Origin of the sequence: Pseudomonas silensiensis, from assembly GCF_050434865.1 — a bacterium.
Taxonomy (GTDB): Bacteria; Pseudomonadota; Gammaproteobacteria; order Pseudomonadales; family Pseudomonadaceae; genus Aquipseudomonas; species Aquipseudomonas fluorescens_W.
This window is the reverse complement of the sequence record NZ_JBNDJH010000016.1, coordinates 115,344-171,805: the sequence shown is the minus strand read 5'-3', so window position 1 is coordinate 171,805 and position 56,462 is coordinate 115,344. Positions and strand designations below refer to the sequence as shown.

The window sequence follows — 56,462 nt, the reverse complement described above, 5'->3', positions numbered from 1 at the left end:
GCTGATCAGCTGAGCGATACGCCCTTCGTTCTGCTCCAGCAATTGTTTGAAGCGGAACATCACCTGCGCACGCTTGGCCGGCGGAGTGTTACGCCAGGCCGGGAACGCAGCCTTGGCCGAGTCGATGGCTTTTTGAATGGTTTCGCGGCTGGCCAACGGCAGCTTGTGGATCGCCTGGCCTGTGGACGGGTTGAACACGTCAGCGGTGCGACCGTCTTCGGTCACCAGTTCGCCATTGATCAAATGCGGGATAAGGCTCATGCAGGGCTCCTGAAAAGTTGTCCACGAGACGCCCTTCAACGGGCGCCTCTATATAGAAGGGAAAATCAGTCGATCTTGTTCAGTACTTCGCCGACCGCGTCGAACAGACGATCAAGGTCTTGCGGCTTGCTGTTGAAGGTTGGGCCGAACTGCAGGGTGTCGCCGCCGAAGCGCACGTAGAACCCGGCTTTCCAAAGGGCCATGCCGGCTTCGAACGGACGCACGATGGCGTCGCCGTCACGCGGCGCGATCTGGATCGCACCGGCCAAACCGTAGTTACGAATATCGATGATGTTTTTCGAGCCCTTCAAACCGTGCAGCGCATTTTCGAAATGCGGTGCGACTTCAGCCACGCTCTGCACCAGGTTTTCCTTTTGCAGCAGGTCGAGTGCTGCCAGGCCAGCGGCACACGCCACCGGGTGCGCGGAATAGGTGTAGCCGTGCGGGAATTCCACCGCGTACTCCGGCGTCGCCTGGTTCATGAAAGTCTGGTAGATCTCGGAGCTGGCAATCACCGCGCCCATCGGGATCGCGCCGTTGGTGACTTGCTTGGCGATGCACATCAGGTCCGGGGTCACGCCAAAGGTATCGGCGCCGAACATTTTGCCGGTACGGCCGAAACCGGTGATCACTTCGTCGAACACCAACAGAATGTTGTGCTGATCGCAGATCTCGCGCAGACGTTTGAGATAACCCTGTGGCGGAACCAGAACACCCGCGGAACCGGCCAGCGGCTCAACGAATACCGCGGCGATGTTCGATGCGTCGTGCAGCTCGATCAACTTCAGCAACTCATCGGCCAACGCGATACCACCCAGCTCCGGCATGCCACGGGAATAAGCATTGCTCGCCAGCAAGGTGTGCGGCAGGTGATCAACGTCCATCATCGCCTGACCGAACATTTTGCGGTTGCCGTTCACACCACCGAGGCTGGTGCCGGCGATGTTCACGCCGTGATAACCACGGGCACGACCGATCATCTTGGTCTTGGTGGCCTGGCCTTTCAGACGCCAGTAAGCACGAACCATCTTCACCGCCGTGTCAGCGCACTCGGAGCCCGAGTCAGTGAAGAACACGTGATTCAGATTGCCCGGGGTCAGGTCGGTGATTTTCTCAGCCAGCTGGAACGACAGCGGATGGCCGTACTGGAAGCCTGGCGAGTAATCGAGGGTGCCCAATTGCTTGGCGACCGCTTCCTGGATTTCCTTGCGGGTATGCCCGGCGCCGCAGGTCCACAAACCAGAGAGCGAGTCGTAAACCTTGCGGCCCTTGTCATCGATCAGCCAACTGCCTTCAGCCGCAACGATCAGTCGCGGATCGCGCTGGAAATTACGGTTGGCGGTGTAGGGCATCCAGTGAGCATCGAGCTTGAGCTGGCTAGCCAGGGAAGTCGGGTTGTTTTCAGGCAAGTTCATGGGCAAAACCTCGCAGGGCAATAAGCGGCATAGAGATCAAAAGCGTTCTTGCAGCTAAATTGCCACGGGGATAAAGTCGGTGAAATCCAACTCTTCTAACGTTCAGTCAGGTCACCACTAAACTATGAGCAGCCGCCGCCCCGATCCGCTGGCGCAAGTCAGTGACTTTGATATCCGCCTGCTTCGGATCTTTCGCAGTGTGGTGGAGTGCGGCGGCTTCTCGGCAGCGGAGTCGGTGCTGGGGATCGGCCGCTCGGCCATCAGTCAGCAAATGAGCGATCTGGAACAGCGCCTCGGTCTGCGTTTATGCCAACGCGGTCGCGCCGGGTTTTCCCTGACCGAAGAAGGTCGCGAGGTTTACCAATCGGCCTTACAACTCTTAAGCGCGCTGGAAAGTTTCCGCACCGAGGTCAACGGCCTGCACCAACACCTGCGCGGCGAATTGACCATCGGCCTGACCGACAACCTGGTCACCCTGCCCCACATGCGCATCACCCACGCCTTGGCGCAATTGAAGGAACGCGGGCCGGACGTGCAGATTCAGATCCGCATGATCGCGCCCAATGAAGTCGAACAAGGCGTGCTCGACGGTCGATTGCATGTCGGCGTGGTGCCGCAAGCCAGCGCGCTGTCGGGGCTGGAATATCAGCCGCTCTATAGCGAGCGCTCACTACTGTATTGCGCGGTCGGTCATCCGTTGTTTTATGTCGACGATAAACAATTGGATGACGAGCGCCTCAATAGCCAGGACGCCATCGCCCCGACCTTCCGTTTGCCCGCGGAAATCCAGGCCCATTACCAGGCGCTCAATTGCACCGCCAGTGCTTCGGACCGGGAAGGCATGGCGTTCCTGATCCTGACCGGGCGCTACATCGGCTACTTGCCTGACCACTACGCCAGCCTCTGGGTGCAGCAAGGCCGATTGCGTGCGCTGAAACCAACGGTGCGTTTTTATGACCTGAGCCTCGCATCAGTCACCCGCAAGGGCCGTCGCCCGCATTTGGTGCTGGAAAGTTTTCTGGAGAGTCTGGCTGCGACACGCTAGGTTTTATCGCGTCAGGACTTGTCTGATGCCTGTGGGTGCGCTATCAACGCACTGGTTGTACCCACCCACTTGTCCGGAAGTGCCTATGACCTTTGAAGTCCCCGCTCACGGCGGCAAACCTGCCAGCCGCATTCGTCAGAAGAACGAAGAGACCATCATCAAAGCCGCCGAAGACGAGTTCGCCCGTCACGGGTTCAAAGGCACCAGCATGAACACCATCGCCCTGAATGCCGGGTTGCCCAAGGCGAACCTGCATTACTACTTCACCAACAAACTCGGTTTGTACGTGGCGGTGTTGAGCAACATCCTCCAGTTGTGGGACAGCACCTTCAACACCCTGACCGCCGAGGATGATCCGGCGGAAGCGCTGACGCGTTATATCCGCGCCAAGATGGAATTCTCCCGCCGTCAGCCGCAAGCCTCGCGGATCTTCGCCATGGAAGTCATCAGCGGTGGCGAGTGCCTGACCGAGTACTTCAACCAGGATTATCGCGCCTGGTTCCAGGGTCGGGCGGGCGTGTTTCAAGCGTGGATCGACGCCGGCAAAATGGACCCGGTAGACCCGGTAAACCTGATCTTCCTGTTGTGGGGCAGCACCCAGCATTACGCTGATTTCGCCACGCAGATCTGCCGCGTCAGCGGTCGCACCAAGTTGACCAAGCAGGACATGGAAGACGCTGGCGACAACCTGATCCGTATCATTCTCAAGGGCTGCGGCCTGACGCCAACGATCTAAGACACTTATGCCTTTTACCCTCAGCGGTTTTTGCGAGTACCGCGAAGAGATTCGCAAAAGCCGCTTCATCACTTTCGCCGCGCCGATCAGCAGCCCTGCTGAAGCCCAGGCGTTCATCGAACAGCACAGCGATTTGAATGCCTCGCACAATTGCTGGGCCTGGAAGCTTGGCGACCAGTACCGCAGCACTGACGATGGCGAGCCTGGTGGCACCGCGGGCCGGCCGATTCTGGCGGCAATCGACGCGCAGTATTGCGATCAGGTCGCGGTGCTGGTGATTCGCTGGTATGGCGGCATTCAACTCGGCACCGGTGGCCTCGCCCGGGCGTATGGCGGCGGCGCCAACAAGTGCCTGCAAGCGGCGGCAAAGGTTGAACTGATCAGTCGGGTGCCGGTGAGTTGTACCTGTGCTTTTGCAGAATTGCCGCTGGTGAAGCTTCGGGTGGCGGAACTGGGTGGATTGGTGGTGGAAGAAACGTTCACGGCCAACGGTGTAGACCTGCAACTGGCCATCGGCGAAAGCCAGATCGATACCCTGCAAACGCAGCTGGCGCACTTGAGCCGCGGACGCATTTTGTTGCAGCACTAATCGCACCAACAACGTTCACAGCCCTTTCGTCGAACCGGTGCATTTGCCCACATCTACTGTGCACCCGGCTGTGGATAACCTGAGCACACCCGGCTGTAACCCTTCTGTCATGCGGCTTTGCGGGCTTTGCTCACTTTTCGTCCAATCCGCCATCAAAAAAGCTAAATCCACGTAAAAACAATCAGTTAGCGTGGTTTATCACCTTTAGAAGAAAGCCACGCAGTGCTTATGCCCGAGCTTCGGGCTTGCGCACAAATACTGTGGAGCAATCTGTGGATAACCCGTTCATGGCTGTCGCCGCCCCATGCCCGGCATGGCTTGCCGTGGGTTGCTCGTTTTTTGACCAAACACCCTGAGCAAAACCGGAGCCCGATCAACGGCTTTGCCCTCAAGTGGTGCCAGGTTCGGGATCGACATAGGGCGAGGCGCTGTCCTCAAAGCCTTTATCTGTAACGCTTTTGATTTTTCCTGACTCAATGACCAGGAAATTGTTTTATCCACAGGCATCACTTCAATCGACCCGAGCCTGTCATGCCCAACCCCGTGCCGACCCCCGATCCAACACCTCGTCTGCAATTGCTCAGAGCGCGGGCAAGCCTGCTCCCGAAAGCGTCCGAACAGGCAACACCTGAGCAACGCCCCACGCCAATTCAAAGAACAGGAAAATCACCAACAATGAGCTGGCGCCATGGACCAGGGCATACAGCTGCCAAGCCGAAAACAGAAATCTGCCGACTGCGTCATACCGCCCAAACACCTGCTGCGGATCACGAATCCGCAGCACCGCCCAAACACACACAATCGACCCCAACAGATTGGCCATCAGCAGGTGCATCGGCTCAAACGGCGGCAGCTCGCCAGGCAAGTTGAACGCCTGACTCACACTCAACAAAACGCCATGAAATGCCGCAAAACTCCACGGCGTGACAAACGCCACCATGACGATCAAGTCATACCACGCGCTACCCTTCACCAACCGGCGATATTGCGTTGAAGTCCACATCCTTCGTGCTCCATAAATTCAGGGAGCAACAAGGCTAAAGCCTGGAGTATGCTCCAGGGTCAAGCCCTCTCGAGATGTCATGATGCGCATCGGTGAATTAGCCCAGGCCAGCGCCGTCAGCCGCGACACGCTGCGTTTCTACGAGCAGCGCGGGTTGATTGCGGCGCAACGCAGCGCCAACGGTTATCGCGACTATCCGGCGGACATGGTGCAACTGGTGCTGTACATCAAGACCGCTCAGCGGCTGGGATTTACCCTCGGCGAGATCGGCAACAGCGTCGCCGCGTTATGGCACTCGCCCGATCCCGACAGCGCCGTCACGCAATTGCTGCAAGACAAACTCAAACTGATTGAAACCCGAATCGACGAACTCGGCGCGCTGCGTCAGGAGTTGCAGCAACGACTCGGTCAACGTTGTCCATTGAATCCGTGATCCTCATTTATCAAGGAAGCCACTCATGTCTACGGCAAAAACCGCACTCATCATCGGCGCCTCCCGGGGCCTGGGCCTCGGTCTGGTAAAAACCCTGCTGGCCGACGGTTGGCAAGTCACCGCCACCGTGCGCAACCCGCAGAACGCCGAAGCCTTGCAGGCCTTGGGCAAGGTGCGGATCGAAAAACTCGACATGGACGACCAGCAGGCGGTCATCGCCCTGAGCCAACAACTCAAGGGTGAAGTGTTCGACCTGTTGTTCGTGAATGCCGGGGTCAAGGGGCCGGAGGTTCAGACACCGGGCGGTGCGACGTTGGCCGAAGTCGGGCAACTGTTTTTCACCAACGCCGTGGCGCCGATCAACCTGGCCCAGCGTTTTGTCGGGCAGATCCGTCCGGATACCGGCGTGCTGGCGTTCATGAGTTCGGTGCTGGGCAGCGTGACCATGCCGGATGCGCCGGAGCTGGCGTTGTACAAGGCCAGTAAAGCGGCGTTGAACTCGATGACCAACAGCTTCGTCACTCAATTGGGCGAGCAGAAACTCACCGTGCTGTCGCTGCATCCGGGCTGGGTGAAGACCGACATGGGCGGTGAAGGCGCTGACATCGATGTGGAAACCAGCACGCGCGGATTGGTCGATCAGGTGAACGCATACACCGGTAACGGCGGGCATCATTTTGTGAATTACCGAGGCGAAACCATTCCCTGGTAATCACCACCATCCCCCCTGTAGGAGTGAGCCTGCTCGCGATGAGGCAGTGTCAGCCACATCAATGCTGAATGACACGGCCTCATCGCGAGCAGGCTCACTCCTACAAGGATCATTCCAAACAGGGATTTGTGTTGTCTGGTCGGCCGGAGCTTGCCGGCCGAGCGGTTTTGTTTGAAACTCCGCACCTCGTCCCCGCGACGACCCTGGATCAGCAGACAGGGTAATCACTGAGCTGGCTAACCTGAACCCCACTTTCAGAGGAGCCGGCCAACATGCCTGCGACCCGTACCTGGTTAAAAAATCCCCTCGCGATCTTCGCTGCCAATGGCCTCGATGCCCGTGGCGGCCTGGTGCTGCAAGACGGTTTGATCGTCGAAGTGCTCGCCGCTGGCCAGCAACCTTCCGCGCCCTGTGGACAAGTCTTCGATGCCCGCGAGCATGTGATTCTGCCGGGACTGATCAACACCCATCACCACTTCTATCAAACCCTGACCCGCGCCTGGGCACCGGTGGTCAATCAGCCGTTGTTCCCGTGGCTGAAAACCCTCTACCCGGTCTGGGCACGCCTCACCCCTGAAAAGCTCGCCCTCGCCAGCAAAGTCGCCTTGGCCGAATTGCTGCTGTCTGGCTGCACCACCGCGGCCGATCACCATTACCTGTTTCCGCAAGGCCTGGAAAATGCAATCGACGTACAAGTCGAAAGCGTTCGCGAACTGGGCATGCGCGCCATGCTGACGCGCGGTTCCATGAGCCTCGGCGAAAAGGACGGCGGCCTGCCACCACAGCAAACCGTGCAGGAAGGCGAAGTAATCCTCGCCGACAGCCAGCGCTTGATCGCCGAGTACCACGAACGTGGCGATGGCGCTCAAATCCAGATCGCCCTCGCGCCCTGCTCACCGTTCTCGGTGACCCCGGAAATCATGTCGGCCAGTGCCGAACTGGCGAACAAACTCGACGTGCGCCTGCACACTCACCTGGCCGAAACCCTCGACGAAGAAGACTTCTGTCTGCAACGCTTCGGCCTGCGCACGGTGGATTACCTGGACAGCGTCGGCTGGCTCGGCCCGCGCACCTGGCTGGCTCATGGCATTCACTTCAACCCGGACGAAATCGCTCGCCTCGGTGCCGCTGGTACCGGGATTTGCCATTGCCCGAGTTCGAACATGCGCCTGGCTTCCGGCATTTGCCCGACGCTGGATCTGACCGCTGCCGGCGCATTGCTGGGCTTGGGTGTGGACGGTTCGGCGTCCAACGATGCGTCGAACATGATGCTGGAAACCCGTCAGGCGCTTTACCTTCAGCGGCTGCGTTATGGCGCCGAGAAGATCACCCCGGAATTGGTTCTGGGGTGGGCGACCAAGGGTTCGGCGAGTTTGCTCGGGCGTACCGATATCGGTGAACTGGCGGTGGGCAAGCAGGCGGATCTGGCGCTGTTCAAGCTCGATGAACTGCGCTTCTCCGGCAGTCATGATCCGGTGTCGGCGTTGCTGCTGTGCGGCGCTGATCGGGCAGATCGGGTGATGGTCGGCGGCAAGTGGCGGGTGATTGATGGGCAGGTTGAAGGGCTGGATCTCAAAGGCCTGATCGCCAATCACAGTCAGGCGGCCCGGCAGCTAATCGCCGGAACCTGATTCAACACAAATCAAAACTGTAGGAGTGAGCCTGCTCGCGATAGCGGTGTGTCAGTCGACATTGAGGGTGTCGGACACACCGCTATCGCGAGCAGGCTCACTCCTACAGGGGATTTGTCGTGGGGCTAGAGACCCAGCAGCGACAACATGATGAATGTCGCAAACAACACAAAGTGGGTCATGCCTTCGATGGCATTGGTTTCGCCATCGTTGAGGTTGATCGCGCTGACGATCAGGGTGAGGAAGATCATCACCGTCTGCACCGGGGTCATTGCCATCTGGAACGGCTGGCCGGTGTAGAGCGCCATCGCTTCCATCACCGGCACCGTCAGGATCACCGTCGACAGCGACGCGCCCAAGGCGATGTTGACCACCGACTGCATGCGGTTGGCCAGAGCCGCCCGCAACGCCGTCAGAATCTCCGGCGCCGCCGAGATCGCCGCCACCAGGATCGCCGTGATCACCGGCGGTGCGCCCGTCCCTTCCAGGCCCAGGTCGAGGGTCTTGGACATCACTTCGGCCAAGGCGCCGATGACCACCACGCCGAATACCAATGTCCCGATACTCAGCCCCAGATTGATGGGCTCAGGTTCTTCGTTCGGGACTTTATTACGGCGTTTTTCCGGGTAGCTGTAGCTGAAGAAATAACTGTGCGGCCCGACCTGCATGCGCAGGAACAAGGCGTAAAGCACGACCATCGCACCAATGGTGAACGCCGAATAGAGTTTCCAACTGGCCTCGGGAATGAACTCCGGCACCACCATGGAAACGCCCATGGCGGTGAGGATCATCACGCTGTAGCTGCGCGCCGAGTCGTCGTTGTAGGACTGTTCGCCGTGCTTGAGCCCGCCCATCAACGCAGCGAGGCCGAGGATGCCGTTGATGTCGAGCATCACCGCCGAGTAAATCGTGTCGCGTACCAGGGTCGGCGAGGCTTCGTTGCTCATCATGATCGCCAGGATCACCACTTCCACCAGCACGGCGGCCAGGGTCAGGATCATCGTGCCGTAAGGGTCACCGACTTTTTCGGCCAGCAGTTCGGCGTGATGGGCGACGCGCATGGAGGCAACGACGATGAAGGCGATCAGCACCAGGCCGGCGGTCAGTGCAATGGGCTGACCGCTGTGCAGCATCCAGTGTTCCAGCGGATAGGCGACGATGGCGGCGAGCAGGGCCAGCAGCAGAAACTTTTCTTGCTTGAGGAGTGTGAGCATTGCGGGCCTTTTTTGCCGACTGAAGCGAACAGAGTGATGAGCTACTGACTGCGGGGCGGCACTAACGTTTCGTTACACCTTAGCGCACCAGTGGATGGCAGCCGTGCCAGCCTATGCACTTTTATCGGCCTCGCTCCCACATGACCTGCACAAATCCTGTAGGAGCGAGCTTGCTCGCGATGGCCGTTACACGGTCTCGAGCCATTTGTTGTCCTGTTGGTCAGCAACTTGCATTGGCCTTGCCAACCTCACAACAACATGGAGTTCCCATTCATGCTCAAACGTCCGTTGACGAAGCTGCTTTGCGCCGTCGCCGCAGCCATCGGTCTGAGCGCAAGCCTGACTGCCAGTGCCGCCGACCCGCTGAAAGTCGGCTTCGTCTACATCGGTCCGATTGGCGACCACGGCGGGACGTATCAGCATGAACAAGGGCGCAAGGCGCTGGCCGAAAAATTCGGTAATCAGATCACCACCAACTATGTGGAGAACGTCGCTGAAGGCGCCGACGCCGAGCGGGTGATCCGCAACAGGGTGTTCCAGCACACCGACAGCCCGGCGCCGATCCAGGCGGCCGAACGTCGCGGCGTGTATGCCGTGGGCTACGCTTCGGACATGGCGTACTTCGGGCCGAAAGCCGTGCTGACGTCCATCGTCAACGACTGGGGGCCGCACTACATTAAGGTGACCCAAAGCGTGCTCGATCACCTGTGGAAATCGCAGGATTACTGGGGCGGGTTGAAGGAAGACACGGTTGAACTGCCGATCAGCGATCTGGTGCCAGCGCCGGTGAGGGCCGAGGCAGAGCAGATCATTGCCGACATCAAAAGCGGTGCTTTTCATCCGTTCACCGGACCGATCAAGGATCAGGCGGACGCCGCGAAAATTGCGGCTGGCGCGACGGCCAGCAATGCGGAACTGGCGTCGATGAACTACTACGTTGAAGGCATGAAGGCGGACATCCCGAAGTAAATCCCGAGCCGAATACAAAACCCTGTGGGAGTGAGCCTGCTCGCGATAGCGGACTATCAGTCAACATGGATGTTGAATGTGACGGCCTCATCGCGAGCAGGCTCACTCCCACAATGAGTTTTCAGCGTTCTTGAGAATTGCCCGTTCTTCGCCGACTACGCCTATCGACGGGAACAGGAAGCGCTGTGATGAACCGGCTGGTCAGGTTTTGCTAATTGTTTCCACGGGCATCTGTAGAATGCTCGCCATCTGCACCTGATGAGAAAAGACTATGTACGACTGGCTGAACGCCCTGCCCAAGGCAGAACTGCACCTGCACCTTGAGGGTTCGCTGGAGCCCGAGTTGCTGTTCGCCCTGGCCGAACGCAACAAGATCGCCCTGCCGTGGAGCGATGTCGAGACCCTGCGCAAGGCCTATGCCTTCAACAACCTGCAAGAGTTTCTCGACCTGTATTACCAGGGCGCCGACGTGTTGCGCACCTCTCAGGATTTCTACGACCTGACCTGGGCCTACCTGTTGCGTTGCAAGGCGCAGAACGTGATTCACACCGAACCGTTCTTCGACCCGCAGACCCACACCGACCGTGGCGTGCCGTTTGAAGTGGTGCTCAACGGCATCGCCGCCGCGTTGAAGGATGGCGAGCAGCAACTGGGCATCACCAGCGGTTTGATCCTGAGCTTCCTGCGTCACTTGAGCGAAGAAGAGGCCGAGAAAACCCTCGACCAGGCGCTGCCGTTCCGTGATGCGTTTGTCGCCGTCGGCCTGGACAGTTCGGAGATGGGTCACCCGCCGAGCAAGTTCCAGCGCGTGTTTGATCGTGCCCGTCACGAAGGCTTCCTGACCGTCGCCCACGCCGGTGAAGAAGGCCCGCCCGAGTACATCTGGGAAGCCCTCGACTTGCTGAAAGTCCAGCGCATCGACCATGGCGTGCGCGCCATCGAAGACGAGCGCTTGATGCAGCGGATCATCGACGAGCAAATCCCGTTGACCGTGTGTCCGTTGTCGAACACCAAGCTCTGCGTGTTCGATCACATGTCTCAGCACAATATTCTCGACATGCTCGAGCGTGGCGTGAAAGTGACCGTGAACTCGGATGACCCGGCGTACTTCGGCGGTTATGTCACCGAGAACTTCGACGCGTTGTACACCCATTTGGGTATGACCCAGGATCAGGCCAAGCGATTGGCGCAGAACAGTTTGGATGCACGGTTGGTGAAACCTTAAGGCCGCCTTCGCGGGCAAGCCTCGCTCCTACAGGTTTTGCATCGTTCTTGAGACCGACGCTGTACCTGTAGGAGCGAGGCTTGCCCGCGAAGAACGATAACGCGGTGATTAATTGATGACCACCGGTTCGCTCAACTCCTCCAATGTCTTGCCCCGGGTCTCCATCCCGAACACCCACACTACCCCCGCCGCAATCGCAAAACACATCGCCCCCAGCGCAAACACCCCGCCCTGCCCGGTCATCGGGAACACCAGCCCGGTCACCATTGGCCCGAGCAACGAACCCACGCGGCCAATCGCCGACGCAAAACCCGAGCCCGTGGCCCGCGCTGATGTCGGGTACAACTCCGGCGTGTAGGTGTAAAGCACCGCCCACATGCCGAACAGGAAAAACTGCATCAGCAACCCCGACGCAATCAACAGGCTGACATTGCCGCCAAACACCGCGCTCTGACCATAAAGAAACGCCATCGCGCCGCCGCCGAGCATCGTCACCACGCACACCGGTTTACGCCCCCAACGCTCCACCAGCCAGGCGGCCATCAGGAAACCGGGAATCCCGCCGAGGGAAATCAGCACCGTGTAATACACCGACTGGGTCACGGCAAAACCCGACTGCTGCAGCAAGGCACTGAGCCAGGACGTCAGGCCATAGAAACCCAGCAAGGCAAAGAACCAGACGCTCCAGATCATCATCGTGCGCTGGCGGTATAGCGGCGACCAGATCTGCCGCAACGCGGAAAAGAAATGGCCCGGCGTACTCGCCACTCTCGGCAGGCGGATTGGCTCAGGCAACTCCGAACGTCCCAGAGAGGTCCGGACCCGATCTTCGATGCGCAGCAAGACCTTGTCTGCCACGTCATGGTGCCCGGCCTGTTCCAGCCAACGCGGTGATTCGGGAATGAAAAAGCGAATCGCCAGGACAAACACCGCCGGCACCGCCAACACCAGGAAGATGTCCCGCCAGCCAATCACTGGCAGCAGGAAGTACGACAGCACGCCGGCGGCGACGAAGCCCAGCGGCCAGAAACCGTCCATCAACGCAATGTAGCGCCCGCGCCGTTTGGCAGGGATCAGCTCCGAGAGCATCGACTGAGCGATGGGAAACTCCATGCCCATGCCGATCCCCAGCAGGATTCGAAACAACGTCAGCGTTTCGACGTTCTGCGCCGTGGAGCACAGATAACTGGCGATCCCCCACAACACGATGCTCCACTGAAACACCGGCTTGCGGCCGAAGCGGTCGGCCAGCATGCCGGACAGCGACGCCCCCACGACCATGCCGAAGAAGCTCGAACTGGCCAGCAACCCGGCCTGCGCCGTGCTCAGGCCAAACTCGGTTTTGATCGAGCCGAGCAAGAAGGTCATCATTGCCAGGTCCATGGAGTCGAAGAAAAACGCCAGGGCAATGATGATGAAAATGATTCGGTGATAACCGCTGATGGGCAGCCGTTCCAGTCGTTCTGCCGCGCTGAAGCCTCGTGTTTCCATGTCACATTCCCCCAATCCGAAAGTCCCCGGACGAGTGTGCGCGATAGCTGCTGGGGGTTACTGCTGGATGCGACCTGTTCGCAGCTCTAAACGACGCCCGAAGCTACGGACGTCGATCTCGATGCGTCTACAACGCCATTTCCAGCTCGGTTTCCTTGGCGAATCGATGGATTTCACGCTGCCCTGCGGCGGTGATCTGCAAGGCTCGCGAATCGTTGGGCAGGCTCAGCCAGCCTGACTGCATGAACAATTGCAGCAACGCCGCCCCCAGAGATCCGCCCATGTGCGGGCGTCTTTCGCTCCAGTCCGGACAAGCGCAGGCAACCCGGTTGTTGCGATGAGCCAGCGCCTGGATGAACACGCCCCGTGTCGCCAATTGCGTGGCGCCCTTGTGGGTGATCATGACCCGCTGATCGAACTGTTCGATCCAGCCTGCATCCAGCAGACGCTGGTAAAGATCGGCGGCAAGGGTGCCGCCCAAATGGTCGTCGCAAAGCCTGGCGCGCAAGAGTGACGAAGGTGCGGCCTGAGGTTTGGCGATGGGTGTCGTGCGCTTGAAAATGTCCGGGATTTCCCGAGGCGTACTGGCCAGGGTGGCGCTGGCCAGTGCCTCTATCGCGGCGCCCACTTCAGGCGCGGCAAGACGGAAGAACCGCTTGCGGCCGCGGACTTCGACTTTCAACAGACCTCCGGCAGACAAACGCCCCAGATGCGCACTGGCCGAAGACGGTGACAGGCCGGCCAACAAGGCCAGCTCTTCGGTTTGCCGTGCCGAGCCGTCCATCAAGGCCCACATCATTGCGCTGCGCTTTGGGTCAGCCAGCAACGTGGCAATCTGGCTGATGCAAGGTGCATGTTCCATGTATTCACTCCCTGTTGAATCGTTTCGTCTACTGCTCAGAGACATCTTGACCAGTAATGTGTCGTCGGCCAAGGCGAGGAAACCGCCATAAACCGGGCAAAGCCGGCCAATCGCACTGGCCATTGCTTCGCAGGTTTCGCAAAGCCACGGCGATTGACCATGGGGCCTGGCTGACTCGGACGTGGACTCGCCATGGCGAGATCGACGGTGCGTACATGAGGCGGGCGCTAGTATATGCGGGTTAACCGCCGGTTCCTGCCCTTGGGAAACCATTGGTGGTGATACTTCCTGAGTGAAATTTCGCTATTTGCCTGCGACTAATGATCGGTGCCCGATAACGTCGGAAATTGACTACTCAACCGGGCGCATCGGCTGGCGAGCATTTCCCGTAAAAGGTTCACCGGCTTACTCAATTGTGCGCGATGGGCGCACAGCAAATTCAGCGGTGCGCGCTCGCAGAGCAGTTCCGGCATGAGCACTTTCAATCGACCGGCCAGCACATCGGCCGCGACATCGAGCCAGGATTTGTAGGCGATCCCGGCGCCCGCCACCGCCCACAGCCGCACGACATCGGCGTCATCGCTGAAACGATCGCCGCTAACGGTCAGGCTGACCTCGCGTTTGCCATCGTGGAAACTCCAATGGTCGTGGACCCGGCTACCGAGCATGAACAGCAGGCAGTTGTGCTGAGCCAGTTGCTCCAGTTGCCGAGGCTCGCCATGCCGGGCCAGGTAACTCGGAGCGGCACACAGGACGCGGCGGTTCTGCGGGGCGATGGGCAGCGCCACCAGACTTGAGTCTTCCGGCTCGCCGTAACGCAGGGCGATGTCCACCGGTTGGCGGAACAGGTCGGCGATGCGGTCGCCCAGCAGCAAACGCACCGTGAGCTTCGGATGCTCTCGCTGAAACTCGTCCAGCCAAGGCAGCAGCAAGTTGCGGCCAAAGTCCGAAGGCGCCGACAGCTGCAAAATCCCGCTGACCTGGTCCTGACCACTGGCCAATAAACGGCGGCCCTCATCGAGATTGCTCAAGGCGGCCCGAGCGTATTCGAGAAACCCCTCGCCTTCAGCGGTCAGCCGCAGGCTACGGGTAGAACGGGCGAGCAATCGGGCGCCGAGCTGCTGTTCGATACGCTTCAACGCTGCACTGGCTACCGCGGCCGACATGTCCATCCCGCGCGCCGCCGCTGACAGACTGCCCAGGTCGGCCGCCCGGACAAACAACTGCAAGTCATCGAAACGCAGCATTGTTTAGCCTCGATTATCAAAAAAATATTGAAAGAGACTGCTCTTTTAGCGGGTTTTATCTTGCAGAGAAATAGCCAATCATCCGTCCCATCGAATTCATCCCGTTGCCGGAGCCGAACATGTCCCAGCCTTTCACCGCTATCGCCACCCTCATCGCCAAACCCGGTCAGCAGGACGCCCTCGAACAGCATTTGCGAGCGCTGCTGGAACCGACCCGCGCCGAGGCCGGTTGCGGTCAATACGACTTGCACCAGGACCTCGCCAATCCTCATGCCTTCTACATGATCGAAAAATGGAGCAGTGACGAAGCCCTGCAGACCCATGACGCCAGCGCGCATATCCAGAACTTCCGCGCCAAGGCTGGCGCCTTTCTCGAACATTTCGACCTCAAGCGCCTGCGCGCCATCGTCTGAATTCTTCCTTCTTTATTACTTTTCAGGAGCCCCAATGAAAGCCATTGCCTACTACGCCTCATTGCCAATCAGCGACGCAAACTCGCTGCAAGACATCGAACTGCCAGAACCGGTTGCCGGCCCGCGCGACCTGTTGGTGGAAGTCAAAGCCATCTCGGTCAACCCGGTGGATACCAAGGTCCGTCAGAACGTCCAGCCTGAAGCGGGCGCGCCGAAAGTGCTGGGCTGGGACGTGGCCGGTGTGGTCAAGGCCGTCGGCAGCGAAGTCTCGCTGTTCAAGGCCGGCGACAAGGTGTTCTACGCCGGCTCCATCGCCCGCGCGGGCGGCAACAGCGAACTGCATGTGGTCGATGAGCGGATCGTCGGCCATATGCCGAAAACCCTCGATTTCGCCGAAGCCGCCGCGCTGCCGCTGACTGCTATCACCGCGTGGGAATTGCTCTTTGAACGCCTGCAAGTGCGTGAAGGCAAAACCGATGAAGGCCAGAGCCTGTTGATCGTCGGTGCCGCTGGCGGTGTGGGGTCGATCCTCACGCAACTGGCCAGCCAGCTCACTGGGCTGAAAGTCATCGGCACCGCTTCCCGCCCGCAAACCCAGAGCTGGGTGCGTGAGCTGGGTGCTGACCTGGTGATCGATCACAGCCAGCCGTTGAGCGAAGAACTCAAACGCGCGGGTGTCGATCAGGTGACCCACGTCGCTAGCCTGACCCAGACCGATCACCACCTGGATCAGTTGATCGAGGCACTGGCGCCGCAAGGCAAACTGGCCCTGATCGATGATCCGAAGGCGCTGGACGTGACCAAGCTCAAGCGCAAGAGCCTGTCGCTGCACTGGGAGTTCATGTACACCCGCTCGCTGTTCGAAACCGCGGACATGATCGAGCAGCACAAACTGCTCAACCGCGTGGCTGATCTGATCGACGCCGGGACGCTGAAGACCACGGTCGGCGAGCATTTCGGGACCATCAACGCGGCGAACCTGCGCCGCGCCCATGAGCTGCTCGAAAGTGGCAAATCCAAGGGCAAGATTGTGCTCGAAGGGTTCTGAAACAAACTGACACAGTTGTCGCCCAGATGGGCGACACCGTCAGTCCGAAGGTTGACCGTTGTCACAATTGCGATCGTATTCGGGTCTACAATCGTGAAGCTCTGTGACGCATTCCTTTAAGTGACATCTTTTACGAGAGGAGAGATCAGCAATGAAGATCCTGATAAAAGAACTGGCAAAATCCCAGTGGCAGGTCCGTCTGGACCAACACGTCGTCACATTCCGCAGCGAAGCCGAAGCTCGCGCTTTCACCCGCACCCTTGAAGCGCGACTGCAAGCCCCTCATCAGATTACTGAACACCAGCAGCAGCGCGCTGCTGGCTGAGTCCATCCTCAGACCTGGGCTTGCGCCAGCGCCCGGGCATTTTGCAAACGCCGGGTGAGCATCGCCACGCTCACCACCAGAACTCCGCACAGGCTGATGACCATGGCCATCGGCATGGCGCTGCCGTCGTGTAAAACACCTACCAGTGCTGCGGCCCCGGCGGCGACGCTGAATTGCAGGCAACCGAGCATCGCCGACGCACTGCCGGCCCGCGCGCCCTGCCCGTTCATCGCGCAGGCCGAGGCGTTCGGAAGGATGCAGCCGAGGCTGGCGATGCAGACAAACAGCGGAATCAGCAACGGCCATAGCTGCGCGGTGTGCAGCGAACTGACGGCCAGCAGCGCCAGACCGGCGCCGACGTAGATCCATACGGTGCGCGACAGCAGAAACGCCGGGCCACGCTTGGCCAGCAGTCGCGCGTTGAGCTGCGCCACCAGAATGAAGCCCGCCGCGTTGGTACCGAACAGCCAACCGAAATGCTCGGGCGGCACGCCATACAGCTTGATGAAGACGAACGGTGAACCGGCGATGTAGGCAAACATCCCGGCGATGGCGATGCCGCCGGTCAAGGCGTGGCCGAGGAACACCGGATCCGACAACAGTCGACCGTACTGACGCAACGCGCCCGACAACGGTTGACGCGGCACATGGGCCGGCAGACTTTCCGGCAACCCGAGCGCCACGGCCAACCCTGCCAGCGCACTGAAACCGGTCAACGCGAGAAAGATCGACTGCCAGCCCGTGGTGTTGACCAACAGCCCGCCCAGCATCGGCGCAAGAATCGGCGCCAGGCCCATCACCAGCATCAGCTGCGAAAAGACCTTCGCCGAACCCACCGCATCGCATTTATCGCTGACAATCGCCCGCGCGATCACCATCCCCGCGCACCCGCCCAACGCCTGAACGAAACGTGCGCCGATCAGCCATTCGAGGTTCGGCGCATAGGCGCAGGCCAAGGAAGCCGCAGTGAACAAGCCGACACCGGTCAGCAAGGGAATGCGGCGCCCAAAGCGATCCGCCACCGGGCCGTAAGCCAGTTGACCGATGGACAAACCGAGGAAATACGCCGCCAGGGTCAGCTGAACGTGTTTTTCATCGGTGGCGAAGGCGAGCGCCATCGCCGGGAAGGCCGGCAGATAGAAATCGATCGCCAGCGGACCGAAGGCGCTCAAGGCGCCAAGAATCAAAATGGAACGGAAATTCATCAGGCATCCAGTTGGACAGGGGGCGGCAGCCCCACAGTCTAGCCGCGCATGGACGCCTTGAACATTCCGTTAGGTCGCTAACTATTAAAAAGCTTCAGGCGACTTTCGCCTTGTAGCCCTCTTCGGTGATCACCGCGATCACCTGATCCGCCGACAAAGCGCTCTCGACGCCGACTTCTTTCGCGGCCAGATCGATATGCACGCTGGCCGCAGGATCCTTGGCTTGCAGCGCCTGGGTGATGGCTTTGACGCAGTGACCACAAGACATACCTTGAACGTTGAACACTTGCATGGGGTGACTCCTTTCGTGAAGTTGTGTGCAGTCTCGAGCTTGCCACCGTGGCAAGGTCAAGTTCTGAACTGCGCTGCCGGGCTGGCAATCGGCGTCTCGCTCGGCCAAGCTGCGTCCATCAATGACTCGACATCAGGAGATTCAGCCATGCGCTGGTCAGCTCTCAGCCTGTTTGGCTTTCTCAGCCTATTGGCCGCGACACCTTCAGTTCAAGCCGCCGGGGAGGACTATGGCGTACTGATCATTTCCCGCGAGCGCCTGGAAGTCGCGACCTCCTGCGAGATCGGCGTGTACATTCACGATCAGCTGTCGGCGCGGTTATTCCAGGAGCAAAGCACCTCGTTCAACCTGCCGCCGGGTAATGTTTCCTTGCGTCTTAAGCTGCTGCCGGGCCAGGCGCCGGGTTGCAACCCGGGCATGCTTGCACCGGGTTCGCAGAACATCACGCTCAAGGCCGGTGATGTGTTGAAGTTCCGGATTGCGATGACGCAGGAAGGGATGTACCTGAAACCCACTGCCCTAGAATATTAATCACCACACCGATCATCTTTTGATCTGAGACATGGCGCTTGACCTTGCCAGCATGGCAAGGTTGATCCTGTAGTCATCTTCTACAGGGAGCGTGACCGATGTCCGAATCCACCACTTTCGATCTGCCGATTGCCGGCATGACCTGTGCCAGTTGCGCCGGGCGTGTCGAGCGTGCCTTGAGCAAAGTCATCGGCGCCTCTGCCGTCAGCGTCAACCTGGCCACCGAACAGGCCCGGGTTCAAGCGCCCAGCGACAGCCTGCCGGCCTTGATGGACGCGGTGCAGCAGGCGGGTTACAGCGTGCCGCAGCAGAGCCTGGAGTTGAGCATCGACGGCATGACCTGCGCCTCCTGCGTTGGCCGAGTCGAGCGAGCGCTGGCCAAGGTACCGGGGGTCAAGAGCGTCAGCGTCAACCTGGCCAATGAACGCGCTCACCTCGAACTGCTCGGCCATATCGATCCGCAAACCTTGATCGCTGCCGTGACCAAGGCTGGCTACAGCGCCAGTGTCTGGGAAGTCGAACACCCGCAAACCGATAATCAACAACAACGCCTGCACCGCGAGCGTTGGGCCTTGATCATGGCGATCGTCCTCGCTGCACCGTTGGTGCTACCGATGTTGCTGCAACCGTTCGGCGTGCACTGGATGCTCCCGGCCTGGGTGCAATTCGCGTTGGCCACGCCGGTGCAATTCATCTTCGGTGCACGCTTTTACGTCGCGGCCTGGAAAGCCGTGCGCGCCGGTGCGGGCAATATGGATTTGCTGGTCGCGTTGGGCACCAGCGCCGGTTATGGCTTAAGTCTTTATGAGTGGGCCACCGCCGCCGGGCGCATGCCGCACCTGTATTTCGAAGCCTCGGCGGTGGTGATTGCCTTGGTGCTGCTGGGCAAATACCTGGAAAGCCGCGCCAAACGCCAGACCGCCAGTGCCATTCGCGCCCTCGAAGCCTTGCGTCCGGAACGGGCGATTCAGGTGATCGACGGCCGCGAGCAAGATGTCGCCATCAGCGCCTTGCGTCTGAATGATCTGGTCATGGTCAAACCTGGCGAACGCTTCCCGGTGGACGGTGAAGTGGTCGAAGGCCAGAGCCACGCCGACGAAGCGTTGATCAGCGGCGAAAGCCTGCCGGTGCCCAAGCAACCCGGCGACAAAGTCACCGGCGGCGCGATCAATGGCGAAGGCCGGTTGCTCGTTCGCACACTGGCCTTGGGTGCGGAAACCGTGCTCGCCCGCATCATCCGCCTGGTCGAAGATGCTCAAGCGGCGAAGGCACCGATCCAGAAGCTGGTGGATAAAGTCAGCCAAGTGTTCGTGCCAACGGTGCTGCTGATTGCGTTGGCCACCTTGATCGGTTGGTGGTTGTACGGCGCGCCGATGGAAACGGCGCTGATCAATGCCGTGGCGGTATTGGTGATCGCTTGCCCGTGCGCCCTGGGGCTGGCCACGCCGACAGCGATCATGGCTGGCACCGGCGTGGCGGCGCGCCACGGGATTCTGATCAAGGACGCCGAAGCGTTGGAGCGAGCCCATGAAGTCAGTGCGGTGGTGTTCGACAAGACTGGCACGCTGACGTCGGGTACGCCGCGCATCGCTCATTTGAGCGCAATCAACCATGACGAAGCGGCCCTGCTGCAAATGGCCGGCGCCCTGCAGCGCGGCAGCGAACACCCACTGGCCAAGGCAGTTCTGGACGCTTGCGCCGAACGCGGCTTGACCGTGGCCGATGTCACCGACAGCCAGTCCCTGACCGGCCGTGGCATCGCGGGCACTCTGGACGGTCGTCGATTGGCGCTGGGCAATCGTCGTCTGTTGGAAGAGAGCGGCTTGAGCGCCGGAGAATGGGCTGAGTCTGCTGCCGCGTGGGAAACCGAAGGCCGGACCCTGTCCTGGCTGATCGAGCAAAGCTCCGAACCTCGGGTGCTGGGACTCTTCGCTTTCGGCGACACCCTCAAACCCGGCGCGTTGCAAGCTGTGCAACAACTCAGCGCACGCAACATCAGCAGCCACCTGCTGACCGGCGACAATCGCGGCAGCGCCAAGGTGGTTGCCGAGGCGCTGGGCATCAAGGATGTCCACGCCGAAGTACTGCCGGCGGACAAAGCTGCCACCGTCGCCGAACTGAAAAAAACCGGCGTGGTAGCGATGGTCGGCGACGGCATCAACGATGCACCCGCCCTGGCCGCCGCCGACATCGGCATCGCCATGGGCGGTGGCACCGACGTTGCGATGCACGCGGCCGGGATCACCCTGATGCGCGGCGACCCACGGCTGGTGCCGGCAGCGCTGGAGATCAGCCGCAAGACCTACGCGAAGATTCGTCAGAACCTGTTCTGGGCCTTCGTCTACAACCTGATCGGCATTCCGCTGGCAGCGTTCGGTTTCCTCAACCCGGTGCTGGCCGGTGCGGCCATGGCGTTGTCGAGCGTCAGCGTGGTGAGTAATGCGCTACTGTTGAAAACCTGGAAACCCAAGGATCTGGAGGACAACCGATGAACATCGGCCAAGCGGCCCGCCAAAGCGGCCTGAGCGCGAAGATGATTCGTTATTACGAATCCATCGGCTTGCTCAAGGCCGCCCATCGTACCGACAGCGGCTATCGGGTTTACGGCGACGACGACCTGCACACCCTGGCGTTCATCAAGCGCTCCCGGGACCTGGGGTTCTCACTGGAAGAGGTCGGCAAACTGCTGACCCTCTGGCAGGACCGCCAACGAGCCAGCGCCGACGTGAAGGCCCTGGCCCGTCAGCACATCGACGAGCTGAACCAGAAAATCCGCGAACTCGGCCAACTGCGCGACACCCTGCAGGACCTGGTCGAACACTGCCACGGTGATCACCGTCCCGACTGCCCGATCCTCAAGAACCTGGAGTCGGGCTGTTGCGCACAACCCGCTCGCCCCTGATTGCCAGCCCTTTCACCACCAACAAGGTGGTGAGGGGAATGCCGTGGAACAACAGCACCACGGCACCCGGCGTCCACCACGAATAGAACGGCGCGGCGATCAACATGCCGACGCCGAACCCGGTCATTTGCAGTAGCGTCAAGAAGCTGAAAATCGGCAGGCGCAGGCTGTCCGGTTCACGCTGCAGGCGCGACATCAGGCCGACCTCAGAGAAACCGTCGCCCAACCCCGCCGGCAACGAGAACAACAGCAAACCGTATAGCGTTTGCTGCTGAAACATCAGGATGAAGCCGCAGGACATCAGCAACACCCCAAAGAAAAATCGCCGCTCCAGGTTCACGTTGTCCGAACCCTTCAGCCGGCTGGCGATGCGCGCGCCAATGAGTTTTCCGCTGGCCCAGACCGCCAACATCAGGCCCAGCGTGGTGCTGGCCGACTCGGGCGTCAGCAGTCTGGAAATGATTGGGAACCCCACGTTGTGCGCGGCACTGCCAAGGGTGTCGGCCATCGCGACCGCGAGCATCGCGGCCACCACAGGTGTACTGCGCAGGCCCTGAAGCAGGGCCGCCCATTCACCACGTTTGTGGGTGGGTTCATCACTGGGTGCTGGTTGTGAAAAGCGCAGCGGCACGATGAACAACGCTGCCAACAGATAAGTGACCACGTTCAGCGCAAACACTGTTTCAAAGCCGAATGCTGCCACCAATAGCCCCGACACCAGACTTCCGCCGACCATGGCCGCCGACGACGCCGATGTGATCCAGGCGTTGGTCTTGAGCAGGTGATCGCTTTCGATCAAGTGCGGCAATTGGCTGTTTAGGCCGATGGCGAACATCGAGTTGCCAAATCCCAGACCGAAAGCGATCACCGGTAACAGCAGCATCTGCTGGCCGACAGGTAGCACCAGCAGCAGGCCCAGCAGCCCGGCGCGCAACAGGTCGAAGGCAATCAGCGGCAGGCGCCCGACCCAGCGGCGATAAAACGTCGTACCGATGAGGCTGGCGAAAATCCCACCGGCCACGCGGCTGGCGAGGAAGATGCCGACGCTCATGGCGCTGTTGCTGAGCAGGTAGACGTAGGTGGCCAGGGCGACCATGTTGAGGAAGGCGCCGAAGTCTGAGATCAGACGGGCGGAGATGATCAGTTGGGCGTTGCGGGTGGAGTTCACATTCAGTCCTTGAGTGTGGTTTTGAGCGGTGGACGGTAGACGGATTTGGGGTGGATCTGAAAGCTCCCCCCCTCACCCTAACCCTCTCCCCGAGGGGCGAGGGGACTGACCGAGGTGTTCTTGGAGCTACATCGACCTGAGATTCCGAGTCGAACTCAGGCTTTGAAAAACTTGAAGATCGGCTCCCTTTCCCCCTCTCCCCCGTGGGGAGAGGGCTGGGGTGAGGGGTCGATCCATCTGACACCACACAATAGCCCCTACCACCCATAAAAAACCCGGCCAACAGCCGGGTTTTTCGTTAACCAATCACTGCATCCAGGGCGGAGGCGGCTCTTCGGTTTTGCCTGGTGGCGCATCATCTGCCGCGCGCACCGCTTGCTTGCGCTCTTCATCAAGGCGTGCCGCCTCGATCTCGCGCATGATCCCCCCAACATCGGCCAACTCTTCCGGCTCGTCGAACTCGCCGGTCAAGAGGCTGGCCGGGTGCAAGGTGCCGGCTTCGAACAGGGCCCACATTTCCTTGGCGTACTTGGTCTTTTTCAACTCCGGCGCAAACCGCCCGAAGTAGGACGCCATGTTGCCCACATCCCGCTCCAGCATGCTGAACGCGTGGTTGTTGCCCGCTGCGTCGACCGCTTGCGGCAGATCGATGATCACCGGGCCGGTCGGGGTCAGCAATACGTTGAACTCCGACAGGTCACCGTGCACCAGACCGGTACACAACATCAGCACGATCTGCGAAATCAGGAACGCGTGATACTCGCGCGCCTGATCCGGTTCCAGCACCACGTCGTTCAGACGCGGCGCGGCATCGCCGTACTCATCGGCCACCAGTTCCATCAACAGCACGCCTTCAAGGAAGTCGTAAGGCTGAGGGACCCGAACGCCAGCACCGGCCAGACGGAACAATGCCGCCACTTCGGCATTCTGCCAGGCGTCTTCGGTTTCTTTCTTGCCGAACTTGGAGCCCTTGGCCATCGCACGAGCCTGACGGCTGTTGCGCACCTTGCGGCCTTCCTGATACTCGGCCGCCTGACGGAAACTGCGTTTATTCGCCTCCTTGTAGACCTTCGCGCAACGTAACTCGTTGCCGCAGCGCACCACATAAACAGCTGCTTCTTTACCACTCATGAGTGGGCGCAGCACCTCGTCGACCAGACCGTCCTCGATCAGGGGTTCAATGCGTTTTGGAGTCTTCATCAGCTTTTATTGGGGGTCCTTTATTACCAAACACGCGAAAGTCATTCCTTATACGGCAATCCACTCATTCGGGGGAGGGGTTGCCGACCTATGAACGTTCCTGTGACCGTCAACAAGCACACAATGTGCCGGTTTAATCGGTCACAACCGCCGGTCGTCATCGGCCGCCACAGATCATAGCTGACCCTGCGTCACTTGTTGCTGAAGGGCTAAGCGGGTATTTGCGACAGAGGCTGACATCCCGATTCATACCCTTCGTAGGATTTTTCTTAATAGGCCTCAATTTCCGCCTCGATCAGCCGAAGTCATCAGAGACAAAGTGATTTGTCCGACAATCGTTTCGGCAATAACAACGATGGCGCACTCACGGAACCGGGTCGATCAACAACGTTTACGGCTGCCAATAATCCGCGAGTCATCTGCACTGCGTGGGCCTACAAGAAAAATCTGGAGCGCGGATGAACATCAAACAGAAGTTGACCTGGGCGTTTGCAATCATCGCCTGCTTGCCGGTGGTGCTGGTCGCTACCCTGGTTGTGCTGAACTTGCGCAGTGATGCCAAGGACAGCTTCGTTGACGGCAGTGGCCGCGAAATTCGTCAGGTCAGCAACGCCATGCAACTGTTCTTTGACGGCATCAGCCAGAACGTGGATTACCTGGCGACCCAACCGCTGATCAAGAACTCCGACGACAGCCTCAAGACCTACATGAGCGCCAACGCCGAGAGCATTCCCCAAGGCGAGATGGACAAGAAGGTTTTCGGCCTCCTTCAGGACCTGGGTAACAGTCACCCGTCCTACGCCTATGCCATCCTCGGCACCGCGGCGGGCGGTTATGTGTCCTGGCCGGACGATGCGAAGCTGAGCAATTACGACCCGCGCCAGCGCCCCTGGTACAAGGCTGCCCAGGCCAAACCGGGCAAACCGTTGCGCACCGAGGCCTATTACTGGGCCCAGGACGACGCGACGTACGTCAGTACCGTGCGCACCATCGACAACAAATTGGGCACCAATGGCGGCGTGGTCAGCATCGACGTGACGCTCAAGCAGCTCACCGAAATCGTCAAACAGATCAAGCTCGGTGAAACCGGTTACCTGATGCTGCTGGAAAACACCGGCACCGTGCTGGTCGATCCGAAGCAACCGGAACACAACTTCAAACCCTTGAGCAGCCTCGGCGAGGGCTACGCGCAACTCGGCAAGGCCGGCAAAGGGCTGGTGGAAGTCGAGCTGAACGGCGAGCGCTACATGGCCAACGTCTGGCCGTCGGAGCAACTGGGCTGGACCTTTATCGGCCTGATCAAGCAAACCGACGTGATGAGTTCGGCCACCCAGCTGACCTGGCTGATCGCGATCATCGCCGCCGTGCTGGCCGTGTTCTTCGCCATCGTCGGCGCCAGTTTCGCCAGCCTTATCGTGCGACCGATCCGCAGCGTGGCCAGCGGTCTGGAAGGCATCGCCCAAGGTGAAGGCGACCTGACCAAGAACCTGCAAATCCGTGGCAGCGATGAAACCGCGCAACTGGCCAACTGGTTCAATCAGTTCCTGGCAGCGATTCGCAACCTGATCCAGAGCATTGGCGGCGCCGCGACCAAGATCCTCGCCACCTCCAAGAGTTCGACCCAGGTCTCCAGCGACATGGCCGAAGCGGCCGGGCGTCAGCGTGAAGCGGTGGACATGGTTTCCACGGCGTTCCACGAAATGGTCGCCACCGCCAACGAAGTCGCGCGCTCTTGCAGCCAGGCGGCGGAATCGGCCGACAGCGGCCAGCGCCAGGCGCGTGAAGGTCAGCAGCAGATTGATGCGGCCGTGACCAGCGTTGACCGCTTGAGCCAGGAAATCGAGCAGTCGGCCCAGTCGATGCAACAGCTTGAGCGCGACAGCAACGACATTCAGTCAATCCTCGGGACCATTCGCTCGATTGCCGAACAGACCAACCTGCTGGCACTGAACGCGGCCATCGAAGCGGCGCGGGCCGGTGAACAGGGTCGTGGGTTTGCGGTGGTGGCCGATGAAGTTCGGGCGCTGGCCAAGCGGACTGCCGATTCCACGGCGGAAATTGATGGATTGCTGGGCAACCTCGCCAAACGTACGAGCCAAGTAACCCAGCAGATGCATGCGAGCCTGGAAGTGTCCCAGCAATCGGTGACGCGGATCGGTGAAGCACGCAGCAGCTTCGGGCTGATTCGCGAATCGGTGGACGTGATCCGCGACATGAACACCCAGATCGCTACCGCGGCGGAAGAACAGCATCAGGTGGCGGAAGACATCAATCGGCACATCAGCCAGATTCATGGTGATGCGCAGTTGGTGGCGGAACTGGCGAACTCGGCGCGGCTGGATTCGCAGAGTCTGGCGGGGCTGTCGAATGAGCTGGATGGGTTGGTTCGGCGGTTCAGGACTTGAGATTGGGGAGGGCTTGAGATCCACCCCTCACCCTAACCCTCTCCCCAGGGGGTAAAGGGGACTGACCGAGTTGCTCTTGGAGCTACATCGACCTGAGAAATCGAGTCGAACTCAGGATTTGAAGAACATGAAGATCGGCTCCCTTTCCCCCCTCTCCCCCGTGGGGAGAGGGCTGGGGTGAGGGGCTGGCTCTCACTGCCGAAACAATTCTCCCGGGGTAAACCCAAACAACCCCTTAAACGCCGCAATAAACGCCGAAGTCGAGTCATACCCGCAAGACAGCGCGGCATTTGTCACGCTGTCCCCCTCCTCCAGCAAACTCAACGACGAGAGCAACCGCATCCGCTGACGCCACCCTCGAAAGCTCAACCCGGTTTCCCGCTGGAACAACCGCATTAAGGTCTTCTCCGACATCCCCAACCGCTCAGCCCACGCCTGCAACGTCACATTGCGCTCAGGGCTTTCGATCAGCTCGTTGCACAATCCCAGCAACCGTTCATGGCGCGGTAACGGTAGCGAGAAGCCGACCTCCGGCAAATGCGCTAACTGGTCCAGCAGCACACTCACCAGCCGCGCTTCCTGGCTGTCGCCCTGTGGATATTCAACCGGCAGCAAACAAAAACTCTTGATCAACTCGCGGGCCAACGGCGTCACTTCCAGCACCCGGCAACGCCCGTCCGCCCATTCACAATCCTCACGGCGCACATAGAGGCTGCGCATTTCGGCGCGCATCGAAGTCACCACCTGGTGTTCGAGATCCGCCGGAATCCAGATGCCCCACTGCGGCGGGGCAAAGAAACTGCCTTCGGCGGTGTGCACGCCGAGAACGCCGCTGATCGCGTAGGAAAACTGCACCCAATCGTGTCGATGCGGCGGCGTCCATGAGCCGGCGTTGAGGCTTTCCGCACGGGCATACAGCGGACGCGGCAACGCCTTCAGCGTTGGAATCGTCCGTTCGAGGGAAAGTTGTCCGTTAGTCGGCATTGATTGGCCTTATGTCGCAAGACGGCTGATGGGGCCGACGTTAGGCTAAGTCACCAATTCTTACAAATGTATTCGGTGCCTGTTATGCATGCCTTCAAACACCTCAAACGCGTGGTCACTGACTGGTTCTTGTGCGGCATGTTGATCGCCACGCTGCTGGCGTATTTCTTCCCGACCTTCGGTGCTACCGGCGGCGGAATGCACGCTGAATACGTGATCAACATCGGCGTGTTCCTGGTGTTCTTTCTGCACGGGGTCAACCTGTCCAGCGAGCAGATCACCCGCGGTCTGAAAAACTGGAAGCTGCACGTGATGGTTCAGGGGTTCACCTTTGCGGTGTTTCCGCTGATCTGGCTGCTCAGTGACAAGCTGTTGGGTTCGCACATTCCGTCGCTGCTGATGCTGGGCTTCCTGTACCTCTGCGCTTTGCCCTCGACCATATCCTCGTCTGTGGCCCTGACCGGCAGCGCGGGCGGCAACGTACCGGCGGCGATTCTCAACGCGAGCCTGTCCAGCGTGCTGGGGATTTTCCTGACGCCGTTGCTGGTGAGTTTCGTGGTCGGCAGCGGCGCGGGCGGTATCGATCTGGGCGCAACCCTGCTCGACCTCTGCGCCATGTTGCTGTTGCCGCTGGTGCTCGGCCAATTGGTTCGGCCGTTCCTCGGCAAGTTCTTCGCCCGCCACAAGCGCTACACCAACATCGTCGACAAGCTGGTGATTCTGTTGCTGGTCTATGCAGCATTCTGCAATTCGATGGTCTCGGGGATGTGGCAAAAACAGGGCAACAGCGTGATCCTCACGGCACTGATCGGCAGTGCGATCCTGCTGGCGATCATCCTGTGGATGACCACCCGCACCGCTCGCGCCTTGAAATTCAGCCCGGCCGATGAAATCGCCGCGGTGTTTTGCGCCAGCAAGAAATCCCTGGCCGCCGGTGCGCCAATGGCGGCGCTGATCTTCGGCGCCAACCCGGGGCTCGGGCTGATCCTGCTGCCGATCATGATTTACCACCCGTTGCAGCTGATCGTCTGCTCGGTCATGGCCGAGAGTTACGCCAACCGCAACCGGCAACTGGCCCAACAACAAAGCACCCCGGCCCTCAGCGCTCGATAATCACTGTCACCCCCTGGCCACCGGCGGCGCAGATCGAGATCAAGCCTCGACCTTTACCCGCCGCATCCAGCAACTTCGCCAGGTTCGCGACGATGCGTGCGCCAGTCGCGGCAAACGGATGCCCCGCCGCCAGTGAACTGCCTTTGACGTTGAGGCGGCTGCGGTCGATGGAGCCCAGTGGCGCATCGAGACCGAGGCGGGTTTTGCAAAATTCCGGATCCTCCCACGCCTTCAGCGTGCAGAGCACCTGCGCGGCGAAGGCTTCGTGTATTTCGTAGTAATCGAAGTCCTGCAAGGTCAGGCCGTTGCGCGCCAGTAAACGCGGCACGGCATACACCGGCGCCATCAACAGCCCTTCCGCGCCGTTGACGAAATCCACCGCCGCCACCTCGCCATCGCGCAAATACGCGAGGATCGGCAGGCCACGTTCCTTGGCCCATTCTTCACTGCCCATCAGCACCAGCGATGCGCCATCGGTGAGCGGCGTCGAGTTACCCGGCGTCAGGGTGCCTTTGGCGCTTTTCTCGAACGCCGGTTTGAGTGAGGCGAGTTTTTCCAGGGTCAGGTCCGGGCGCAGGTTGTTGTCGCGGGTCAGACCGAGGAACGGCGTCATCAAATCGTTGTGCCAGCCTTCGGTGTAGGACGCGGCCATTTTCTGGTGACTTTCCCAGGCCAGTTGGTCCTGTTCGTCGCGCGCAATGTTCCAGGCCTGGGCCATCAACTCGCAGTGCTCACCCATCGACAGGCCAGTGCGTGGCTCGTTGATGGTTGGCAGATCCGGGATCAGGTGACGGGGGCGCAGTTGCAGGAAGGCTTTCAGTTTGTCGGCAGTGGTTTTGGCGCGGTTGGCCTGCAGGAGGATTTTGCGCAGGCCTTCGTTGACGCCGATCGGCACGTCGGAGGCGGTGTCGACGCCGCCGGCGATTGCGGACTCGATCTGGCCCAGCGCGATTTTATTCGCCGCCAGCAACGTCGCTTCCAGACCGGTGCCGCACGCCTGCTGAATGTCGTAGGCCGGGGTGGTTGGCGCCAGCCGCGAGCCGAGTACACATTCGCGGGTCAGGCTCATATCCCGGGAGTGCTTGGCCACCGCCCCCGCCGCCACTTCGCCCAGGCGCAAACCGTGCAGGTTGTAGCGTTCTATCAGGCCTTCGAGCGCGGCGGTGAGCATCGCCTTATTACTGGCGGTGGTGTACGGCCCGTTGGAACGGGCGAAGGGGATACGGTTACCACCAATAATCGCAACGCGGCGCAGCTGAGTCATGAAAAGCTTCCTATTCTGTGAAGGCCATAACCCACAAGCGTAGGCCTAATCTCGTGAATCGAACGACTGATTGCGATTCATGGTCCACACTTTGAACCCCAGCTGCTGGAGCGCGTTCCATGTCTGACCGTTATATCGACTTCGCCAATTCGTCCATCGGCCATCGTGTGGTCGGGGCCCTGGGTCTGCCGTCGCCGGTTCGGCTGGAGCGCTGGCAAGCAGGCCGGCTGCGGCCTGTAGAGGGGGCGCTGTTGATAGGCGGAGGCCCGTTGACGGAGAACATCGGCACCTTCGCCAACCGCCTGACCGACGCGATCTACAGCTACGGCACCGAGCCTTCACTGGCCACCGCGTGGATTCCCGGCCACGGCCCCAAACTCAAAGCCGTGGTGTTCGACGCCAGCGACCTGGTGCAAACCGATCAACTCAAACAGCTGCGCGAATTCTTCCAGCCGTTGATTAAAAACCTTGATCACAGCGCGCACCTGGTGATTCTGGGTCGCGCGCCGGAGACCTTGAGCGATCCGTTCGCCGCCAGTGCCCAGCGAGCGCTGGAAGGCTTCAGCCGTTCGTTGGCCAAGGAGCTGCGCAGCGGCGGCACCTTGCAGCTGATCTATGTCGGCGAAGGGGCGGAGGATCAACTGGAAGGCCCGCTGAGGTTTTTCCTCTCGCCCAAAAGTGCGTTCGTTTCCGGACAAGTGATTCGCTTGAATGCCTGCGACACGCAGGTGGCGGACTGGACTCGCCCATTGTCTGGCCGTAAGGCTCTGGTCACGGGCGCGGCACGCGGCATCGGCGCCTCCATCGCCGAAACCCTGGCTCGCGACGGGGCCGAAGTGATCCTGCTCGACGTAGCACCCGCCAAGACTGACCTCGAAGCCCTCGCCGCACGCCTCGGCGGACGCAGCATCACCCTGGACATTTGCGCCGAAGACGCCGCCGCGCAATTGGTCGAGCAACTGCCCGACGGCATCGATATCGTGGTCCACAACGCCGGCATTACCCGGGATAAAACCCTGGCCAACATGACCCCGGAATTCTGGGACGCGGTGCTGGCGGTCAACCTGAATGCGCCGCAAGTGCTGACCAAGGCACTGCTCGACAGCAGCACCCTGCACGACAACGGCCGGGTGATCCTGCTGGCGTCCATCAGCGGCATCGCCGGCAATCGCGGGCAAACCAATTACGCCGCGAGCAAGGCCGGGCTGATCGGTCTGGCCCAGGCCTGGGCGCCGCTGCTGAATCAGCGCGGCATCAGCATCAATGCGGTAGCACCCGGTTTCATCGAAACCCAGATGACCGCGCACCTTCCGTTCGGCGTGCGTGAGGCCGGGCGACGCATGAGTTCGCTGGGCCAGGGTGGCCTGCCGCAAGACGTCGCCGAAGCGGTGGCGTGGCTGGCTCAACCGGGCACCGGCGCGTTCACCGGGCAAGCGTTGCGAGTGTGCGGACAAAGTGTTTTGGGGGCTTAGGCATGATCATCGATTGGCACCTACTCAACCGCGAACCGAGCCTGTCGGGACTGTACGTGCGGGCCGCGACGCGACGCAAAATCACCGGCACCACCCTGCCCGATTCGGGTTTGCGCTGCTGGATCAATGTCGATCCGAAGCGCCTGGCGGACTATCGCAAGGTCTGCGGTTTTGCCGAGAACGGTTTGTTGCCGCCAACCTATCCACACATCCTCGCGTTCGCCTTGCAGATGCAGTTGCTGACGGCCAAGGAGTTTCCGTTCCCGCTGCTGGGGTTGATTCACCTGAGCAACCGCATTCGTGTCTTTCGCCCAATGGGCGGTGTGAATCGCGTGCGGGTCAGCGTTCAGGTGCAAAACCTTCAGCCACATGAAAAGGGCGCGATGTTCGATTTGGTGACCACGCTCGACGATCAGTTAGGAGCGTTGTGGGAAGCTGAAAGCCAGATGTTGTGCCGCGGGGTCAAGCTCGCAGGCGAGCCCGTAGAAGACGTGTTGGCATCGACGCTGGAAATGTCGGAAGTGGCGCACTGGAAAGCGCCGTCGGACATTGGGCGGCAGTACGCCAAAGTGTCCGGCGACTACAACCCGATCCACCTGAGTGCCGTCAGCGCCAAACTCTTCGGTTTCCCGACGGCCATCGCCCATGGGTTGTGGAACAAGGCGCGTACCCTTGCGGCGCTTTCCGATTATCTGCCGGCGGCGAATGTCGAGATTGCGGTGCAGTTTCGCAAACCGGTGCGGTTGCCCAGTGAAGTGACATTACTGGCCAGTGCGGCAGGGTCGAGCGGGGATTTGCTGTTGGTGGGTGCGGGGGGGCTTGAGCATATGGAGGGGCATTGGCGGCCGGTTGCCTGACCTGATCGCTCCCTTGCTCTGCGTTCGGCTCTTGGGACGCAGAGCGTCCCTGGCTGCATTCCCACGCAGAGCGTGGGAACGATCAATCACGGACTGACTAAATCCACGCGCGGCAGTGGAAACAAATTATTCAACGTCTCCAACAACCGCACGTGATAAATCGGCTTGCGAAACAGGTCGAGCACCTGCAACCGCAACATGTCACTGACATCCTCCATGTCCGCATGCCCCGACGTCACAATCACCGGCAAATGCTGGCGGGACGTATGCTCGCGCAACCGCTTGATCAACGACATGCCACTCTCCTCCGGCATCCGCAGATCAGTGATCACCAACGCAATATCAGGGTGACGCGTCAGATGTTGCAACGCGAGTTTGACCGAGGTGGCGGTAAAACAATTGAATCCCTCGCCCTCCAGCAATTCCGCCAATTCCAGCAGCGCATCCTCCTCATCATCGACCAGAAGAAGCTGTTGGCGTGGAAGTGAGGGAGCGTTCATGGGCAACACCTGCAATGGACTGAGCGCTGACGTTAGAAGCCCTTTGCGGGATTAGCAAGTAGCTGACCATTGACAGCAGGCAGGTCAAAGCGCGTTTTTGATAGTGGTAAACATGGTGGTGACAGACGTGGAGATCGGCGTCACAAACGCCGCTAAAGCGACTGCCACCATGCCCGCAATAATGGCGTATTCGATACCCGAAGCACCCTCGGTATCTTTGACCAGGCCTTTGTAAAAAGCGATTTCGGATTTGATCTTCTGAGCAATCTTGATAAAGGACATGGCAGTTCTCCTGAAAGACGACGGGTGTTGCACAGTCGCAACATGGTTCCCCTTTGCCAGCATCAGCATTGTCGGCATTCCCCGTGCCCACAACTGTAAGAACGAATTATCACTAAAGTATTAGTCGCTTCGTTGACGCCAAAAAAGCCTCATTTGCGCCCTGCCCCCTTACTTTCGTTAGTTATTTTCAGGCCCGTAATGGCTTTTTGCTCTAGCTGAGCTACCGTCAAATAGCGAAATAGTTCCATTTTATTGCTGCCTGATTGCGAAGTTGACTCGTTGGATGCGATGAGGTCTCAAGCAGCAGGAAAGGGAGAGCCATCACGAACAGTCGTATCACTCTGGGCCTGGCTGGTTTGTTTCTGGTGGGCGCCATTATTGCCGGTTACTGGGGCCTCACGCTGAGCCGCCAACCCGCTCCCGAGCCTGTCGTGCAATCCGCAATCGTCACGCCTGCACCCATCGCCCAGACGCCGGCCCCCGTAGACGACCCCACTCGCCAACCGGTGGTGGTGCTGCTGCATGATGTGCCACCGTTCGTGCCGATCAGCGCCGCCGACGTGACCCTGGAAAACCTCCGTACCGTCCCGACCGGCAGCCTGAGCCGCCTCGATCAAGCGATTGGCCGAACGCCTTGGCGCGCCCTCAGCGCCGGCACCTGGCTCAATGATGAAAGCTTCGAAGCCGGCGGCAGACTGGCGCGGATGATTCGTCCCGATGAACGCGCCCTCGCCGTCGCGGTGGATGAAGTGATCAATGCCGGTGGGCAACTGACACCGGGGGACTATGTCGATGTGCTGCTGTTTCTTCGCATGGACAACAACAACCTTCAGCCGTCGGCGCAACTGGTGGTGCCGGCCTTGCGGGTACTCGGGGTGGGCGAACAGATGGGGTTGACCAACGACGGTCAACCCGCAAGCCCGGCCCGCAGCCTCGAAGAAAAACTCAGGCAGGAACAATTGCGCCCCAGCGCCCGCAGCGTCTTGCTTGCCGTCCCCGAACAACTATTGAGCCGCCTGATGTTAGCGGCCCAGGCCGGCGTGTTGCGCCTGGCCGTACGCAGCGCCGATGAAAAACGTCTGGCTCGTTACTGGGCCGGCGAACGCGATTCATCGGCCAATCTTGCCAATGCCAACCGCGAGTTGATCCAGTTCAGCCAACTGGCCATGACGCCCCCACCCAAACCTGTCGTCACCCACGGCGGCACAGCACCGCGCAAGTCGAGCGTGGAAGTCATCCGCGGCAACGAAATTACCCAACAAACCCCCTGAATCGAGCAAGGACGCATCTAAATGCGCAGTCGTTCCATGCCCCTTTTTCAAGGCCTGCTCTGGATCTCTTTACTGAGCGGCGTGCCGCTTGGCGTAACGTTCGCCGCCGCCGGCAATTGCGCCGCGCTGGGTTCGTTGCCTGCAGTGCTGGAAGTCAGTGAAGGGCTGCAACAGGAGGTGCAATCGCCGGTAGCAATCACTCGGGTGGCGGTGGGTGACCCGAAAATCGCCCACGTGCGAGTCAACGGCAATCAAGCGTTTCTGCTAACCGGGATGGCCCCCGGCGCGACCAGCCTGATGGTCTGGACCGCCTGCGCCAGCGCTCCGCGCCAAAGCATGGTGTTCGTTCAGGGCAAGGCCACCGCGGCGATGACCAGCGCAACACGGTTACCCTCTGATGACCCACTGCTGCCCTCGCAAGTACAGACCGACATTCGTTTTGTCGAAGTCAGCCGGACCAAACTGAAAGAGGCCGGCACGTCGATTTTCGGCAAGGGCTCGAACAACTTCCTGTTCGGCGCACCCGGTACCGTGCCCAACACGGCCGTGACGCCGGGCGTGGTGCCGCTGCCCAACATTAATCCCCGGATCGCAGTGCCCAGCATCCCGTTGCTCAACGACAGTTTCAACATTGTCTGGGGTGGTGGCAGCAGCAAATTCCTCGGCATCGTCAACGCCCTGGAAGGCAGCGGCTTCGCCTACACCCTGGCACGGCCGAGCCTGGTGGCCCTCAGCGGGCAGAGCGCGAGCTTCCTGGCCGGTGGTGAGATTCCGATCCCGGTGCCCAGCGCCAACAGCAACAGCTACTCCATCGAATACAAGGAATTCGGCATCCGCCTGACGCTCACACCGACCGTGGTCAGCCACGACCGCATCACCCTCAAAGTGGCGCCGGAGGTCAGCGAACTCGACTTCAACAATGGCGTGACCATCGGCGGCACCACCGTCCCGGCGTTCACCATTCGCCGCACCGACACCAGCATCTCGCTGGCCGATGGCGAGAGTTTCGTCATCAGCGGTTTGATCAGCACTCACAACATTTCGCAAGTCAGCAAGTTTCCAGGCCTGGGCGATATCCCGATTCTCGGTGCGTTTTTTCGCACCTCATCGGTCAACCGCGAAGAGCGTGAGCTGCTGATGATCGTCACGCCGCACCTGGTCCAACCGTTGGCTGCCAACGCACAACTGCCGTCGTTGCCGGGTGAAAAGCTGCGCAACTATGACCCGAACTGGTATCGCTTGTACTTCCTCGAAAACGGCGACTTCGATAAACGCAGCGGGTTATCGCAATGAGCCAGAGCCAGAACCTGAGCCAGACTTTCCTCGCGATCACGCGCAACAGAACCGACCTTGAGTGGCTGCAAGGCTCCCTCGCCCCGTTGGGCCAAGTGGTCAGCGCCGGCAGTGGCAGCCTCGACGAGTTGCTGGCGCTGGTGGACGTGACCTTCGCCAGCCTGGTGTTCATCGGCCTGGACCGCGAACACGTGGTGGCCCAAAGCGCACTGATCGAAGGCGCCCTGGAAGCCAAACCGATGCTGGCGATCGTCGCGCTGGGCGATGGCATGGACAACCAACTCGTGCTCAATGCCATGCGCGCCGGTGCGCGGGATTTCGTCGCCTATGGTTCGCGCTCCAGTGAAGTCGCGGGGTTGGTGCGACGGCTGAGCAAACGCCTGCCGCCCGTGGCCCCGAACACCCAAATGGGTGGCCTGACGGTGCTCTACGGTGTGCAGATCAACGCCGACGGCGCGCTGCTCGCCACGCACTTGGCGCAAGTGGTGCACAAGAGCGGACAGCAAACGCTGTTGCTGGACCTGGGCCTGCCGCGCGGTGACAGCCTGGCCTTGCTCGGGCTGGAGAGTTCGTTCCACTTCGGCGATGCACTCCGGCACTTGCGGCGCCTCGACTCAACGCTGATCGACAGCGCGTTCACCAACTGCGCCGCCGGGTTGCGGATCCTCGCCTACGCCAACCACGATGAGCCGCTGGAACACACCAGCACCGCCGAGTTGTACATGCTGCTCAGCGCCCTGCGCCAACACTTCCAGCACATCGTGGTGAACCTGACTGGCCAGCCGGACAGCGAAGCGCTACGCACCTTCGTCACCCATTGCGACAAGTTGCTGTGGTACACCGATCAGAACGTACTCGACTGCCGTCGCAACCTGGCGGTACTCAGCCTGTGGCGTGAAAAAGGCATGAAGCTCGATCACGCCAGGCTGCTGGTGGATCGCTACCTGCGCAACGTCGCACCGGACGCCGACACCCTGAGCAAAAGCTTCGGCATGGAGATCATCGCGACCCTCGTCTACAGCCCGGAAGTTCGACTTAACGCCAAGAACCAAGGTGTGACGCTGTTTGAACTGGCCCCCCGCGAAGGCCTGACTCAAAGCCTGCGCGCCCTCGGCGATCAGTTGGCCAAGCGCTCCGAGGGTCTGGCCAAACCCAAGTCTGGCTGGTTCAACCGGTTGAGGGGTGCGCAATGAACGGTGAAAAACTCTTCGGTGCCCCTGTACGCACCACCAGCGGCAACACCGACCACGAAGGTCTGAAACTGGTGCTGCACCGCTACATCATCGACGCCATCGAAGAGTCCGGCAAAAACCTGCTGGAGGGTTCGAGGCAGGTGCTCTCACAGTTCGTCATCGACAAGGTTGCCGAGTACATCGCCCGGCTGCACCTGGCGATTTCCCGCTATGAAATGGAGCGCCTGGCCGAAGAAATCGTCGACGAACTCACCGGTTTCGGCCCTTTGGAAGTGCTGCTGCGAGACCCGGCGGTGACGGAGATTCTAGTCAACGGCCCGCACCGGGTGTTCATTGAACGCGACGGCGTACTGCATCAAAGCGACCTGCGCTTCATCGATGCGCATCACGTCGAACGGGTCATGCAACGGATCCTCGCGCCCCTCGGTCGACGGCTCGATGAGTCGTCGCCAATGGTCGACGCACGACTGCCCGACGGTAGCCGGGTCAACGCGATCATTCCACCGATTGCCCTCGATGGCCCCTGCCTGTCGATACGTAAATTTCGCAAGGACATGCTCAACAGTTCGGACCTGATGGCGATGCAAACCATCGATCAGGCGATCTTCGACTTTATTCAGGAGGCCGTGGGCAAGCGCTGCAACATCCTGATCAGCGGTGGCACCGGCACCGGCAAGACCACGCTGCTGAACATTCTCAGCCAGTTGATCAACCCTCACGAACGAATCGTCACCATCGAAGACGTCGCCGAACTGCAACTGGGCCACCCTCACGTGGTGCGTCTGGAAACCCGACCGCCGAATGCCGAAGGCCACGGCGAAGTGAAGTCCAGCGACCTGATTCGCAACGCCCTGAGGATGCGCCCGGACCGAATCATCCTCGGCGAGATTCGTGGCGTCGAAGTGGTGGACGTACTCACCGCAATGAACACCGGCCACGACGGTTCCATGAGCACCGTGCACGCCAACAACGCCCAGGATGCGCTGTTGCGCCTGGAGACATTGGTGGGCCTGACGGGCCGCGCCATCGCCGAACGTACCTTGCGGCAAATGATCTGCGCCGCACTGGATGTAGTGATCCAGCTGACGCGCATGCCCGACGGTCGCCGCTGCGTCAGCGAAGTGGTGGAGGTGATCGGCTTGCGTGATGACGTGTATGTCACCAACACGTTGTTCCGGCTCGACCGGCGTAGCGGTTTCGGATTCATGCGCGAGGCGGTCAACCCCGCCGGCGACAAACTGCGCCGTGAGTTGGCGCTCACTCCCTCCGCTTACTGAAGGCCACGGCATGCTCAAACCGGTGCTGCTCATCCTCGCTTGCCTGGTCTTGCTCGGACTGTCGATCCGCCTGTTTTATCGCGGTTTGCGCCAGACCGGCACCGAACGGGTACTGGGACGCCTGAACCAGGGGCAACCGCAGCCGGTGCAGGCAAAAACCTCCTGGGTGGGTCTGGATCGGGCTTTTCTGCGCGCCGGCCTTGGGCGTCCCTCTGAGCGTCTGGGGGTATGGCTGCTGCTGTGGGCCTTTGGCGTCTTGCTAGGATTTGCTAGCGGTGGCTGGGCGGGTTTGCTGGTTCTGTTACTGCTGCCGCCGTTGGTTCTGCGTCTGTATGTCAATTGGCGTTATCAGCGCCGACTCCAGCGCATGATCGAACAGCTGCCACCCATGCTCGATCACACCGTGCGCAGTCTGAAGTCCGGGCGCACCCTGGCCGATGCAGTGCTGGGCGCCATCGACGTCGCTGAAGACCCACTGAAAAATGCCATGGGGCGGATTCAGCGCAACGTGCAGCTGGGGGTCAGCCTGCCGGATGCCGCGGCTGACCTCGCCGAGCTGTATGAGAAAGACGAACTTCGCCTGTTCGCACTCGGTTTGAAGGTCAATCACCGCTATGGCGGCAATGCCAGCGAATTGCTGGAAAACCTGATCAAGATGATTCGGGAGCGCGAGCAGGCTGCGCGCCAGCTCAGGGCCATGACCGGTGAAACCCGGGTAACCGCGTGGGTCCTGGGCTGTTTGCCGATTGGCCTGGCCGGCTATTTCCTCGCGACCAACCCCCATTACTTGCTCGCCATGTGGCACGACCCTTCAGGGCAAATCATGCTCGCGTCCGCGTTCGGCTTGCAGGTGGTCGGCAGCCTGGCGCTCTGGCACATGTTGCGCAGCGTATGAAAGTGCCTTTGCTGATCTGCGCATTGCTGTTTCTGGGCGCAACCTTGTTGCTGCTCAGCGGTTTGCTGGAACACCGTCGGCGGGTTCGCCAGGTGGCGCAACGACTCGACGGCAAACTCGCGAACGACCACCGGGTGGATCAGTGGCTGCAGGTGCTGGGCAGCAGCCGGATCGGCCAGCGCTCGGTCAACCTGGATAACGAAACCCAGGCATTGCTTAACCGTCTCGGCTGGCGCAGCGCCCGGCGACGTTCACTGTTCGCGGCGTTCCAGGTAGGCGCTCCGGTGCTGGCACTGGCCCTGACCTTGCTGATCCAGGGCGTGTTCTTCCCTCATACCGACAACCACTGGATGGCCCCGGTGTTCGCCACCGGCATCGGCTATCTGTTGCCCAAACGGTTGCTGGCCGCTGCCGCGCAGCGTCGGCAGAAACAACTGGCAACCGAGATTTCCACCTTCATTCCGTTGCTGCGCATCCTGTTCGAATCGGGCATGGCGGTGGAGCAGTCGCTGCGAGTGTTGAGCAATGAAGGCAAACAATTATTACCGGCCCTGACCCATGAGTTGCGTCTGGTATTGGCCCGGGTCGATTCCGGCCTGGAACTGGGTGAAGAGCTGAACAAAGCCACCCGATTGCTGGCCGTCGACGAGTTCACCGACACCTGCGTCATCCTTGAGCAGTTGATCCATCAGGGGGGCGGGGCGATGAAATCCTTGCTGACCCTCAAGCAATTGCTCGATGACCGGCGCCTGACGCGCTTGCAGGAATACATCTCCAAGCTGTCCGCCAAAATGTCCGTCGTGATGATGCTGTTTCTCTTCCCGGCGTTATTGATCGTACTGGCCGGCCCGGGCTTCACCGCCCTGTCCCATGCCTTTGGTTCTTAGAGGGATCGTTATGAAAGCAATCATTGCCGGTTTGAGTCTGCTGCTGTTAGGCGGCTGCGCAAGCAACGGTGCGACGCCCTGGAGCGCCCTGACCAACACGGCCAGTTGCGGCAAGCTGACCTCCGAAGAACAGCTGTCGCTGAACCTCGCCGATGACATGGCCAATGACGGCAAACTGCACGCCAGTCTCGCCAACCTGCAAAGCCTGCCCGACAACCTGGCCGACGTGCGCCTGCGCAAGGCCAAGGTCTATCGACTTCTGGGCCGCAGCGAAGCCGAGCCGTTGTACCGCAGCCTGCTCGGCAGTTGCCTGGCTGCCCAAGCCGAACACGGCCTGGGCCAACTCGCCGCCGCCAAGGGCGACAACGGCCTGGCACAAGCCCACTTGCAACGGGCCGCGCGACTGGCGCCGACCGACGAGAAAATCCGTAACGACCTCGGTGTGGTGTACCTCAACCAACTACGCGTCGAGGATGCGCGTTTTGAATTTCTGACGGCCATGGAACTCAAGCAAAGCGATCAACTGGCCGCGTTGAATCTGGTCACGCTGCTGATCTACCAGGACGACTGGAGCCGCGCGGCCGAACTCGTCAGTAGTCTCGGCCTGAGCCCCGCCCAAGTCACCGAAGCCCAGGCCCGCGCGCAAAGACTCAAGACACCGGGCAAGTCCGGCCCGACCGCCGTAAACCAGGTCGCCGTCGCCATACCGACGCTTCAATAAGGAGAGGCTTTTGATGAAACCCACCATCCTCTGCTGCATCGGCCTGCTGGCCCTGCCCCTCACCGCTCACGCCATCGACCCCGGCCCCGCTTCGGCCCAACAACAGGAAACCGAAGGCTGGCTGCAACTGCAACGCAGCAACAAAGCGGCGTCCCAGAAACCGCAAACCTCAACCGCGACCGAGCGCGAACTGAGCATGCAGCGTTGGTTGAAAAGCTATCAGCATGAGATCCCGGAGTACTTTGATCAGTATGAAAGCGGGCAGGTGGATGGTGGAACGGGGGGGTAGTCTAGATCGGGGGGTAATGCCGCCAGCGAAGGAGCGCGTAGCCTTGGTAAGCGGCCGTTACCGCAGGAATGGACAGGTACACCAACAAATACCTAATGCGTAGTTACCCCCTGACGCAATCCAGAATGACCGGGTAACAACGCCAGCGCCAACTGCGTCCGATTATGCATATGCGTCAGCCGCAAAACCTGCGACACATAGAGCTTCACCGTGCTCTCAGTAATCCCCAACTCACAGGCAATCTGATAATTCGTCTGCCCCTTCCCCACCAACCGCGCCACCTCCCACTGCCTTGGCGACAGCTGACTGAAAATCGCCGGGATCTCAACCCGATCCACAGCACTGACATCCTCATCAGAGGAAACCGATAACCGCGGCCCACGCCGAACCTTATCCAGATCCTGATACAGATCATCGATCGACTCGGCAAGGTACTGCAGCTTCTGATCCAGATGCCCCAGCTGCACATTCTTCTGCCGTTCCTGCAAAACCACTACCTGACGCGCAATCCCTTCGAGCAACTCACCCAGATTAATCGGCTTCTGGTAGTAATCGGCAAACCCGGCCCGCAGAGCCTTGATCACATCCTGCTTGTCCGCACGCCCAGTGAGCATGATTGCTTCAAACACACGGTGCTTGCCGGATAGCCGTTGCAGCTCTTGAACCAGTTGAATCCCGTCCAGACCGGGCATGTGCAAATCGCAAAGCACCAGGCCGATCGCTTCGTCTTCATTGAAACGCTCGACGGCCTGTTTGCCAGTCTCGCAAGGAATGCAACGGTAACCGCGGCCTTCAAGAAACTCACAAAGCTGCGCGGCAATAAGCGGCTGGTCGTCGACCACTAGGATTTTTACAGCCCAAGAAAGCTTGTTCACGTGCGACTCCCTGCCGGGTCAACGTTGACCGTTCCTCTACAAACAACAACAGACTGGACAACTGCTGAATTGAAAGTAGACGTACTTTCCGACTCTGTACATAGAACGGGGGACTAGTGAAACCAGGCGAGTGTGAGCAACAGGCCCACCAATACGAAGGGTGCAAAGGGTTGTTTCTTTGACATTCCAGGCCCCAGATATCGAAGATGATCTCTAAGCCCTTGGCCCATATGAAGCCAGACTCTTGGCGCCAGCAGCAGCCACAGCACACTGGCCAATCCGGCACCGATGAACACGCCGAGCAGGTGCATGCCGTCAGTCGCCAGCCCCAGGCCGGTCATCAATTTCACATCGCCTGCGCCCAAGCGTCTCAGCGCATAACCGGGCAAGGTGAAAGCCAGCGCCAGCAAAAAAGCCCAGCCGCCCTGCACCGCCTCGGCCCCCAGCCAGGTAGTGCCCGTCCACAGGAGATACGCCAGCGCCAACACCGCGGCGCCAAGGGTCAGGCCATTGGCGATGTGCCGTTCTCGAGCATCCTGTGCTGCGCATAGCGTCAGCCAGATCAGTAGTACAAAGCTCTGCATCCGGTAAAAAACGTCCGTTTTGGCTGAATGATTCTATGCTGATATCACGTCGTGAATGTCAGGGTAGACGCAGTCATGAAAACAGGCCTCCCCCGTAAGCAAAAAGGCGCTGTAGCGATTGAATTCGCTTTGGTGTTTCTGATCTTTTTCGCCGTGTTTTATGGAATCGTGACTTACAGCTTGCCGCTGTTGCTGATGCAATCGTTCACCCAGTCGACCGCCGAAGCGGTGCGCCGAAGCGTGGCGCTGGATCCGAGCACCCCCGGATACGACACCGCGGTAAAAACCGTGGCCACGACAGAACTGAGCCGGCAGCTGGCCTGGATTCCTGCCGCACTGAATTTCAATGTCGCCACCGACGCCAGCGCCACCTACGTGGGCGGCGTGTTGAAGGTCAGCATCAGCTACCCCACCAGCAAACTGCAGCAGGTCATCCCGTTTCTGAACTTGCCGGGAATTGGCCAAGTGCCCAATCTGCCGGCAAACCTCACCGCCAGTTCGAGCCTGCAATTTTGAGTTCCGCAGACAAACTTTTCGGGCGCCTGCTTAACCGCCATCCGCCTCAGCCAGCGGACATGCCAGACACCCTGAGCGTGCAAAGTGTCGGCTTGCAGATGCATCTGGATGCCGAAGGTCGAGTGATTCACCTGACCGGCCCGCTGCGGCATGTGCTGGCTCAGCAGACGCCCGCAGCGCAAGCACCCCACCTGCTCGATTTCCTCATGCCCCACAGCGGCCTCGCCATTGAAGGTTCGCCCGTCGACTGGCAGGGACAGTCTCTGGACCTGGACTTTTACAGCCTCAATGGACAACCCCTGCACCTGCGTGGCTGGGTCCAGCCATTGGCCGATGCCTGGCTGTTGCAGTTGCTGGACATCGGCGACTTGTTGCTCGATCGCCGACAATCACGCAGCCGCGAACAATGCCAATTACTCGCAGCGCAGATCGGCGAACAGTTGCGCCGGTGCAACCTGACGCGTCTGCCCGAGGTGTTGGTGGAACAGCTGCAAGGCCTGGCCCAGCGTTTCCACATGCCATGCATTGCGGTGGCGTTACTCGATGAACAGGAAGAAGGCTGGCAGATACACCAGCAATACACGGCCTTCGATGCGCCCCACCTGTGGCAAAACGCTCAGCGCCTGGGCACGGGGCTCGACAGCCTGAACGGCTCTGCGCCGCAATGCCTGACGCCCGCTGAACATCCCCGTTTGCAAGGCATCTTCGGTAATGCCGAAGGGTTCGCGGTGCCCTATCACGATGCTCAGGGTGTGGTCGCCTGGTTGCTGTGTGGCCTTTATCCGGTGCAACAACATGCACCCGACCTGAATTATCGCGACTGGCTACAACTGACCGCCGCATTGGCAGGCCCGTTGCTTGAGCGCTTGCGTGAGCAGCGGCACCATCTGCAACTGGAACGGCTGGAGTCGCTGCAAGCCTTGCTCGGCACCGGATGGTGGGAGGTGTTCAGCGACAGTCGTGAGGTGCAATTGGCGCCGTCGTTGGCCAGTCACCTGAACCTTGCGATCGATCGTTTGCCTCTGCACGAGTGGCTGGATCGAGTGCACCCCGCCGACCGGGAAGAGCTGAGCAGTCGTCTGCAAGCCTTACAGGACGACGGCACCCCGCTGCTGCTGTGCGTGCGCCTGGCACAAACGCCGAACTGGTATCGCCTGCAGGGCCAGGTTCTGGGCCTCGGTAAAAACCGGCGGATGCTGGGTTTCATGCTCGACATCAGTGACATCAAAAACCAGGAGCAAAACGCCGCGGCGGCCCATGCCCGACTGGACAATCTGATCGCCAGTTCGCCGGCGGTGATCTACGTGCAGCGCTATGTCGAAGGTGCGCTGCAACCGACGTTTTTCAGTGACAGCCTACTGCCGCTGCTCGGCTGGACACTGGCTGATTGCACGACGGGAAACCTGATTGAAAGGGTGCACCCGGATGACCGCGATCGGTACTTCGAACGTACCCGACATTTGCTGCGTGAAGGTTCGGTGCGCGCCCGCTATCGGCTGCGCGACAGTCGCGGCGAATACCACTGGCTACTCGATGAAGCCAAGTTACTGCGCGACGACCTTGGCTTGCCGGTGGAAGCCGTCGGCCTGTGGCTGGACGTCACCGAAGCAACCCTGGCCGCCGAACAGGTGAAGCAGAGTGAAGAACGCTACCGGATCCTGGTGGAAGACTCTCCGGCGATGATCTGCCGCTACCGCCCGGACCTGACCCTGACCTTCGGCAACCGCCCGCTGGCGACTTACCTGGAGTGCCCGCCCGAACAACTGCCCGGGGTGAATCTGGGCAGCTGGATGTCGCCGGAACAGCGCGAAGCGTTTCTCCAGCGGCTCGGCCGACTCAGCCCGGAATTCCCGGTCAGCACCGCGGAAATCAACCTGCAACTGCCGGGACGGGAACATGCCTGGTGGGTGTGGTCGGATCGCGGGGTGTTCGATGAGGACGGCCATTTGTTGGAGATTCAGGCCGTGGGTCGCGACAACACCGAAGTGCGCCGCGCCCAGCAGCAGCTCACCCAAAGCGCAAAAATGGCCACCCTCGGTGAAATGGCCACAGGGCTGGCCCATGAAATCAATCAGCCGTTGAATGTGATGCGCATGGCCATCGTCAACGTGCTCAAGCGTCTGAGCAATGGCGATGCGCAGATCGACTACCTGACCGACAAGCTCAACCGCATCGATGCACAGGTCCAGCGCGCCGCGCGGGTGGTGGATCACATGCGGGTGTTTGGCCGCCGCTCGGAGATCGAGCAGCATCCGTTTAATCCGGCGCAAGCCATCGAAGGCACGCTGTCGCTGCTGGCCGAAGGGATGCGCGGCAAAGGGGTCGAACTGCGGGTCAACGAGACCGGGTTTGAAGTGCAAGTGCGCGGTTACGTCGATCAGCTCGAACAGGTGTTGATTAACTTGATGGTCAACGCTCGGGATGCATTGCTCGGCAAACGCGAGGCCGACCGCGAATTCAAACCGTGGATCTCGGTGTACGCCGAACGTGATGCGCATTCGGTGCGGCTGTGGGTCGAGGACAACGGCGGCGGTATCGATCCACGGTTGCTGGAGCGGATTTTCGAGCCGTTCTTCACCACCAAACCCGTGGGTGTCGGCACCGGGCTCGGGTTGTCGGTCAGTTACGGCATCGTCGAGAACATGGGCGGAAAACTGAGCGTCAGAAACTCGGTCGAGGGGGCACGGTTTTGTATCGAACTGCCGATTGCCGCCGACGATCAGATCGCCAGCGTCGCTCGTCCTGAGTGACAACTGAGGTTGGCGCCGACATCGACCTTGTTCAGATCGATCCCCAGGCTGAGCAGCAGTGTGTTGATCAAGGTGTCGAGTAACGGGCTGAGCACGCTGTTGATCGCGTTGACCAGCAATGTGGTGACACTGCTGAGGATGGCCCCCAGACCACCGACCAGACTGCCCGTCGGGCCGTACATGTCGACCTTGATGTTAGTCGCCGTGTCGGTAAGGCTGCTGACGATATTGCTGGTGGACCAGGAATAGTAGAACGGTGGCTGGTTGATCTCCGGCAGGCTGGTGGCCGGCGGAGCGGAATAGACGTGCGGCATGTTGGCGCTCTGTGCCACGGTGGTGTCGGCCATGATATCGATGCCGCCACCGACGCCTGGAATTCGCGGGTCACAACTGACGGGCAAGATCAGGAACCGGCGGCAGGTCTTCACCCCGATATCGATCACCTTCAACGGCTGTACCACCACGGTGGGCGGCGTGGTGTTGTTGCCGAAAACCGTGTTCGGATCGATCTTGCCGATTTTCAACTTCACCAGTGAAGTGCTGGTATTGGTGGTCAGGGATTTGTTGGTGGCGCTGACGCAGCTGTAGGCAGTGACGTAACTGTTAGCGCTCGCGACGTCCAGTGCGACATCGAGCTTTACGGTATCGGAAAGCGGCACGATCGAGGGTGTTTCACAGGCAGCCCCTAGCGCGCAGGTCAGTGAGTCAATGACACCGACCAGATTGAGATGCAGCAAGGCGTTCAAGGTATTGGTCAACGGTCCGGCAAGATCCGCCGCCGCCTCGAGCAAGGGTTGAATCGCACTCAGAATGGGCAAGTCGATCGACAGCAACGTACGCACCTGAGCGGTTTTCACATAGATCCGGTTGGGCCCCAAAGGCGCGAGCGCGGCGCTTTTCGGATTGCCGATGGCCGAGAGCTGTGGCGGCTCCAGTATCTGCACCCGAGCAGTGATTTGCGCGAGCCCCGCGAGGTTGATCGGCAGGGTCGCCACCAGGCCGTTTTTCTTGTTGGCCAGTTGCACGACGGCTTCGATCAGGTCGAACACTTTCAGGTTGGTCCCCAGCGCCGTCACGGTGCTGCCAGCCTCGACGTGCAGCACGTTGCCGAGTACGACGGTGGTTGCGCCTGCCGCGACTTTCAGCGCTTGAAGACTAGAAATGGTTGCGGTCGCGCCGAGTGTGCCGCCGGGGTCCAGTACATTGACGGCGGTCTGGATCAGCTGGCTGACGGCAATCGTATTGCTCAACACCTGGTCATACCCGGCAGCGCTGAGGTTAAGGTCGACCTTCAATCGGTCGAGGTAGCCGAGCAGGCTGATGTTGGTGTTCACCAGTCCGTTCCAGCCCGCCGCGTTGATGTTCAGGCTACCCCCGAGCAAACCACCGAACAGCGCGTTGAGCGTCGTCGATTTGCTGGCGTCGACGCTCAACGTCGTGCTGCGCAGGGTCAGCGAAGCCTGCGGTGGCGGCAATGCGGCGACAGCGCTGGCCGTCAGGTTGATGGTTGCCCCGCGTGGAGCGCCACCGAACAGGGCGCCGACACCGCCAGCGAGGCTCTGCGGGACCGAATGGCTGGCGATCACCCGAATGGCTTCGCTCTTGCTCGGGTCGGCGCCAAATACCCGAAGGTTATTGGCATCCAGGGTCAAGGCGCCGCAAGCGACCAGCAGATTGTGATTGGGGTCAGGAAGGGTGAAGCCGTTACGGTTTGCGCTGGCAGTGGCATAGACGGTGGCGGTGTTGCCAGCGGCGCAATCACCCCCTCGGGTGGAAGCCTCAAGTGCGGCCATGTCCGCTACGCGCTGCAGGTCACGTTTTTTCAGGTACAAACGCCCGCTGTCGACCACGACCAGCAAGAACATCAGGGCCATGCCCAATGTCAGCGCCGCCATCAAACCGATCGCCCCCCGTTGCCGGGACGGGCTGCGAAACTGCAAACGGGGAGACATCGCGCACTCCTTTGCCGGTGCACAGCTGAGGGCTACCTCCTTGGGTGAACAGCAGTGTAGACAAGACTTGGCTGGACTGCTGGCAACATGCCAGTGCAGAAAACAAAAACCCTGTACGAGCTGAGCTGCTCCTACAGGGTTTTGGGGTGTTTATTTCGGTGGATAGTTGGCGAGAATTCGCCCCACCGTTTCACGTATCGCCGTGCTGCGATCCGAAGGGTTCGGTGTGCGGCTGAGTATCTGCTCGTCACTGCCGCGCCACACCAGTTTGCCGTCCTTGCCATCAAGCAGGTCGATCTGGATGATCGCCACTTTGTAGCTGACGTTACGGGTTTCGTTGTACATCGGCCCCCCCCAGTAACCGTTCCATGGATTACCCCAAGCGCCGCCGTAGTTGGTGGTTACTTGTTGCTGGCGCTGCTCGACGATCAGATAGGTCTGTACGCTCAAATCGCCCTTTTTGCCATCCGCCGCCGGACGCAGGCCACGCTGATCCAGCTGATCGGTCACCGATTGGCGGATGCGTTGTTCAGTCAGGTCGCTCTTGATCCGCGGGTCATCGGGGCGATATTGCAGGGCGGGTTCTTTCCAGCTCCAGCTGCGATAGGCGGCGAAGTCGCGGCTGGCATCGAAGTCATGATTGACCTGGCTGCCGGCGCAGGCAGTGAGCAGCACGGCCACGGTCAGTAAAGCGAGACGGCGGAACATGATATTTCTCCGGTTGAAGACATGAACCTGCGTAATGCTTCTTAACTACAGAAGCTAACTAGGAGGATACGCCGACATCGCCTTTTCGACAGCCTCCCGTATCGCATCGACACGCTCGCTCTGGCTCCCGCGATTGCTGGTTTCGGCGCTGGCACTCCAGACCGGTTCACCGCTCTGAGCGTCAAACAAATCAACCTGCACCACCACGACCTGTTCCTGATAAGTCCGAACGATCGGCACGGTGTTGTACATGCCGTAACCGCTGCCGTAGCGGTTGTAACCGCCATAACCGCCGCCGTAGTAACCATAGTCGTCCTGAACCTGACGCAGGCGGGTTTCCAGGTGCAGGTCGGCGCTGACAAACAGGTCGGCCGGGCGGTTATCGTGCAGCGGGCGCAAGCCACGTTGATCAAGGGCATTGCTGACGGCTTCGGCAACCTGCGCCGAATCCGCCCAGGTGGTGCCCGGCGGCAACTGCCCGTTGAGCCAGGCCCAGCTGCGGTAACGCCCATAGTCGCGCGGCGGTGCCGGGTAGGCGCTGCGGTCAAAGGTGTTGGCGGCCTGAGGCGGCGCGGGTGGCAAGGGGTTGGATGACGCCACATAAGGGTTGCTGCCCTGACAGGCCGCCAACCCGAGACAGATCACCAATAACCCCGAACGACTGTTCATTTCGCGCTCCGATCAGACCGGCCGACAGATCCAGTGCAAGTAGCGCCCAAGCCCGGCAAAGCTTGGGTGACGGCGGTGGGCCAGCTCCATTTCCAGCAAGTCCACCAGTTCGGCGCGGGCCTGGAATTCCACCGGCATGTAGTCGTGAAAAACTCGCACCCCGCTCTGGGTTTCGACCTGCCACAGGCCTTCAAGTTGCGCCGCCAGTTCGCGCGGATCAAGCGGCTGCTGCGGGGTCAGGCTCTGTTTCTCGCCGGCCATGTCGTTCTTGCGCATCTTGCGGAAGTGGCCTTTGAGCAGGTTGCGATAGATCAACGCATCGCGGTTGTAGAAGGCCAGGGACAACCAGCCATCCGGCTTGGTCAATTGATGCAGCACCGGCAGGATCGCGTGAGGTTCGGCCAGCCATTCCAGCACGGCGTGGCACAGCACCAGGTCGTAGGGTTCGGTGAGTTGGCCGAGCAGATCCTGCCACGGCGCCTGAATGAACGTCGCTGTTTGTCCGGCGTCGGCAAAGCGCTGACGGGCGCCTTCGAGCATTGGCTCGGCGGGCTCGGCCAGTGTGACCTCATGACCACGCTGGGCCAGCCACAACGACATGTGGCCCAGGCCGGCGCCGATGTCCAGTACGCGCAACGGTCGGTCCGGCAGGGTTTCGGCCAGGTCGGCCTGAAGCACTGCCAAACGGATCGCGCCTTTGGCACCGCCGTAGATTTTTTCGGCGAAGCGGGTGGCCAGTTGATCGAAATGACGGTCGCTCATCAGCTGAACCTCCGTTCGCTGTCCGCGAGTTTGCTGCGCACCACTTCATTCATGTCCAACCCCAACTCGCTGCACAGCAGCAGTAAATAGAGCACGATGTCACCGATTTCCTGCCCGGCATGGGCGAGCTTGTCCGTCGGCAACTGGCGCGACTGGTCTTCGGTCAGCCACTGGAAAATCTCCACCAGCTCGGACATTTCCACGCTCGCGGCCATGGCCAGGTTTTTCGGGCTGTGAAATTGCCGCCAGTCATTGCGGTCACGGATGGCGTGCAGGCGTTCGGTCAGTTCAACAAGGTTCATCGGGCTCTCCTGAAGGCGTATAGCTTCGGGGGGATAAGGAATGAAGGCAAGCGGCAAGCGCTGCAAAACCACTATGCTTGGAGGGAACTCGGCACCCTGCTCGATAGCCCAAGGCTCAAGTCCGGCAACCCTGCCACCACTTTCATCAAGGACGCTCACAACATGCAGGTAGAAAGTTTTTTCGAATGGCTCGGCCAGGCACTCGGTTCGGTTATCCGCTTCATCGTTGACGGCCTCAGTGGCTTGTTCAATCTGTTGAGCCACGCCGGCAGCAACTTTGTCGAAGGGCTGTCCCGTGCGCTGGGCATGGACGCGTCGATCATCAGCATCATTGCGCTGATTTTGGGGTTGATGCTGTTGTGGTCGGCGATTCGGGCGTTCATGAATGCGTCGATCATCATGGGGATTATCTGGTTGCTGCTGGGGTTGTGGTTGTTGAGCTGGATAATCCATTGATCGGCTTGAGATCCAGCCCTCACCCTGGCCCTCTCCCGGAGGGAGAGGGGACTGACTGAGTTGTACTTTCGAGCGACATCGACCTGAAATTCCGCGTCGAACTCAGGTTTTGAAAAGCATGGAGATCAGCTCCCTTTCCCCCTCTCCCCACTGGGGAGAGGGCTGGGGTGAGGGGTCGATTTCTGATTCACAGCAAATCCCCAATCAACCGCTACAATGCCCGCTCCCCCAAGGAGCCTGCATGTCCAACCTGATCGCCGACTGGCGCGACCGCCCTACCCATCGTCGAGTGTGGGCGCTCGCCGCGCCGATGATTCTCTCGAACATTTCCGTACCGCTGGTGGCGCTGGTCGACAGTACCGTCATCGGCCACTTGCCCCACGCCCATCAGTTGGGCGCCGTCGCGGTCGGGGCCAGCCTGTATACCTTTCTCGCCTGGGCCATGGGTTTTCTGCGCATGGGCACCACCGGGTTCGCCGCACAGGCCGCCGGGCGTGGGGACGGCGCGGCATTGCGGCAGATTTTGTTGCAGGGTCTGTTGTTGGCCATGGGCCTGGCCATTGTCCTGGGAACACTGGGTGTGCCGTTGAGCGGGGTCGCGCTGCACTTCATGCAGCCGTCGGCGGAGCTGGATCAGCTGACCCGCGAATTTTTCCACACTCGCCTGTTCGGCCTGCCGGCAGCGCTGGCCAGTTATGCGTTGGTCGGCTGGTTCCTCGGCACTCAAAACGCCCGGGCGCCGCTGGCGATTCTGCTGAGCACCAACCTGGTGAACATCGCGCTGAACCTGTGGTTCGTCCTCGGGCTGGAGTGGGGTGTGGTCGGCGCGGCCCGAGCCTCGGTGATCGCCGAATGGACCGGCGCGCTGATCGGCCTGCTGATGACCCGCAATGCCCTGCGCGCCTATCCCGGTCACATCGCCTGGGCCGCGCTGGCGTTGTGGCAGAGCTGGCGGCCGCTATTGGCGGTCAACCGCGACATTTTCATCCGCAGCCTGGCGCTGCAATCGGTGTTTTTCCTGATCACCGTACAAGGCGCGCGACTGGGTGATGCCACCGTCGCCGCCAACGCGTTGCTGCTCAATGGCTTGCTGCTGACCGCCCATGCACTGGACGGCCTGGCCCACGCGGTGGAAGCCCTGTGTGGGCATGCCATCGGCGCTCGTGATCGAGAGGCCCTGCGTCGCTCGCTGGTGGTGGCTTGCGGTTGGTCGTTGCTGGCGAGCCTGGGTTTTGCCGTGCTGTTCCTGTTCGCCGGGCATCTGTTTATCGAGATGCAGACCAACATTCCGAGCGTGCGTGACACAGCATTCATCTACCTGCCCTACCTCGCCGCGCTGCCGCTGATCGCGGTCGGGAGTTACCTGCTCGACGGGTTGTTTATCGGCGCCACCCGCGCCCGGGAAATGCGCAACGGCATGCTGCTGACGGTGGTTTTGTTGCTGCCGTTCGCTTGGGCGCTGCAAGGTTTTGGCAACCATGGGCTGTGGATAACCTTTCTGTTGTTCATGTTGCTGCGCAGCCTGACCCTCGGCGCGTTTGCCTGGTACCTGCACAAAAACGACGGCTGGTTCGCCGGCAAAGCTCACTGAGTCGGCGTGGCGTTGACGAAGGCCGTGACCACATCCAGCACCGGAGCCAAACCGCGCATGGGCCGGGACAGCGTCGCCACCAGCGTGGCGTGGCTGGTGCGCGAGAAATACAGGTCCTGCACCGGCACGCCCGCCTCGCGCAGTTTGCGCGCCAGACCACCGGTGTTGCGGGACGGGTTGACCAAGTCATCGTCGCTCGCCGCGATCAGCAAGGCCGGTGGCGCGCCGCGACTGACATGATTGATCGGCTGCGACCGCGGCGGTGAATCCGGCCAGAAAAACACCGGGCGCACCTGTGGATTCTTGATCGGCAGAAAATCATAAGGCCCGGCCAGGCCGATCCAGCCGCTGAGGTTATGCGGCGACAGGCCCACCGCCTCCAGTAACCCAGGGTCCAGCGCCAGCATCGCAACGTTGTAGGCCCCGGAACTGTGGCCCATCAGGTACAACCGCTGCGGATTACCGGAATATTGACGGATGTGTTCATGGGTCCAGGCCACGGCCCGGGCGCCATCTTCAAGGAACAGCGGATAACGCACCTGCGGGTACAACCGATAGTCCGCCAGCACCGCCACAATTCCCCGGGACGCCAAGGCCTCGCCGACAAAAGCGTAATCGCTGCGTGAACCGCTGTTCCAGCTGCCGCCGTAGAAAAACACCACCACCGGGGCGTTTTTCATGGGAGGGCGCGGCACATACACATCGAGTTTTTGCCGCGGATCAGGGCCATAGGCAATGCCCTCGGTCTTGTCGAAGGTTGTGTCGGGGGTCAGCGCATTGAGCAACTTCAGCGGCGAGCACGCCGTCATCACGGCCAGTAAAACGCCGACGACAATCCGGCTGAACAATCGCCGCGTGGTGCTCGTCATCGATGTCGAACCTCGTGTTCAGGATTGATCGTTCTGCCACAGGTTGCGCAGGCTATCGAGACGCTCCTGCTGGGTGAGTCCCGGCAATGCGTGCCCAGGCAAAGCGCCGGGGTACTGCAAGCGTAGCCATAACCAGTCATCGAGTACCGGGCGCTCGGTAAAATCCAGCGCCAGCCCTTCCTGCAGGTGGGACCACTGCGTGTTGTAGTCAGTCCCGGTGGATCGACTCCAGTGCCAGGCATGTTGCTCCAGCAGGCAGGTTTGCAGTTTTTCCTGCTGGCGAGGACTGAGGTTTTCTTCAACCGCCAAAGGGCTGACGGCAAGCCCCGGATTGACCAGCTGCTGCCAGCCCTGACTGCCGATCGCGCGGTCGGCCCACGTCCCGCCGAACCAGCGCAAATGGCTGATAGGCCCCAGCCAGCGACTCAGCTCCTGCGCATCGCAGGCATCGAACAAATAACTGGCCGTTTGCGGGTTGTAGTAACTCAACAAGGCTCGGTGATGCAGACCGAACGTGACCGTGAGCATGCGGCGCAAATGCTCCAGCAACAGCGGCGACGACACCTCGCTGGCCATCAGCAAGCCGCGCCAGAGGGGCACTTCGCTGTCACATAACCCGACCAGCGCAGGGCATGTCCGAAGGTCGATCAGGGCCGGGCCGTGTTCACGCAACGCATGCCACTCAGTGCCTTCGAACAACCAGAACCACCGGGCATGTGCAAACTTCTGTTGTAGCATCGCCCCCGCCTGTGGCGCACCCGGCACATCCAGCAATAGCCATTGCGGGGTCGCGGCGATCATGCCGCACCGCTCCGGCCAAGCTGCATCGCCGCCCGGCAGGTGCAGAGGGCCTGCGTGCAATGGCTGAAACTGCCGCCACCGGGCAGCAGACAGAGCAACGTCAATGGCTCGCTCGATTGCAGAAACTCCAGCAAGCCCTCGACGTCATCTGTGGCGACTGTGCGTGGCGGGTCGACCTCCTCAGCATCGTCAACGGACGCAGGGGCGTGAAGAAACCCGGTAATCAACGGCTGATCCGGATCCCCCTCGATAAAGCTCACCACCACCTCGGCCCCTTCACTCAACCGCGTGAATGCCGCGTCGCCCAGCTCAGCGGCCAACGGCAGCCAACAGTGGCTCGGCGCCGCCCCTTCGCCCTGATAGAGCCAGTCAAATTGCACCGCCACCGGCCTGGACGGATCGGGGCATGACTCATCAATGTCGACCACCCAGGCCCTTTGCAGGCTGTGCATCCTGGGTTGCACTGCGCAATGAGGCGAAACAAAAGGCATCTGCCAGTGAGTCGCGCGGATCTGGTTGCTGTAGGACGCCGTTAAATCCTGGCGGCCCTGATGCTCGACGTGAGTCAGCAGCCAGAGATGATTCCAGTCGGCAATCGGATGGCCGGACAGCGGCATCAACTGACCGCTACGCAGCGCCGTCAGGTCCGTGCGACCTTCGGCAATCGGCGCGGTTCGTTGCCCGGCGCACCCCAGAAGTTTGAACTGACGCACGGCCGATTGCTCGCTATCTATCTGAAAGACCGCACGTTCACCACATCGAAAGTGCCCCTGACCATCACTAAAAACCACGCAATGCCCGCGCTCGCCGTGTTCGAAATGGTAGTGAAGCCGCTCCTGGGTACACAGGCGCTGGATAAATTGCAGGTCTGATTCCCGGTACTGCGTACAGAATTCACGGACCGGGTAATCGCCACTCAGCTCAAAGCGCCGACTCTTGCCGGCAATACCGTGCTCCTTGAGCACCTGACTGAGGATTTGCGGCACCGAACGCGCGCTGAAAATTCGCTGGCTAAAACGCAGGGAAAGGCACGCCAGCTTCGGCCCAAAACGTACGCGGCAAAGCCTGACAGCCGGGTCATGATCACGCTGGACGAGTTCATGCAATTGTCCGTGAAAGCCGTTTCCCGCAGGCCCGAGATGCAGAAAGGCCGGACGGTACAGCAGGCTTGCAAGGTCGAGTGTCGGGTCATCGATCAGCAGATCCACGTCGAACACAAAAGGCTCGCTGATGGCTTCACTACCGGTAAACGCCAAGACCTCGAAGGGGTCGGGCAGACCCTCTACATCCAGACGAAATGACGGCTCGTTGACTGGATCGAACATCGGCGATTCTCTACAGGAGGGGCGGCCGGGGATTCTCTCCGAGAGAGTTGGCCGAGTAGAGTGCCGAAGTACAACTTAGGAAATGACCTACGCGAAAAGAAGACCACATCGCTTGGATGGCCAAGAATGTAAGTCATTTCGCTTGAAATCAGAGAGGCATCCCACCAAGTCATCTGAAATTTCCGCTATGTGCGGAACATTTTCAGACAACCTGATGAGAGCAGCGCCTTACCTCAAGAAGACAGGTAAGAGGAACGGGTCAGACCCAGACGCAGCGCGTCGAGGAACTGGGTACGCTCGGCGGAGGTGATGCGGGCACTGGCGCATTTGTCGCGGTAGTGGGTCATCAACTCTTCCGGCGACAAGTGCACGTAACGCAGCATGTCTTCGATGGTGTCGTGGGTTTCGATACCGGCGTGGTACACGCTGCCGTCAGCATTCTGGTAGATGTTCACCGAGTCGGTGTCACCGAACAGGTTGTGCATGTCGCCGAGGATTTCCTGATAGGCGCCGACCAGGAAGATACCCAGCAGGTAGTCTTCACCGTCGTTCAAACTGTGAACCGGCAGGCTGGTTTCGATGCTCTGCTCGTCGACGTATTGCTTGATCTTGCCGTCGGAGTCGCAGGTCAGGTCTTGCAGCACGGCACGGCGCAGCGGCTCTTCGTCGAGACGGTGCAGCGGCAGGATCGGCAGGACTTGGCCGATGGCCCAGGTGTCCGGCAGGCTCTGGAATACCGAGAAGTTGCAGATGTACTTGTCGGCCAGCTTGTCGTTGAGTTCGTCGAGCACCTGACGGTGCGAACGCTGACGAGCCTTCAACGAGTTGTGCAGGCGACGGCACACCGCGAAGTAGCATTGCTCGGCCAGCGCTTTCTCGGCCAGGGTCAACTTGCCATCGGCGTACTGGGTCGCGATGTCGCTCATGTAGTGCGTGGCGCGCCAGTAGGTTTCGGTGACCATCTCGATGTCGGTCGGGCCCAGCAGGTCAACCAGCCACTGCACGGTTTCCGGCAGTTCTTCCTTGTTGTCGATCTGCGGCACGTCGTCGTTGTGTTTCTCGACGTCGGTCACTTGCACCACCAGCATCGCGTGGTGAGCGGTCAGGGAGCGACCGCTTTCGGAGAAGATGTTCGGGTGCGGCAGGTTCTGCGCGTCGCAGAATTCCTTGAGCATCCCGACCACAACACCGGCGTAATCGTCCATGTCGTAGTTGATCGAGCTGGCGTTACGCGAGTGCGTACCGTCGTAGTCCACGCCCAAACCACCACCGACGTCGATGTGATCCACCGGCAGGCCGAGGTTGCGCAGTTCGCCGTAGTAACGAATCGCTTCCTTGAAGCCGTGCTGGTAGTCCGCCAGGTTGGCGATCTGCGAGCCCATGTGGAAGTGCAACAGGCGAATGCCCTGGTCCAGGCCCGCCGCGCGGAAACGCTCGACCACCGACAGCAGTTGTGCCGCCGACAGACCGAACTTGGACTTCTCGCCACCGGTGTCAGCCCACTTGGACGACGCCAGGGAAGACAAACGTACGCGCAGGCCGACCTGAGGCTTGACCTTCAGCGAGGCGGCTTCTTCGATCACCAGTTCAACTTCGGATTCTTTCTCGATCACGATGAACACGTTGTGGCCGAGCTTCTGGCCCATCAGCGCCAGACGAATGAACTCGCGATCCTTGTAGCC

General features: G+C 60.5%; 56 protein-coding genes and 1 pseudogene (2 of these 57 cut by a window edge). 31 read left to right on the top strand and 26 right to left on the bottom strand.

All coding sequences use genetic code 11. The features are described 5' to 3' along the window. Positions 1-261, bottom strand: partial view of a CoA-acylating methylmalonate-semialdehyde dehydrogenase gene (locus QF010_RS22380; protein ID WP_033059478.1) — the 5' portion only. It extends 1,233 nt beyond the left edge of the window; 261 of the gene's 1,494 nt are visible here — the first part of the coding sequence; the start codon lies at positions 259-261; its stop codon lies off the left edge, out of view. 65 nt (positions 262-326) lie between these two features. Continuing rightward, on the bottom strand, positions 327-1,676 hold the full coding sequence (gene aptA / locus QF010_RS22375) for an omega-aminotransferase AptA (protein WP_046044701.1): 1,350 nt from the start codon (positions 1,674-1,676) through the stop codon (positions 327-329). 124 nt (positions 1,677-1,800) lie between these two features. Between aptA and QF010_RS22370 the strand changes: the two genes are divergently transcribed. The 3 genes from QF010_RS22370 (at position 1,801) to QF010_RS22360 (ending at position 4,046) form a co-directional block, all read left to right on the top strand. Beyond that, a complete protein-coding gene (locus QF010_RS22370; RefSeq protein WP_033059482.1) occupies positions 1,801-2,721 on the top strand; it encodes a LysR family transcriptional regulator in 921 nt (306 codons plus the stop codon). An 85-nt stretch (positions 2,722-2,806) separates the two neighbouring features. Then, positions 2,807-3,457, top strand: a complete 651-nt coding sequence (locus tag QF010_RS22365) for a TetR/AcrR family transcriptional regulator (RefSeq protein WP_033059484.1) — start codon at positions 2,807-2,809, stop codon at positions 3,455-3,457. Between the two features lie 7 nt (positions 3,458-3,464). After that, complete coding sequence (locus tag QF010_RS22360; RefSeq protein ID WP_429533971.1) at positions 3,465-4,046, top strand: IMPACT family protein; 582 nt, start codon at positions 3,465-3,467, stop codon at positions 4,044-4,046. Between the two features lie 580 nt (positions 4,047-4,626). Here QF010_RS22360 and QF010_RS22355 read toward each other — a convergent pair. Further along, the gene (locus tag QF010_RS22355; RefSeq protein WP_429533970.1) at positions 4,627-5,049 is read right to left on the bottom strand and encodes a hypothetical protein; all 423 of its coding nucleotides are present in this window, start codon (positions 5,047-5,049) and stop codon (positions 4,627-4,629) included. An 82-nt stretch (positions 5,050-5,131) separates the two neighbouring features. Here QF010_RS22355 and QF010_RS22350 point away from each other — a divergent pair, with 82 nt between their 5' ends. From QF010_RS22350 to QF010_RS22340, 3 genes are all read left to right on the top strand, one after another. After that, the gene (locus tag QF010_RS22350) at positions 5,132-5,482 is read left to right on the top strand and encodes a MerR family transcriptional regulator (RefSeq protein WP_033059605.1); all 351 of its coding nucleotides are present in this window, start codon (positions 5,132-5,134) and stop codon (positions 5,480-5,482) included. Between the two features lie 25 nt (positions 5,483-5,507). After that, positions 5,508-6,194 (top strand): SDR family oxidoreductase, encoded by a 687-nt coding sequence (locus QF010_RS22345; protein ID WP_429533969.1) that lies wholly within the window; start codon positions 5,508-5,510, stop codon positions 6,192-6,194. A gap of 272 nt (positions 6,195-6,466) precedes the next feature. Then, positions 6,467-7,825, top strand: coding sequence for an 8-oxoguanine deaminase (locus QF010_RS22340; RefSeq protein WP_429533968.1), 1,359 nt, complete (start codon positions 6,467-6,469; stop codon positions 7,823-7,825). Positions 7,826-7,950: 125 nt separating this feature from the next. On the opposite strand, the gene QF010_RS22335 is transcribed toward QF010_RS22340, so the two are convergent. Next, the gene (locus QF010_RS22335; protein WP_429511178.1) at positions 7,951-9,039 is read right to left on the bottom strand and encodes a calcium:cation antiporter; all 1,089 of its coding nucleotides are present in this window, start codon (positions 9,037-9,039) and stop codon (positions 7,951-7,953) included. Between the two features lie 273 nt (positions 9,040-9,312). Here QF010_RS22335 and QF010_RS22330 point away from each other — a divergent pair, with 273 nt between their 5' ends. Continuing rightward, a complete protein-coding gene (locus QF010_RS22330) occupies positions 9,313-10,008 on the top strand; it encodes a BMP family ABC transporter substrate-binding protein (RefSeq protein WP_429533967.1) in 696 nt (231 codons plus the stop codon). Between the two features lie 271 nt (positions 10,009-10,279). Beyond that, positions 10,280-11,233: an adenosine deaminase gene (locus tag QF010_RS22325; RefSeq protein ID WP_429511180.1), complete on the top strand. Its 954-nt coding sequence runs from the start codon at positions 10,280-10,282 to the stop codon at positions 11,231-11,233. 108 nt (positions 11,234-11,341) lie between these two features. Here QF010_RS22325 and QF010_RS22320 read toward each other — a convergent pair whose 3' ends face one another. From QF010_RS22320 to QF010_RS22310, 3 genes are all read right to left on the bottom strand, one after another. After that, positions 11,342-12,724 (bottom strand): MFS transporter, encoded by a 1,383-nt coding sequence (locus QF010_RS22320; protein ID WP_033059499.1) that lies wholly within the window; start codon positions 12,722-12,724, stop codon positions 11,342-11,344. 127 nt (positions 12,725-12,851) lie between these two features. Then, entirely contained in the window at positions 12,852-13,586 is a 735-nt protein-coding gene (locus tag QF010_RS22315) for an ArsR/SmtB family transcription factor (protein ID WP_033059501.1), read from the bottom strand. Between the two features lie 317 nt (positions 13,587-13,903). Continuing rightward, positions 13,904-14,833, bottom strand: a complete 930-nt coding sequence (locus tag QF010_RS22310) for a LysR family transcriptional regulator (RefSeq protein ID WP_033059503.1) — start codon at positions 14,831-14,833, stop codon at positions 13,904-13,906. Between the two features lie 119 nt (positions 14,834-14,952). Between QF010_RS22310 and QF010_RS22305 the strand changes: the two genes are divergently transcribed. The 3 genes from QF010_RS22305 to QF010_RS22295 all read left to right on the top strand — a co-directional run bounded on the left by QF010_RS22305 (position 14,953) and on the right by QF010_RS22295 (position 16,619). Then, positions 14,953-15,246, top strand: coding sequence for a putative quinol monooxygenase (locus tag QF010_RS22305; RefSeq protein ID WP_033059505.1), 294 nt, complete (start codon positions 14,953-14,955; stop codon positions 15,244-15,246). 34 nt (positions 15,247-15,280) lie between these two features. Next, a complete protein-coding gene (locus tag QF010_RS22300) occupies positions 15,281-16,294 on the top strand; it encodes a zinc-binding alcohol dehydrogenase family protein (RefSeq protein WP_033059506.1) in 1,014 nt (337 codons plus the stop codon). Between the two features lie 151 nt (positions 16,295-16,445). Then, positions 16,446-16,619, top strand: a complete 174-nt coding sequence (locus tag QF010_RS22295) for a hypothetical protein (protein WP_197281765.1) — start codon at positions 16,446-16,448, stop codon at positions 16,617-16,619. A gap of 8 nt (positions 16,620-16,627) precedes the next feature. Here QF010_RS22295 and QF010_RS22290 read toward each other — a convergent pair whose 3' ends face one another. Further along, positions 16,628-17,824: a multidrug effflux MFS transporter gene (locus tag QF010_RS22290; protein ID WP_429533966.1), complete on the bottom strand. Its 1,197-nt coding sequence runs from the start codon at positions 17,822-17,824 to the stop codon at positions 16,628-16,630. A 94-nt stretch (positions 17,825-17,918) separates the two neighbouring features. Beyond that, positions 17,919-18,116: a heavy-metal-associated domain-containing protein gene (locus tag QF010_RS22285; protein WP_429511184.1), complete on the bottom strand. Its 198-nt coding sequence runs from the start codon at positions 18,114-18,116 to the stop codon at positions 17,919-17,921. Between the two features lie 147 nt (positions 18,117-18,263). Here QF010_RS22285 and QF010_RS22280 point away from each other — a divergent pair, with 147 nt between their 5' ends. From QF010_RS22280 to cueR, 3 genes are all read left to right on the top strand, one after another. After that, a complete protein-coding gene (locus QF010_RS22280; protein WP_033059512.1) occupies positions 18,264-18,647 on the top strand; it encodes a hypothetical protein in 384 nt (127 codons plus the stop codon). Between the two features lie 98 nt (positions 18,648-18,745). After that, the gene (locus QF010_RS22275; RefSeq protein ID WP_429511185.1) at positions 18,746-21,139 is read left to right on the top strand and encodes a heavy metal translocating P-type ATPase; all 2,394 of its coding nucleotides are present in this window, start codon (positions 18,746-18,748) and stop codon (positions 21,137-21,139) included. After that, complete coding sequence (gene cueR, locus QF010_RS22270) at positions 21,136-21,549, top strand: Cu(I)-responsive transcriptional regulator (protein WP_008156539.1); 414 nt, start codon at positions 21,136-21,138, stop codon at positions 21,547-21,549. The genes QF010_RS22275 and cueR overlap by 4 nt, the downstream gene beginning before the upstream one ends. Here cueR and QF010_RS22265 read toward each other — a convergent pair. Continuing rightward, on the bottom strand, positions 21,503-22,717 hold the full coding sequence (locus tag QF010_RS22265; RefSeq protein WP_429533965.1) for an MFS transporter: 1,215 nt from the start codon (positions 22,715-22,717) through the stop codon (positions 21,503-21,505). The genes cueR and QF010_RS22265 overlap by 47 nt on opposite strands. Before the next feature lie 306 nt (positions 22,718-23,023). Then, positions 23,024-23,917, bottom strand: a complete 894-nt coding sequence (locus QF010_RS22260) for a PA4780 family RIO1-like protein kinase (protein ID WP_033059517.1) — start codon at positions 23,915-23,917, stop codon at positions 23,024-23,026. 458 nt (positions 23,918-24,375) lie between these two features. Here QF010_RS22260 and QF010_RS22255 point away from each other — a divergent pair. Beyond that, a pseudogene (locus QF010_RS22255) lies at positions 24,376-25,464 on the top strand (cache domain-containing protein); the annotation flags it as partial. Positions 25,465-25,554: 90 nt separating this feature from the next. Beyond that, positions 25,555-26,322: a methyl-accepting chemotaxis protein gene (locus QF010_RS22250; protein WP_371916927.1), complete on the top strand. Its 768-nt coding sequence runs from the start codon at positions 25,555-25,557 to the stop codon at positions 26,320-26,322. A 192-nt stretch (positions 26,323-26,514) separates the two neighbouring features. Here QF010_RS22250 and QF010_RS22245 read toward each other — a convergent pair whose 3' ends face one another. Next, a complete protein-coding gene (locus QF010_RS22245) occupies positions 26,515-27,306 on the bottom strand; it encodes an AraC family transcriptional regulator (RefSeq protein ID WP_429511187.1) in 792 nt (263 codons plus the stop codon). Between the two features lie 84 nt (positions 27,307-27,390). Between QF010_RS22245 and QF010_RS22240 the strand changes: the two genes are divergently transcribed. After that, positions 27,391-28,419, top strand: coding sequence for a bile acid:sodium symporter family protein (locus QF010_RS22240; protein WP_429511188.1), 1,029 nt, complete (start codon positions 27,391-27,393; stop codon positions 28,417-28,419). Here QF010_RS22240 and QF010_RS22235 read toward each other — a convergent pair. After that, positions 28,406-29,683, bottom strand: a complete 1,278-nt coding sequence (locus QF010_RS22235; protein ID WP_033059525.1) for an acetyl-CoA C-acetyltransferase — start codon at positions 29,681-29,683, stop codon at positions 28,406-28,408. The two genes, QF010_RS22240 and QF010_RS22235, sit on opposite strands and share 14 nt — an antisense overlap. Positions 29,684-29,802: 119 nt before the next feature. Here QF010_RS22235 and QF010_RS22230 point away from each other — a divergent pair, with 119 nt between their 5' ends. Then, on the top strand, positions 29,803-31,155 hold the full coding sequence (locus QF010_RS22230) for a 3-oxoacyl-ACP reductase (protein WP_429533964.1): 1,353 nt from the start codon (positions 29,803-29,805) through the stop codon (positions 31,153-31,155). A gap of 2 nt (positions 31,156-31,157) precedes the next feature. Next, positions 31,158-32,012, top strand: coding sequence for a MaoC family dehydratase (locus tag QF010_RS22225; RefSeq protein WP_429533963.1), 855 nt, complete (start codon positions 31,158-31,160; stop codon positions 32,010-32,012). Positions 32,013-32,098: 86 nt separating this feature from the next. Here the strand turns inward: QF010_RS22225 and QF010_RS22220 are convergent, their stop codons facing one another. Next, positions 32,099-32,512: a response regulator gene (locus QF010_RS22220; protein WP_033059532.1), complete on the bottom strand. Its 414-nt coding sequence runs from the start codon at positions 32,510-32,512 to the stop codon at positions 32,099-32,101. An 84-nt stretch (positions 32,513-32,596) separates the two neighbouring features. Then, entirely contained in the window at positions 32,597-32,794 is a 198-nt protein-coding gene (locus QF010_RS22215; protein ID WP_429533962.1) for a Flp family type IVb pilin, read from the bottom strand. A gap of 320 nt (positions 32,795-33,114) precedes the next feature. Between QF010_RS22215 and cpaB the strand changes: the two genes are divergently transcribed. The 8 genes from cpaB to QF010_RS22175 are packed head-to-tail and all read left to right on the top strand — an operon-like array spanning position 33,115 to position 40,620. Then, the gene (gene cpaB, locus QF010_RS22210; protein ID WP_429533973.1) at positions 33,115-34,065 is read left to right on the top strand and encodes a Flp pilus assembly protein CpaB; all 951 of its coding nucleotides are present in this window, start codon (positions 33,115-33,117) and stop codon (positions 34,063-34,065) included. Positions 34,066-34,086: 21 nt separating this feature from the next. Continuing rightward, the gene (locus QF010_RS22205) at positions 34,087-35,358 is read left to right on the top strand and encodes a type II and III secretion system protein family protein (protein WP_429533961.1); all 1,272 of its coding nucleotides are present in this window, start codon (positions 34,087-34,089) and stop codon (positions 35,356-35,358) included. After that, complete coding sequence (locus QF010_RS22200) at positions 35,355-36,551, top strand: CpaE/TadZ family protein (protein ID WP_033059539.1); 1,197 nt, start codon at positions 35,355-35,357, stop codon at positions 36,549-36,551. Before QF010_RS22205 ends, QF010_RS22200 begins: the two co-directional genes overlap by 4 nt. Next, positions 36,548-37,828, top strand: a complete 1,281-nt coding sequence (locus QF010_RS22195; protein ID WP_429533960.1) for a TadA family conjugal transfer-associated ATPase — start codon at positions 36,548-36,550, stop codon at positions 37,826-37,828. Before QF010_RS22200 ends, QF010_RS22195 begins: the two co-directional genes overlap by 4 nt. Before the next feature lie 10 nt (positions 37,829-37,838). Then, positions 37,839-38,723, top strand: a complete 885-nt coding sequence (locus tag QF010_RS22190) for a type II secretion system F family protein (protein ID WP_429533959.1) — start codon at positions 37,839-37,841, stop codon at positions 38,721-38,723. Then, complete coding sequence (locus QF010_RS22185) at positions 38,720-39,610, top strand: type II secretion system F family protein (protein WP_429511192.1); 891 nt, start codon at positions 38,720-38,722, stop codon at positions 39,608-39,610. The genes QF010_RS22190 and QF010_RS22185 overlap by 4 nt, the downstream gene beginning before the upstream one ends. A gap of 10 nt (positions 39,611-39,620) precedes the next feature. Further along, positions 39,621-40,331, top strand: a complete 711-nt coding sequence (locus QF010_RS22180; protein WP_429533958.1) for a tetratricopeptide repeat protein — start codon at positions 39,621-39,623, stop codon at positions 40,329-40,331. A 13-nt stretch (positions 40,332-40,344) separates the two neighbouring features. Then, on the top strand, positions 40,345-40,620 hold the full coding sequence (locus tag QF010_RS22175) for a DUF3613 domain-containing protein (RefSeq protein ID WP_033059547.1): 276 nt from the start codon (positions 40,345-40,347) through the stop codon (positions 40,618-40,620). A 92-nt stretch (positions 40,621-40,712) separates the two neighbouring features. On the opposite strand, the gene QF010_RS22170 is transcribed toward QF010_RS22175, so the two are convergent. Next, positions 40,713-41,495, bottom strand: a complete 783-nt coding sequence (locus QF010_RS22170; RefSeq protein WP_429533957.1) for a response regulator — start codon at positions 41,493-41,495, stop codon at positions 40,713-40,715. A gap of 113 nt (positions 41,496-41,608) precedes the next feature. Further along, the gene (locus QF010_RS22165; RefSeq protein WP_123369221.1) at positions 41,609-42,079 is read right to left on the bottom strand and encodes a prepilin peptidase; all 471 of its coding nucleotides are present in this window, start codon (positions 42,077-42,079) and stop codon (positions 41,609-41,611) included. A gap of 75 nt (positions 42,080-42,154) precedes the next feature. Between QF010_RS22165 and QF010_RS22160 the strand changes: the two genes are divergently transcribed. After that, positions 42,155-42,595: a TadE/TadG family type IV pilus assembly protein gene (locus QF010_RS22160; RefSeq protein ID WP_033059552.1), complete on the top strand. Its 441-nt coding sequence runs from the start codon at positions 42,155-42,157 to the stop codon at positions 42,593-42,595. Further along, entirely contained in the window at positions 42,592-45,345 is a 2,754-nt protein-coding gene (locus tag QF010_RS22155) for a PAS domain-containing sensor histidine kinase (protein ID WP_429533956.1), read from the top strand. Before QF010_RS22160 ends, QF010_RS22155 begins: the two co-directional genes overlap by 4 nt. Here QF010_RS22155 and QF010_RS22150 read toward each other — a convergent pair. The 5 genes from QF010_RS22150 to QF010_RS22130 form a co-directional block, all read right to left on the bottom strand. Then, positions 45,315-47,297 (bottom strand): pilus assembly protein TadG-related protein, encoded by a 1,983-nt coding sequence (locus QF010_RS22150; RefSeq protein WP_429533955.1) that lies wholly within the window; start codon positions 47,295-47,297, stop codon positions 45,315-45,317. The genes QF010_RS22155 and QF010_RS22150 overlap by 31 nt on opposite strands. Before the next feature lie 150 nt (positions 47,298-47,447). Beyond that, a complete protein-coding gene (locus tag QF010_RS22145; RefSeq protein ID WP_046054509.1) occupies positions 47,448-48,005 on the bottom strand; it encodes a DUF4136 domain-containing protein in 558 nt (185 codons plus the stop codon). A 54-nt stretch (positions 48,006-48,059) separates the two neighbouring features. Beyond that, a complete protein-coding gene (locus QF010_RS22140) occupies positions 48,060-48,674 on the bottom strand; it encodes a DUF4136 domain-containing protein (protein ID WP_429533954.1) in 615 nt (204 codons plus the stop codon). Positions 48,675-48,686: 12 nt separating this feature from the next. Continuing rightward, entirely contained in the window at positions 48,687-49,436 is a 750-nt protein-coding gene (locus tag QF010_RS22135) for a methyltransferase (RefSeq protein ID WP_033059558.1), read from the bottom strand. After that, a complete protein-coding gene (locus QF010_RS22130; protein ID WP_033059559.1) occupies positions 49,436-49,738 on the bottom strand; it encodes a MazG-like family protein in 303 nt (100 codons plus the stop codon). The genes QF010_RS22135 and QF010_RS22130 overlap by 1 nt, the downstream gene beginning before the upstream one ends. Before the next feature lie 162 nt (positions 49,739-49,900). Between QF010_RS22130 and QF010_RS22125 the strand changes: the two genes are divergently transcribed. Further along, positions 49,901-50,194, top strand: coding sequence for a hypothetical protein (locus tag QF010_RS22125; RefSeq protein WP_033059560.1), 294 nt, complete (start codon positions 49,901-49,903; stop codon positions 50,192-50,194). A gap of 241 nt (positions 50,195-50,435) precedes the next feature. Then, the gene (locus tag QF010_RS22120; RefSeq protein WP_429533953.1) at positions 50,436-51,785 is read left to right on the top strand and encodes an MATE family efflux transporter; all 1,350 of its coding nucleotides are present in this window, start codon (positions 50,436-50,438) and stop codon (positions 51,783-51,785) included. Here the strand turns inward: QF010_RS22120 and QF010_RS22115 are convergent. From QF010_RS22115 to speA, 4 genes are all read right to left on the bottom strand, one after another. Then, positions 51,779-52,654 carry an alpha/beta hydrolase gene (locus QF010_RS22115; protein ID WP_429533952.1) on the bottom strand — a complete coding sequence of 292 codons (876 nt, stop codon included), beginning with the start codon at positions 52,652-52,654 and terminating at the stop codon, positions 51,779-51,781. The genes QF010_RS22120 and QF010_RS22115 overlap by 7 nt on opposite strands. A gap of 18 nt (positions 52,655-52,672) precedes the next feature. Then, entirely contained in the window at positions 52,673-53,455 is a 783-nt protein-coding gene (locus tag QF010_RS22110; RefSeq protein WP_033059564.1) for a DUF4123 domain-containing protein, read from the bottom strand. After that, positions 53,452-54,780: a contractile injection system protein, VgrG/Pvc8 family gene (locus QF010_RS22105; RefSeq protein ID WP_429533951.1), complete on the bottom strand. Its 1,329-nt coding sequence runs from the start codon at positions 54,778-54,780 to the stop codon at positions 53,452-53,454. Before QF010_RS22105 ends, QF010_RS22110 begins: the two co-directional genes overlap by 4 nt. 233 nt (positions 54,781-55,013) lie before the next feature. After that, positions 55,014-56,462, bottom strand: the 3' portion of a protein-coding gene (gene speA / locus QF010_RS22100; RefSeq protein WP_429511207.1) for an arginine decarboxylase. It continues 465 nt past the right edge of the window; 1,449 of the gene's 1,914 nt are visible here — the last part of the coding sequence; the start codon falls outside the window, past its right edge — the gene reads right to left on this strand; it ends in the stop codon at positions 55,014-55,016.

Coding starts and splice junctions, on each gene's coding strand:
- QF010_RS22285 (WP_429511184.1), bottom strand. CDS start 18,116: ATGCAAGTGTTCAACGTTCAAGGTATGTCTTGTGGTCACTGCGTCAAA.
- aptA (WP_046044701.1), bottom strand. CDS start 1,676: ATGAACTTGCCTGAAAACAACCCGACTTCCCTGGCTAGCCAGCTCAAG.
- QF010_RS22335 (WP_429511178.1), bottom strand. CDS start 9,039: ATGCTCACACTCCTCAAGCAAGAAAAGTTTCTGCTGCTGGCCCTGCTC.
- QF010_RS22205 (WP_429533961.1), top strand. CDS start 34,087: ATGCGCAGTCGTTCCATGCCCCTTTTTCAAGGCCTGCTCTGGATCTCT.
- QF010_RS22245 (WP_429511187.1), bottom strand. CDS start 27,306: ATGCCGACTAACGGACAACTTTCCCTCGAACGGACGATTCCAACGCTG.
- QF010_RS22120 (WP_429533953.1), top strand. CDS start 50,436: ATGTCCAACCTGATCGCCGACTGGCGCGACCGCCCTACCCATCGTCGA.
- QF010_RS22370 (WP_033059482.1), top strand. CDS start 1,801: ATGAGCAGCCGCCGCCCCGATCCGCTGGCGCAAGTCAGTGACTTTGAT.
- QF010_RS22315 (WP_033059501.1), bottom strand. CDS start 13,586: ATGGAACATGCACCTTGCATCAGCCAGATTGCCACGTTGCTGGCTGAC.
- QF010_RS22105 (WP_429533951.1), bottom strand. CDS start 54,780: ATGTTCGATCCAGTCAACGAGCCGTCATTTCGTCTGGATGTAGAGGGT.
- QF010_RS22145 (WP_046054509.1), bottom strand. CDS start 48,005: ATGTTCCGCCGTCTCGCTTTACTGACCGTGGCCGTGCTGCTCACTGCC.
- QF010_RS22320 (WP_033059499.1), bottom strand. CDS start 12,724: ATGGAAACACGAGGCTTCAGCGCGGCAGAACGACTGGAACGGCTGCCC.
- QF010_RS22290 (WP_429533966.1), bottom strand. CDS start 17,824: ATGAATTTCCGTTCCATTTTGATTCTTGGCGCCTTGAGCGCCTTCGGT.
- cueR (WP_008156539.1), top strand. CDS start 21,136: ATGAACATCGGCCAAGCGGCCCGCCAAAGCGGCCTGAGCGCGAAGATG.
- QF010_RS22200 (WP_033059539.1), top strand. CDS start 35,355: ATGAGCCAGAGCCAGAACCTGAGCCAGACTTTCCTCGCGATCACGCGC.
- QF010_RS22225 (WP_429533963.1), top strand. CDS start 31,158: ATGATCATCGATTGGCACCTACTCAACCGCGAACCGAGCCTGTCGGGA.
- QF010_RS22275 (WP_429511185.1), top strand. CDS start 18,746: ATGTCCGAATCCACCACTTTCGATCTGCCGATTGCCGGCATGACCTGT.
- QF010_RS22165 (WP_123369221.1), bottom strand. CDS start 42,079: ATGCAGAGCTTTGTACTACTGATCTGGCTGACGCTATGCGCAGCACAG.
- QF010_RS22140 (WP_429533954.1), bottom strand. CDS start 48,674: ATGAACAGTCGTTCGGGGTTATTGGTGATCTGTCTCGGGTTGGCGGCC.
- QF010_RS22355 (WP_429533970.1), bottom strand. CDS start 5,049: ATGTGGACTTCAACGCAATATCGCCGGTTGGTGAAGGGTAGCGCGTGG.
- QF010_RS22340 (WP_429533968.1), top strand. CDS start 6,467: ATGCCTGCGACCCGTACCTGGTTAAAAAATCCCCTCGCGATCTTCGCT.
- QF010_RS22160 (WP_033059552.1), top strand. CDS start 42,155: ATGAAAACAGGCCTCCCCCGTAAGCAAAAAGGCGCTGTAGCGATTGAA.
- QF010_RS22150 (WP_429533955.1), bottom strand. CDS start 47,297: ATGTCTCCCCGTTTGCAGTTTCGCAGCCCGTCCCGGCAACGGGGGGCG.
- QF010_RS22250 (WP_371916927.1), top strand. CDS start 25,555: ATGGCCGAAGCGGCCGGGCGTCAGCGTGAAGCGGTGGACATGGTTTCC.
- QF010_RS22110 (WP_033059564.1), bottom strand. CDS start 53,455: ATGATCGCCGCGACCCCGCAATGGCTATTGCTGGATGTGCCGGGTGCG.
- QF010_RS22235 (WP_033059525.1), bottom strand. CDS start 29,683: ATGACTCAGCTGCGCCGCGTTGCGATTATTGGTGGTAACCGTATCCCC.
- QF010_RS22135 (WP_033059558.1), bottom strand. CDS start 49,436: ATGAGCGACCGTCATTTCGATCAACTGGCCACCCGCTTCGCCGAAAAA.
- QF010_RS22240 (WP_429511188.1), top strand. CDS start 27,391: ATGCATGCCTTCAAACACCTCAAACGCGTGGTCACTGACTGGTTCTTG.
- QF010_RS22180 (WP_429533958.1), top strand. CDS start 39,621: ATGAAAGCAATCATTGCCGGTTTGAGTCTGCTGCTGTTAGGCGGCTGC.
- QF010_RS22365 (WP_033059484.1), top strand. CDS start 2,807: ATGACCTTTGAAGTCCCCGCTCACGGCGGCAAACCTGCCAGCCGCATT.
- QF010_RS22280 (WP_033059512.1), top strand. CDS start 18,264: ATGCGCTGGTCAGCTCTCAGCCTGTTTGGCTTTCTCAGCCTATTGGCC.
- QF010_RS22175 (WP_033059547.1), top strand. CDS start 40,345: ATGAAACCCACCATCCTCTGCTGCATCGGCCTGCTGGCCCTGCCCCTC.
- QF010_RS22300 (WP_033059506.1), top strand. CDS start 15,281: ATGAAAGCCATTGCCTACTACGCCTCATTGCCAATCAGCGACGCAAAC.
- QF010_RS22360 (WP_429533971.1), top strand. CDS start 3,465: ATGCCTTTTACCCTCAGCGGTTTTTGCGAGTACCGCGAAGAGATTCGC.
- QF010_RS22260 (WP_033059517.1), bottom strand. CDS start 23,917: ATGAAGACTCCAAAACGCATTGAACCCCTGATCGAGGACGGTCTGGTC.
- QF010_RS22130 (WP_033059559.1), bottom strand. CDS start 49,738: ATGAACCTTGTTGAACTGACCGAACGCCTGCACGCCATCCGTGACCGC.
- QF010_RS22195 (WP_429533960.1), top strand. CDS start 36,548: ATGAACGGTGAAAAACTCTTCGGTGCCCCTGTACGCACCACCAGCGGC.
- QF010_RS22350 (WP_033059605.1), top strand. CDS start 5,132: ATGCGCATCGGTGAATTAGCCCAGGCCAGCGCCGTCAGCCGCGACACG.
- QF010_RS22185 (WP_429511192.1), top strand. CDS start 38,720: ATGAAAGTGCCTTTGCTGATCTGCGCATTGCTGTTTCTGGGCGCAACC.
- QF010_RS22115 (WP_429533952.1), bottom strand. CDS start 52,654: ATGACGAGCACCACGCGGCGATTGTTCAGCCGGATTGTCGTCGGCGTT.
- QF010_RS22325 (WP_429511180.1), top strand. CDS start 10,280: ATGTACGACTGGCTGAACGCCCTGCCCAAGGCAGAACTGCACCTGCAC.
- QF010_RS22295 (WP_197281765.1), top strand. CDS start 16,446: ATGAAGATCCTGATAAAAGAACTGGCAAAATCCCAGTGGCAGGTCCGT.
- QF010_RS22190 (WP_429533959.1), top strand. CDS start 37,839: ATGCTCAAACCGGTGCTGCTCATCCTCGCTTGCCTGGTCTTGCTCGGA.
- QF010_RS22125 (WP_033059560.1), top strand. CDS start 49,901: ATGCAGGTAGAAAGTTTTTTCGAATGGCTCGGCCAGGCACTCGGTTCG.
- QF010_RS22345 (WP_429533969.1), top strand. CDS start 5,508: ATGTCTACGGCAAAAACCGCACTCATCATCGGCGCCTCCCGGGGCCTG.
- QF010_RS22330 (WP_429533967.1), top strand. CDS start 9,313: ATGCTCAAACGTCCGTTGACGAAGCTGCTTTGCGCCGTCGCCGCAGCC.
- QF010_RS22310 (WP_033059503.1), bottom strand. CDS start 14,833: ATGCTGCGTTTCGATGACTTGCAGTTGTTTGTCCGGGCGGCCGACCTG.
- QF010_RS22215 (WP_429533962.1), bottom strand. CDS start 32,794: ATGTCCTTTATCAAGATTGCTCAGAAGATCAAATCCGAAATCGCTTTT.
- QF010_RS22305 (WP_033059505.1), top strand. CDS start 14,953: ATGTCCCAGCCTTTCACCGCTATCGCCACCCTCATCGCCAAACCCGGT.
- QF010_RS22230 (WP_429533964.1), top strand. CDS start 29,803: ATGTCTGACCGTTATATCGACTTCGCCAATTCGTCCATCGGCCATCGT.
- QF010_RS22220 (WP_033059532.1), bottom strand. CDS start 32,512: ATGAACGCTCCCTCACTTCCACGCCAACAGCTTCTTCTGGTCGATGAT.